Below are 57,176 nucleotides of genomic sequence, written 5' to 3' on the forward strand. Positions count from 1 at the left end.
GGCGCCGATGTGATTACCAGCAACAGCTACGCCGTGGTGCCCTTTCATATCGGCGAAGCGCGCTTTGCCGAGGAAGGCCAGGCGTTGGCGGCATTGGCGGGGGAATTGGCCAGGCGGGCGGTGCAGGCTTCAGGCAAAGCGGTGCGGGTGGCCGGATCGCTCCCTCCGCTGTTTGGTTCCTACCGTCCCGATCTGTTCGACGCCTCTCGCGCCAGCGAGCTGCTGGCGCCATTGGTTGCTGGCCTGACACCCCATGTCGACCTGTGGCTGGCCGAGACCCAGAGTTCGATCGTCGAGGCGCGAGCCATTCACGCCGGACTGCCGAAGGACGGCAAGCCGTTCTGGCTGTCGTTTACCTTGAAAGACGAAGACACCGATGAAGTGCCGCGCCTGCGCTCCGGCGAGCCGGTGGCGGACGCCGCGGCAGTTGCGGCGGAGCTGGGGGTCGAGACGCTGCTGTTCAATTGCAGCCAGCCCGAGGTGATCGGCGCTGCGATCGACGCGGCGCGCGAAACCTTCGAGCGCCTAGGCGTGAAAATCCACATCGGTGCCTACGCCAACGCCTTCCCACCGCAGCCCAAGGAAGCGACAGCCAATGACGGGTTGGACCCGCTGCGCGAAGACCTCGATCCGCCGGGCTATCTGCGGTGGGCGGCGGACTGGCGCAAGCGTGGGGCCAGTCACTTGGGCGGCTGTTGCGGCATCGGGCCGGAGCACATTGCGGTGTTGGCACAGCAACTGCGCTGACCCTGGTTGCAAGCCCCGTGGCGAGGAAGCAAGCGCCCTCGCCACGCAGACGCCGGGCGGTTCGCGCCGAGGGTCAGGCTCGACACTGGGCGAGACTGCGCACCTGGCCATCCGCGCTCTGGTTTTCCTCACTCAACCAGCGCTCGAAGGCTGCGCCGATCGCTGGCCATTCCGAGTCCAGCATCGAATACCACGCGGTGTCGCGGTTCTGCCCCTTGACCACCATATGTTGGCGGAATACGCCTTCAAACGTGAACCCCAGCCGCTCGGCGGCATACCGGGAACGGGCGTTGGCGTTGTTGCATTTCCATTCCAGGCGTCGATAGCCCAGGGCGAAACACTCTTTCGCCAGCAGGTACACCGCCTCGGTACTTTTCGGCGAGCGCTGCATCGGCGCGCCGAAGGTGACGTGGCCAATCTCGATACGGCCCTGGGCCGGCACGATGGACATCAGGCTGAGAATACCTTGCACGTCGCCACTGGCGCGGTCGATCACGCTGAAGAAATACGGATCGACGTTGACCGCATGGTTGTTCAGCCAGGCATCGAACCCGCTGCGCTCCTTGAACGGGCCGTAGGGCAGATAATCCCAGAGTTTCGGATCGGCGCCGGGACCTTCGAGGGCTTGCCACAATCCGTCGGCGTGACGCGCCGGGTCGAGTTTTTCCAGGCGGATGAAGCGTCCTTCTAGCAAGCGCGCAAACGGCGCCGGGACACCTTTCCAATCAGCGAGCGAAGTGGACATGCTGCGTTCCTTAGAGGGCTTTGCGAAATTGAGTGAAGCCAGGGCGTTCGGCAATCCGCTCGTAGAGCTGGATTGCGGTCGTGTTGGTCTCGTGGGTCAGCCAGTGCACTTTGCAACATCCGTCGGCCTTGGCGGTGGCGTAGACAAATTCGATGAGTTGGCGACCTGCGCCCTTGCCTCGGCAGTGTTCTGCCACCAGCAGATCCTGAAGATAGCAGGAGTTCTCGATGCTCCAGTTGGAACGGTGGTAGATGAAATGCACCAGGCCCACCGCCGTGTCGCCATCCCAGGCGAGCGCGCCATGGGTGGGCTCACGGTCGTCGAGCAAGCGTTGCCAGGTGCTCTGGCTCACCGCGTCTGGCAGTTCGGTGTTGTAGAACCGCAGGTAGGCCTGCCATAGCGGCAGCCAGGCAGCGTGGTCGGCGGCGGTGACAAGGCGGATCTCGAGCTGGCTCATGTTCACTCCTGAGGCAATTGTTCAGGCATCAGGCGTGCGAGTGCCTGGTCCTGCGGGTCGGGGCTCATGGCGAGCCCGTTACGAACCCCGGCGGCATCCGCGGGGCTGCGGTTCTGGCTGAGCTTGCGCTTGCCTTCCAGACGCTGGATGGGCAGCGCGAAGCCGACGATGGCCTTGAGCATGCTGTCGATATATTCCGCCGGGGCGTCGTCGATTTTCCATGGCTGGGCCCGACCGCTTTCATGGCGGTGGGTGAGCTCGCCGACCAGGTTGCGCAGCCGTTGAGGATCGCCGAACACCTCGGCGTTGCCATAGGCGTGGACGGCGAGGTAATTCCAGGTGGGCACGACCTTGCCGTGCTCGGCCTTGCCCGGATAGAAACCCGGGCTGACGTAAGCGTCGACGCCCGCAAATACCACCAGCGCTTCGGCACCGGCTTCCAGGTCACGCCACTGCGGATTGGCGCGCGCCATGTGCCCATGGAGGGTTCCGTTCGGCCCCTGTCGAGTGTCCAGCAGCAGCGGCAGATGGCTGGCCTGCAAGCCGTGTTCGCCGTGGGTAATCAATACGGCGAGGCGACAGTCATCCATCATGCGATGCAAGTGAGGCAGGTCTTCCATAGCAAAGGCTTTTGGGTTGTACATGGAAATTGTTCCTTGGCGATTGGCTTCATCGTAGGCAGGCTATTGGTCTGTTGTAAGAGCCACTTTCGGCAAATTCGACAGGTCCATTTGCAGGTGCAGTCATGCCCGATGCCGTACCGCCATTGTCTTTCAATCCCGCCGGCATCGAGCTGGACCGTCGCCATGGGCTCAGTCGCCAGCTCTATCAGGCCCTGCGTGCGCGAGTACTGGACGGACGCCTGGCCAGCGGCACACGGTTGCCGGCCAGCCGCGACCTGGCGGCGGCGTTGTCGATTTCCCGCAACAGCGTGGTACGCGCCTACGACCAGCTGTATGCCGAAGGCTTCATAGAAGGGCGAGTGGGTGACGGCACCTACGTGGCGAAACTTTCACCGCTGGCAATGCCGTCGGGAAAATTATCCACAAAACCATCCACAGGGTTTTCAACAGGCTTACCCACAGCCTTATCCACAATTCGGCTTGATTCCCCTGTGTTTCCATCCAGCAAAGTTATCCACAGCAACGCGCTCGAACGGGTCGAAAAGCATCATTTGGCCCAGCCCCCGAGCGGACCGCCAAGAGCGTTTCGGGTCGGCGTCCCGGCGTTCGATCTGTTTCCTTTCGACGTGTGGGCCAAGCTGAACGCGGCGTTCTGGCGAAAGCCGGACCTGCAGCAGTTGTGCTACGGCGATGCCCAAGGCGATGCGCGCCTGCGCGGCCTGGTCGCGGCCTACCTGCGTAGTTCACGGGGTTTGCACTGCTCGGCTGAGCAAATTGTGATCACCAGTGGCGCGCAACAGGCGATCAGCCTTTGTGCACAGTTGCTGGTGGACCCTGGCGACATCGTCGCGGTGGAAAATCCGGGCTATCGCGCCGCGGGGCATGCGTTTGCCGTGGCCGGTGGCGATGTGCGGGGCGTGCCGGTGGACAGCGACGGGCTCGATTGTGCAGCGCTGGCTGCACTGGACCACTGTCGGCTGGCTTACGTGACGCCATCCCATCAATATCCGACCGGAGTAGTCATGAGCCTGGCACGGCGTCTGGAACTGCTGGCCTGGGCCGGGCGCAACGATGGCTGGATCGTCGAAGACGACTATGACGGCGAGTACCGCTACAGCGGCGCGCCGCTGGCGCCCTTGGCTGCGCTGGATCGCGGAGGCCGTGTCTTGTATGTCGGGACGTTCGGCAAGGTTGCGTTCCCGGCGTTGCGCCTGGGTTACCTGGTGCTGCCGCCCGGCCTGGTCGATGCCTTCGCCCGCCGTCGGGCAGTGGATGTGCGCCATTCTGAAGTCAGCACTCAAGCGGTGATGGCCGAGTTCATGGCCGCTGGACATTTCCAGCGGCACATCAGGCGCATGCGTCGGGCCGCTCTGGCCCGCCGCGATGCGCTTCTGGCGGGCTGGCCGGAGGCTGTCGCAGGCGTTGGCGCGATGCCCACCGTGGTCGCCGGGCTGCACGTCACGGTTCCAGTGCAGAGCATCGAGCGCGAGCGCGAGCTGGTTGCCCAGGCCGCCGGCGTGGGCATCGAAATCAACGGCTTGAGCAGTTATTGGTTGCCCGCCACGGCGCCGTCCCAAATCCGTGCAGGCATGGTGCTGGGGTTCGCCGCCGTGCCGCCTGCGGCGATAGATACTGCGCTGGCAAGCTTGGCAAAAGCCTGGGGAATCCGTTGATACGGAGCCGGGCGCAAGCGCCCGGCCCTGAAGCCCATACCGAGGCTGCAGCCTGCGTCACTGGCCGGATTTAATCCTCGTCCAGGCCCTCGTCCGTGCCCGCTCGGCATCCCTCGGCAAGGGTTGCAACGTGTACAGCGTCGCCATTGCCGCCTCGGTCGGATACAGGTTGGGATTGTTGCGGATCGCCGGATCGACCATGTCGGTGGCGTCCTTGTTCGGGTTCGGGTAGCCGACAAAATCACTGACGGGTGCGATCACCTTCGGCTGCAACAGATAGTCGATGAAGGCGTAGGCGTCGTCCGGGTTCTTTGCACCCTTGGGAATGGCCAGCATGTCGAACCAGATCGGCGCGCCTTCCTTGGGCAGGCGCATGTCCACGGTCACGCCGTTCTTGGCCTCCTTGGCGCGATTGGCGGCCTGGGAGAAGCTGCCGGAGTAGCCGACCGCTACGCAGATGTCGCCGTTGGCGATGTCGGCCATGTATTTGGATGAGTGAAAATAGGTGATGTGCGGCCGGATCTTCATCAGCAGCGCTTCGGCCTTGGCATAGTCCGCCGGTTTCTTGCTGTTGGGATCCAGGCCCAGGTGCTGCAAGGCCAAGGGCAGGATTTCCGAAGGCGAATCGAGCAGGGCCACGCCGCACTGCTTGAGCTTGCTGACGTTTTCTTCCTTGAAGATCAGGTCCCAACTGTCTACCGGCGCATTGTCGCCCAGCGCGGCCTTGACCTTGGCCGGGTTGAAGCCGATCAGGATGGTGCCGTACATGTAGGGCACCGCAAACTTGTTGCCCGGATCGTTGGCTTCGATCAGCTTCATCAGCTTGGGATCGAGGTGGTTCCAGTTCGGCAATTTGCTGCGGTCCAGGGGCTGGAATACGCCGGCCTCGATCTGTTTGGCCAGGAACACATTGGACGGCACGACCACATCGTAGCCGGCGTTACCGGTTAGCAGCTTGGCCTCCAGGGCTTCGTTGGTGTCGAAGATGTCGTAGACCAGTTTGACCTGGCTGTGCTGCGCCTTGAAGTCTTCCAGGGCCTTGGGCGTGATGTAGTCGAACCAATTGTAGACACGCAGGGTGCGCTCCTCGGCCTGGACCGCGCCGCACAGCAGCGTGGCGCAGAGGGCTGGAGCCATCAGACGCTTGAGTCTTTTCATGCTGATATTCCTCATTGGGCGCTTTGAAAACCTTCGAGAACGTTCACCGCGTTGATGCCGATTTCGGTCACCGCATAACCACCCTCCATCACGAACAGCGTCGGTTTGCCGAGCGCCGCGATGCGTTTGCCCATCGCCAGGTAATCTGGACTGTCGAGCTTGAATTGGGAGATCGGGTCGTCCTTGAAGGTGTCCACGCCCAGGCAGACGACGATGACATCGGCGTCATAGTCCAGGACCTCGCCGCAGGCCTGTTCGAGGGCGGCGCTCCAGCTGTCCCAACCGGAACCGGCGGGCAGCGGGTAGTTGAAATTGAATCCCGTGCCGGCACCTTCGCCGCGCTCGTCGGCGTAGCCCAGGAAGAACGGGAATTCGGCTTCGGGATGGCCATGGATCGAGGCGAACAACACATCGCTGCGTTGGTAGAAAATCGATTGGGTGCCGTTGCCATGGTGGTAGTCGACATCGAGGATCGCGACCTTCCGGTGGCCCTGGTCAAGGAAAGCCTGGGCGGCGATCGCCGCGTTGTTGAGGTAGCAATAACCCCCCATCAAGTCGCTGGCGGCGTGGTGCCCCGGTGGCCGGCACAACGCGAAGGCACTGCGGGCACCGCGCTGGATTTCGGCCTGGGCGGTGAGGGCGACCTGGGCTGCGCTGTAGGCGGCCTGCCAGGTGCCGGCGGTAATCGGGGCGCCGCCGTCGAAACTGTAATAGCCGAGTTGACCGTGCAGGCTCGTCGGGATAACGGTACGCAGGGTGCGCGCCGGCCAGGTATAGGGCAGCAGGTCGCCGTCGCGGTTGAATTCGCTCCAGCGGTCCCAGGCACCTTCGAAGAATTCAAGGTATTGCGCACTGTGGATGCGCTGGATCGGCGCCAGGCCGAAATCCCGTGGCGCCTCCACCGGCCCTAACGCCCGGGCCTTGACCCGCTCCAGCACATGATCGGCGCGGGAGGGCATTTCGAAGCAGGGCATCAGTTGCCCGTCCATCAACTCGCAACGTCCATGGTGCAGGTGGTGATCGTCGGAATAGATCGTCAGCATTCTTGTTCTCCGCAGGGGCTGATCCGGTATCCACAGTCTTGCGGCGCGCCGCGTTTGGGAGAACGGCAGGAGAGGCCAAAAGGGGATCGAAATGGCCAAAATAGTTGACCGTAAATCGCCCCTTGTTGGCGCGGGCATGCGCCGGTTCGGGGCAACACCGAGATTCAGGCCTCCCCTAATGTCCCGTGGCGAGGGAGCTTGCTCCCGCTGGGTGGCGAAGCCGCCCCAAAACGCTTGACACATCTTCTACAGATACACCGCGTTATCCGATCTACGACGGCTGCGCCGCCGAGCGGGAGCAAGCTCCCTCGCCACAGGGCAGCGTTCATGGCCTGAACTGACTCGGCGCCACGCCGCTCCAGCGTACGAATGCGTGGCGGAAGCTGGCTGTTTCGCTGAAACCGAGCATTTCGGCGATCCGGTAGATCGGCAATTGATCTTCACCGAGCATCTGCTTTGCCCGTTCGAAGCGCAGTTCGTCGAGCAATTCCTGGTAGCTGCAGCCCAGGTCCTTGAGATGCCGGCGCAGGGTGCGCGCCGAGCAGTTCATCTGTTCGGCCAAGCCTTCCAGGCCTGGCGGGGCATCCAGTTGTGCGGCGAGCGAGTGGCGGATGCGTCCCAGCCAGGCCTGCCTGCCAGTGAACTCGGTGTTCTGGCGGCGGCAGCGTTCGGCCATGGCGTGATGAGTGATGGGGTCAGCCAGTGGCAAGGGCTGCGCGAGCCAGTGACGATCGAAGGCGAACGCGTTGTCGATACTGTCAAAACGCACAGGGCATTCGAACAGGGCCTCATAACGTGCCTGATAATCCGGTGCCGAGTGTTCGAAACGTGTCGCTCGCAAGGGGAGCGCATGACCGAGCAGGTCGTTGCAGATGACCCTCAGCGAGACCATGCAGAACTCGGCATTGAACACCGCCAGGGCCGGGTTTTCCCGATAGTCGCTGGCGCTGAGCCAGATGTGCTCGCCGTCGTCTTCCAGTGTCAGCTCAAAGAGTGTTCCCAATAGCGCCGGGTAACGCAGCGCCAGGCGTAAAGCGTCACCTAAGGTGGCGCTGGTGAGCAGGGCATAGCCGAGCATGCCGTAGGACGAAACGTGCATGTTGCGGCCCAATTCCAGGCCTATGTCACGTTTGAGCGCCACGGCGTTGGCGCAGACCTGCATCTCCTGGTTGGTGGTGATACGTGTGTCCGCCCGGCTCAGGTCCGCCATGCTGATGCCGCTGCCGGCCAACAGCGCTTCACTGGGCAAGCCTTCGTTCCTGAACGCGTTGAGCACCAGGGAGACCGCGTTGAGCGTGGTGAGGTGGGAATGCAGCATGGTCCGTTTCCAGCCGGGGGAGGCTGGAAGGAGGGAGCAAGTTGTATGCCGGATGTGTCTGCGACCTTATCTAACGAAGCTGATCTTGTAGCCACCGAGCCCATAAGTTTCGGCATCTGGATCATAGGGCGCGAAATCGACAGAAACTCCGCAACTGCAACTTACCTCGGAAGGAAAAGCATAGGCCTGCGGTGGAATACGAAAGCAATAAGGCAGGCCTGGCGCTGCCGGGACTCTCTGCTCCAGGCTATAAAGCTCGACACTCCCGCCATCTACAGGTAGTGACACAATCCAACTACACGTTACGACGCTGGGATATTCCAGATTCTCGATGATAGCTTCAGTCACATCCAGCCCGTCTGGGTAGTCGGTCACCTTGAGCTTCGAGTCGATTACCCCCTCCACGACGGGGCGGGTATAAACCAGTGGCAAGGTGACCTTGGCGAACAGTTCCTCGGAGCCGACCGGTTCCTCATCGGACAGCTCGACGAAGTAGCGGATGGCCAGTTCCTTGCCCGCGAAAAGCTTGAGGTGTTTTTGCGGTATCTCGATGATCATCGTTTCCGGCGGGCTGATAGGCAGGCTTTCAGAAGCGAAGCCAGCGCTGCCGTCGAGCGCCCGGACCTTGATGGAAACGGTGGCGGTATCCGGCAGGTCGGCTGTGGGGATATGCACATACACACGAAGAGGAGAAGAGGCCAGCTCGATAGGGATAATAATTCCTAGCGTTTCATGGGGAATGAACGGGCTCTTGGAGCGATAAAGGGTCGGTGGCACTCGTTGCCGTTGGGAAAACAGAGTGTTTGAAGACCGCTGAAAGCCCTCGAACGTCGAGTTGTCGAGGAATCTATGCGTTTTCATGCTTGAGCTCCGAGATCGATATCGACCCGCGCCCGATCATGTGACGCGGATCTACCGGAACTCACGTTAGGCGTGAGGGACGCGGCCAGCTACTGTCAGAACTGATAGTTGACCAAGCAGTTCTGATGGGCCGGGCCTTACAAGTGGGTCATGCCAGCTCCCGGCAAAGATCCAGCTCAACCAGCCGCCGAACCTCATCCACCGGCAAGCCCGCACCAATCAATGCCTGTAGCTTGCCGAATGCAGCCTCGCGGGTCATGCCGCCGCCGGACAGCACGCCGACGCCGCGCAAGCGACTGCCCGCTTCGTAGATGTCCAGCTCGACGCCGCCTTCATGGCATTGAGTGACCGCCACGACCACCACGCCGTTGTCCCGCGCCCGTTCCAGGCTGGCGAGGAAGGCCGGGTTGTCGCTCGGACCGGTGCCGCTGCCGTAGCACTCCAGCACCAGGCCCTGGATGCCGCTGCCCAGCAAGCCATCGATAACCTCGGCGCCAATGCCGGGGAACAATGGCAGCACCACGACGTTTGCCAACTGTTTCGGCTGGTTGTAATTCAACTGCGCCGGCAGCGAGGTGGCCTCGATGCCGCCGCCCTGGCGCTCCAGGCGCTTGAACGGATGGCGACCAAAGCTGCGCACCTTGGCGCAGCGGGTCGGCGCCAGCAGTTCACCGTGGAAATACAGGTGCACGCCCGGCGCCAGGCCCTGGCCGAGGGCGACCAGCGCGCCGCTGAGGTTTTCCCAGGCGTCGCTGTCGGTCACGCCGGCCGGCAGCATCGAACCGGTGAAGCAAACCCGCGCGTGCGAGCCGAGCAACTGGAAACTCATGGCGGCGGCGCTGTAGGCCAGTGTGTCGGTACCGTGCAGGATCAGCACACTGTCGCAGCCCTGTGCATCGACGGCGTCGACCACCGCTTCGCGCAGTTGCTGCCAATAGGCCGGGGTCATGTTGGCGCTGTCGATCAGCGGCGACATCTCCCGGAAACGCCATTGCGGGATAACCAGTTCGGGCTGGCTGTGCAGGTAGTCGCGCATCCGCGCTTCGAAACCGGATGCCGGGGCCAGGCCGTTGGCGCTGGCCTGCATACCGATGGTGCCGCCGGTATAAAGCACCATGACGTGCTGGGCGGCGGGATAGGTCGAGGCATTCATGGGGTGTTCTCCGAGGACGAAAACAGCAGCTTCACTCGCTGCTGCAACATAAGGCCGAGCATGACGCCGACCTTGTGTTGTGTCACGCCGGGCGCAGGGGATGCGCCCGGTTTTTTTCAAACAACCTGCTGATCAGCGTTGCGCTGCGGCCAGGCTCGCGGAGGCGTTGCCGGATTCAGCGGCGGGGGTCGACGGGTTCGCTGGCCAGGCCTTGCGGTCCAGGTCCAGGTCGGGGAATTTGCTGGAATCGAAGACCGGAACCTTGATACCAGCCGAACGCTGGTCGTCATAGTCGCGCAGGATGCGCATGCCGACCTTGAACAGCAGGAACAGCGCGATCAGGTTCACGAACGCCAGCAGCGTCATGGTGATATCGGCGAAGGCGAACACGGTGCCGAGGTTCTCGATGGCGCCCCAGAAAATCAGTCCCAGGACCAAGGCGCGATAGGCCATCAGCGCCTTGCGGTTTTCACCTAGCATGAAGCGCAGGTTGTTTTCGCCCAGGTAATAGTTGTAGAGGATCGAGGTGAACACGAACAACGACAGGGCTACGGAGATGAATATCCGGCCCCAGTCGCCGACCACGGCCGCCAGGGAGTTCTGGGTCAGGGCAATGCCGTCGCCTTCGAAGCCTGGGGTGTAGAAACCCGACAGCAGGATCAGCAGCGCGGTGCAGGTGCAGATCACGAACGTGTCGAGGAAAACGCTGAACGCCTGGACCACGCCTTGCGCGACCGGGTGCTCCACCGACGCCACGGCGGCCACGTTAGGCGCACTGCCCAGGCCGGCTTCGTTGGCGAACACGCCACGCTTGACGCCCATGACGATGGCGCTGCCGATCAGGCCGCCAAAGGCCTGGTCCAGACCGAAGGCGCTCCTGACGATCGTCGCCAGCATGCCTGGTACATGTTCGAATTGCAGCACGATCACGTAGAGCGTCACGGCGATGTATGCCAGGGTCTTGACCGGTACCAGCAGGTCAGCAACCTTGGCGATTCGCTTGATCCCGCCGATGAATACCAGGCCCAGCAGCACCGCCAGGCCGAGGCCGGTGTAGGTGGTATCGAGGCCGAAGGCGTTATTCAGCGAGTGAGTGACGGCGTGGGCTTGCAGGCCGTTGAAGGCGAAGCCGAAGGTGATCAGCAGCAGGAACGCCATGATCATGCCCAGCCAGCGTTTCTGCAGGCCGTGCTGGATGTAGTAGGACGGACCACCACGGAACTGGCCTTCGGAATCGCAGCGCTTGTAGAGCTGGCCGAGGGAGCACTCGAAGAAGCTGCTGGACATGCCGACCAGCGCGGTCACCCACATCCAGAACACCGCACCAGGCCCGCCGAGGGTCACGGCGATGCCGACACCGGCGATGTTGCCCGCGCCGACACGGCCGGCAAGGCTGAGCATCAGGGCCTGGAAGGAGCTGAGCTGGTCAGTGCTGCTTTTCAGGCTGTCCCGGAACACCGAGAACATATGAAAGAAATGACGGAACTGGACGAAACGCGAGCGGATCGTGAAGTAGCCACCGAGCCCGACAATGAGCACGATCAGCACTTTCCCTGAGAGGAAGTCGTTGATGACTTCGAGCATGAGTATTCCTCGCTGTTTTTTGTTTAAGCAAATGCTGGCCATTTGGAAACATCGTGTTACATCGGCCGGCGCGCGGCACGACAGTTGAGGCGATGTTCGTCCCGGTCCACTTCGCGGGTTTGTTATTAGTTCGGTTTTCGCATGTTGTGAGGTCTCGCTACCGACGACCACTCATGCGAAGAGGGGCGGCACTATACCTATCAGTGCGGCGCCCGTCTGCACAGTTGTGGTGCGTGCGACGAAACGAACCCTTGTATCTCCTGGCCCTTCGGTCAGGTTCTTGTGGAAGTGAGCCGGCTCTAGATAGCTGGCGACGCGGGGTACAACGGCAGCGCGTCGCTGTTTATCGCGAGTAGGCTTGCTCCTACAAATCTGCTCCCGCTTTCAGTTGTCGGTTAAAAAAAAGGGCCTGGGGAACGAGTCCCCAAGCCCTCAAAAGGTGAGAGGTGTCTAGTCCCTCGACCTGGTGAGCAGTGGTCGCGTCGATCAAGCCTTCAGTGGGACCAGACGCGGGGCAATCATGTTTTCCGGGCGCAGGATGTCGTCGAGCATGGCGTCGTCGAGCAAGCCTTCCTCGCGCACCAGTTCCAGCACGCCGCGGCCACTTTCCAGGGCGACGCGGGCGATGCGGGTGGCGTTTTCATAGCCGATGTACGGGTTCAGGGCGGTAACCAGGCCGATCGAGTGCTCGACCAGCTCGCGGCAGCGCGCTTCGTTGGCTGTGATGCCGACGATGCAGTGCTCGCGCAGCATGTCCATGGCCCGTTGCAGCAGGCGGATCGAGTCGAAGATTTTGAAGGCGATCAGCGGCTCCATCACGTTCAGTTGCAGTTGGCCGCCTTCGGCCGCCATGGTCAGCGCCAGGTCGTTGCCGATGATCTGGAACGCGACCTGGTTCACCGCTTCAGGGATCACCGGGTTGACCTTGCCAGGCATGATCGAACTGCCTGGCTGGCGGGCCGGCAGATTGATTTCGTTGATGCCGGTGCGTGGGCCGCTGGACAGCAGGCGCAAGTCGTTGCAGATCTTCGACAGCTTGACCGCGGTACGCTTGAGCATGCCGGAAAACAGCACGAAGGCGCCCATGTCGGAGGTCGCTTCGATCAGGTCGGCGGCCGGAACCAGCGGTTGGCCGCTGATGGTTGCCAGGCGTTGTACGGCCAGGGCCTGGTAACGCGGATCGGCGTTGATGCCGGTACCGATGGCGGTGCCGCCCAGGTTCACTTCGGTGAGCAATTCAGGCGCCAGGGTTTTCAGGCGCGCCAGGTCTTCGCTCAGGGTGGTGGCGAAGGCGCGGAATTCCTGGCCCAGCGTCATCGGCACGGCGTCTTGCAGTTGGGTACGGCCCATTTTCAGTACGTGGCTGAATTCCTCGCCCTTGGCGGCGAACGCCTGGATCAGGCTGTCGAGGCTGGCCAGCAACGCGTCGTGGCCCAGCAGCAGACCCAAGCGGATCGCGGTCGGGTAGGCGTCGTTGGTCGACTGCGCCATGTTCACGTCGTTGTTCGGATGCAGGTACTGGTATTCGCCCTTCTGGTGACCCATGGCCTCCAGCGCGATGTTGGCGATGACTTCGTTGGCATTCATGTTGGTCGACGTGCCGGCGCCGCCCTGGATCATATCCACCACGAATTCGTCGTGGAAATCGCCGCGGATCAATCGTGCACAGGCTTCGCTGATGGCGGCGTGCTTGGCTTCGCTGAGCTGGCCCAACTCACGGTTGGCGTCAGCGGCGGCTTGCTTGACCATTGCCAGACCGACCACCAGTTTCGGGTAATGCGAGATCGGGACGCCGGAGAGACGAAAGTTGTTGATCGCTCGCAGGGTCTGGATGCCGTAATACGCTTGCGCCGGTACTTCGAGTACGCCAAGCAGGTCTTTTTCTGTGCGGAATGATGCAGCGGAGGACATGATGTCAATCATCTCAATAAGGACCCGGTCTGAGCCGGAACGCTGTGAATCCTAGGCTTTCATAAAATTTAGGGCCAATGCTGTTAAGCACTGGCCTATGCACATTCGGCATAATGCACGTGTGACGCCGATGATGCGTCGAACGTGTGACCTGTTTTGGTGCGTCCTACGGGAGGACGGAAATGAATCTTGAAAGCAAATGGCTGGAGGACTTCAGTGCCTTGGCCGCGACGCGCAGTTTTTCCCAGGCGGCCGAGCGCCGCTTTGTGACGCAACCAGCGTTCAGCCGGCGGATCCGCAGCCTGGAGGCGGCGCTGGGGCTGACCCTGGTCAACCGCTCCCGTACGCCGATCGAACTGACTGCGGCGGGACAGTTGTTCCTGGTGACGGCGCGCACGGTGGTCGAGCAGTTGGGCGAAGTGCTGCGGCACTTGCACCACCTGGAGGGCGGGCAGGGCGAAGTTATCCAGGTAGCGGCGGCGCACTCCCTGGCGTTGGGTTTCTTTCCGCGCTGGATCGCCCAGTTGCGCAACGAAGGCATGAACATCGCCACGCGGCTGGTGGCGACCAATGTCGGCGATGCCGTGCATGCCCTGCGTGAAGGGGGCTGCGACTTGATGCTGGCCTTCTACGACCCGGATTCGGCGATGCAGATGGACCCGGAGATCTTCCCGTCGTTGCACCTGGGCCAGACCGAAATGCTCCCCGTCTGCGCGGCCGATGCCGACCGCAAGCCGTTGTTCGACCTGGAGGGCGAGACCAGCGTGCCCCTGCTGGCCTACAGCGCCGGCGCTTTTCTGGGCCGTTCGGTGAACCAGTTGTTGCGCCAGCGCGCCCTGCGTTTCACCACGGTCTACGAGACGGCCATGGCCGACAGCCTGAAAAGCATGGCGCTGGAAGGCCTGGGCATCGCGTGGGTGCCGCACCTGAGTGTGCGCAACGAACTGGCCCGGGGCGAGCTGGTGATCTGCGGGGGCGCGCAATGGCACGTGCCGCTGGAAATCCGCCTGTACCGCTGCGCCCTGGTGCGCAAGGCCAATGTGCGGTTGTTGTGGCGCAAGCTTGAAGGCGGGGCGGCCAGCCCTGCGGCTTGAAAAGCGTGAAAACCGCCGTCTGGGCTTTCACGCCGGATGGGCGGGTCAGTCGAAGCTGTCTACATAACTGCGGATGTTTGCCCGGTTCTTTTCGGTAAAGCGGTAGGTATTGCCACGAAAGTTCGAGAGTTCGTCGCCGAACATGATCGAATTATGCCACCAGCCGTCATATTCGATTGCGCCGTCATCATGGGTCGCGCCCAGCATATGGCCTATTTCATGGGCGGGTGCTCGGTATTGAGTGATTGAAGCAATGGCCGCGTAGCCCTTGACGTTTGCGATACCGGCAACTTTGCTGTTGAGATTGTCCCGAGTCAGCAACAGGATCTTGGTGAGGGAGGGCTCAAGGCCGCGGTTATGCACCGTCTTGATGTGCAGTTCCTCCACCAGTCGGCGCCACTCCCGGATGGTTTTTACTTCGTCTGCATGCTTGTAATTGAATCCCGAGAGCGAGGGGTAAGTACCCACGGGATGGACTGTGATCTGGACTTTACGATGTGCAACTCTTTCCAGCTCGGTGTTAAACCAGGAAAAATAATCGGGATAGAATTGGCTCACACTGTAATCTTTTAGATCGTCGTGTTGGATAACTAGGATCACGATAGGTTTTGGCATGTTTGAACGTCCTGTTCAATAAGTGCTCCAGAAAGTGCCCCCTTGGTTACAAGAGCGCACCGTGCCGGATTCTTATAGGCTGCTTTTTGAACTGGATAAACCGCTGCTGCACCTCAAGATATTTCGCCGTAAATGAGCCCGGCGCACTGACTCGATAGTCAGGAAAACCGCGGTTTGCGCAACGCATGACAGATGGTCGCGACAGGGGCTGTTTATCTGCTTCATTACGGTATACTGCCCGGCCTTCGGTCGGTCCATCCGGCCATAATTCGTACAACAAGCCACGCCGGTTTCCTGCGTGGCTTGTTGTTTTTTGACGCGCCCCAGGGCGCCCAGAGAGAAGAGGCACGACGATGAGTGCACTGGTTGGCGTGATCATGGGCTCCAAGTCCGATTGGTCCACCCTTAGCCACACCGCCGATATGCTGGAAAAGCTCGGCATCCCCTACGAGGTGAAAGTGGTGTCCGCCCACCGCACCCCGGACCTGCTGTTCCAGTACGCCGAAGAAGCCGAGGCGCGTGGCATCGAAGTGATCATCGCCGGCGCCGGCGGCGCGGCTCACCTGCCAGGCATGTGCGCGGCCAAGACGCACTTGCCGGTACTGGGCGTGCCGGTACAGTCATCGATGCTCTCGGGCGTCGATTCGTTGCTGTCGATCGTGCAGATGCCGGCCGGCATCCCGGTTGCCACCCTGGCCATCGGCAAGGCCGGCGCGATCAACGCAGCCCTGTTGTCGGCGAGTATCCTGGGCGCCAAGCATCCGCAGTTTCATACCGTGCTGAAAAAATTCCGCGCTGAGCAGACAGACAGCGTCCTGGACAATCCAGACCCACGCATTGCCTGAGGTTGTTGACGAATGAAGATCGGTGTAATCGGTGGCGGCCAGTTGGGTCGCATGTTGGCCCTGGCGGGTACGCCGCTGGGGATGAACTTCGCTTTCCTGGATCCGGCGCCGGACGCCTGTGCCGCGGCACTGGGTGAACACCTGCGTGCCGATTACGGCGATCAGGATCACCTGCGCCAGCTGGCCGATGAAGTCGACCTGGTGACCTTCGAATTCGAAAGTGTCCCGGCCGAGACCGTTGCCTTCCTGTCCCAGTTCGTCCCGGTTTTCCCGAGCGCCGAAGCCTTGCGCATCGCCCGCGATCGATGGTTCGAAAAGAACATGTTCAAGGACCTGGGCATTCCGACCCCGGCCTTCGCCGACATTCAGTCCCAGGCCGACCTGGAAGCCGCCGTTGCGTCCATCGGCCTGCCGGCCGTGCTCAAGACCCGCACCCTGGGTTACGACGGCAAGGGCCAGAAGGTCCTGCGCAACCCGGAAGACGTCCCCGGCACATTCGCCGAGCTGGGCAGTGTCGGCTGCCTGCTGGAAGGTTTCGTGCCTTTCACTGGCGAAGTCTCGCTGATCGCCGTGCGTGCCCGTGACGGTGAAATCCGTTTCTACCCGCTGGTGCACAACACCCACAAGGACGGCATCCTCAAGCTGTCCGTCGCCAGCACCGACCACCCGCTGCAAACCTTGGCTGAAGACTACTCCAGCCGGGTACTCAAGCAGCTCGATTACGTCGGCGTCATGGCGTTCGAGTTCTTTGAAGTGGATGGCGGCCTCAAGGCCAATGAAATTGCCCCGCGCGTGCACAACTCCGGGCACTGGACCACCGAAGGCGCCGAGTGCAGCCAGTTCGAAAACCACCTGCGGGCGGTCGCCGGGCTGCCGCTGGGGTCGACGGCCAAGGTCGGCGAAAGCGCGATGCTGAACTTCATCGGCAAGGTGCCGGACACCGAGAAGGTCCTGGCGATCGCCGACTGCCACCTGCATCACTACGGCAAGGCGTTCAAGGTCGGGCGCAAGGTTGGTCACGCCAACCTGCGTTGCGCCGACCGGGCCACGCTGGCCCAGCAGATCATCAAGGTCGAGACGCTGATCGCCGAGCAATAATCTGAAACATCGGTGGAACCATTCGTCGGCCGTCTTCTCTCATGGCAAGGTGCCAAAGTCTGACTAGGCTTTGGCATAGCTACTCAATCAGAGGGGAATACCATGGGAATCATCGGAACCATTTTTATCGGCCTGATCGTTGGCCTGCTCGCGCGTTTCCTGAAGCCTGGCGATGACAGCATGGGCTGGATCATGACTATCCTGCTGGGTATCGGCGGTTCATTGGCAGCCACTTACGGCGGCCAGGCCCTGGGCATCTATCAGGCAGGCGAAGGCGCTGGTTTCCTCGGTGCCCTGGTGGGCGCGGTGGTGCTGCTGGTGATCTACGGCCTGATCAAAAGGAACTGATCAAAGCGCGAAAGTCCTCTGCGCGTGGCGCGCGCGGAGGGCTAGAATGCCCGGCGTCGTATTTTTCCCTTATGCCGAGCCCTTTCATGCGCCGTTTACTGCTGACCTTCCTTCTGCTGGGCACTGGCCTGGCCCACGCCGCCGAGCTGCCCGAAACCGACTGGCTCGAACTGATGCCCAAGTCGGACCAGAAGGCCCTCGAGGCCATGCCCGAGATCGATCACAACTCCCCTGAAGCCAACGGCACCTTCACCGAAAAGGGTGGCCTGAAGCAGAGCAAAGGCTTGCCGGCGGTGATGTATTCGACCAAGACCGTGGCATCAATGAACGACAAGCACATCCGCATCGGCGGATACCCGGTGCCGCTGGAAACCGACGCCAAGGGCCGCAGCACGCTGTTTTTCCTGGTGCCATACCCCGGTGCCTGCATCCACGTCCCGCCACCGCCACCCAATCAATTGGTGCTGGTGCGTTATCCCAAGGGCCTGAAGCTGGATGATATCTACACGCCGCTGTGGGTCACCGGCACGCTGAAGATCGAAAAGGTCGACAATGACCTGGCGAGCGCGGCGTATGCGATGGAGGCGCAGAAGGTGCGGGTGGTGCAGGAGGCGGATTTGTAGGCTTGGCATCAACCCATTGTGGGAGCGAGCCTGCTCGCGAAGGCGGTGTGTCAGTCAAGATATGTATTTACTGACACGCCGCCTTCGCGAGCAGGCTCGCTCCCACAGGGGATATTTGTTCAGTGTGTTTAGAGCGGTTTGCTGCGAATGCTCACGCCCAGCGTATGGCTGGCATCCGGCAACAGCGTCACCACATCATCCATCACATTGGCCGTCTCGATGCAGAGCATGCGTTGCCAGCCATCATCGGCCATGTCGCTGAAGGCCTTGGCCCGTTCGGTCCAGGGGTTCCAGATGACCGCCGAGCGCGAGCCGCTGCTGGTCAGTTCGATTCGTCGCTGCCAATGCGCGTCGACGATGCTCAGCGTCGGCGGCGTTTCGAGATAGATCCGGTCGGTTTCGCCGGCAAAATGCAGCTCGCCGGCCTGGGTATGGACGTTCCAGTCATCCAGGGTCTCGACGTAGCGCAAGCCATCCACTCCGTCGACATGCACGTTGCGCACGTCGCTGACCGCGAAATAGCTGTGCAGCGCCTGGCTCAGGCTGACGGTTTCGCTGCCACGGTTATGGCTGGTCAGATGGATATGCAGTTGCTCGTCCATGACGATGGTCAAGGTCAGGTCGACCTGATGGGGCCAGCCGGACAAACCGTTTTCGGGGTAGGGCAGCACGAATTCGATCTTCAGGCTCTCGCCCTCGGCTTCGATGCCCTTGAGTTCCCAATCCATTGCCCGTACCAGGCCGTGGGCGGTGGCCGGTTCGTTGCTGACGCGCATGGCCTGGACGCTGTCGGGGTTGCGCGTAAGGTTGCCGAACCACGGCCAGCACACCGGTACGCCGGCACGGATGCTCTTGCCGGTCTTGAACGTCGCCTGGTCGTTGAGCCAGATCAGCGGCGGCTGGCCGTCCACCTGATAGCTGAGAACGTGCGCGCCTTGCTGGGCCACGAGCAACTCGGCCTGACCGTGGCGGATGCGCCAACCGTTCAGTTCATCCAGTTTGACGGCTTCGACGTTAGGCGTTGGCATGCTGCAAATCTCGTTCAGGAACATGGACTGCAATGGACCGCAAAACGGCCGCCGTGTTTAACGCGCCCGAGGTGGAACCGAGCGGGTACGACCACTGCCATCGATGGCGACGAACACGAACACCGCTTCGGTGACCTTGCGCCATTCGCTGGACAATGGGTCGTCACTCCAGACCTCGACCATCATCTGGATCGAGCTCCGGCCGATTTCCAGGGCCTGGGTGTAGAACGACAATTGCGCACCCACTGCCACCGGCACCAGGAACGCCATGCGATCGATCGCCACGGTGGCCACGCGGCCGCCGGCAACCTTGCTGGCCATCGCGGTGCCGGCCAGGTCCATCTGGGACACCAGCCAACCGCCGAAAATATCCCCGAAGCCGTTGGTCTCTCGGGGAAGCGCGGTGATTTGCAGGGCCAGATCGCCTTGCGGGATTGGATCTTCTTGTTCGAGCTCTATCATGCCGGGGGTGCCTCTGACCCGTAACGCTGTCTTGTACTTCAGGTGAGTAGCCGTCCTTAAAAAAACGATTCAGCCCGAACATGCTGCGTTCGTCACGTTTTTCGTCAAGGCGTGCCAAAGGGAAACTCTGCGAAACCGGCTGATCTCGTATTGCGCCACCAACGACGTTTTCGCACAGCAACCCCTTACAGAGTATTGCAAGGTTGCGAGTATATCGGGCGATAGTCGTCGAGACGACCACTCGGTTCTGATTTCGACTGTCAATTACGCGCCTCTATGTGCTTTTTCGAACAATTTGCTATCGTGCCGAACCTGCCCGGGCGCCCATTCAGCGTTGTCGGGGCCGCAGAATCGACTATAAGAGAAGCCCTTGCCATGACCACTGCGCCTTCGAGCACGGCGACACCCGCACAACCGGCCCGTCCGCTGACCCGTAACGACTACAAGACCCTGTCGCTTTCTGCCTTGGGCGGTGCGCTGGAGTTCTACGATTTCATCATTTTCGTGTTCTTTGCCACCGTGGTCGGCAAATTGTTCTTCCCGGCCGAAATGCCCGAGTGGCTGCGCCTGATGCAGACGTTCGGCATCTTTGCCGCCGGTTACCTGGCCCGGCCGTTGGGCGGGATCATCATGGCCCACTTCGGCGACCTGCTGGGGCGCAAGAAGATGTTCACCCTGAGCATCTTCATGATGGCCGTGCCGACCCTGATCATGGGTTTGCTGCCCACTTATGCGCAGATCGGCATGTGGGCGCCGATTCTGCTGCTGCTGATGCGGGTGATCCAGGGCGCCGCAATTGGCGGCGAAGTGCCGGGCGCCTGGGTATTCGTTTCCGAACACGTGCCGGCGCGCCACATCGGCTATGCCTGCGGCACGCTGACGTGTGGCCTGACGGCGGGAATTTTGCTGGGTTCGCTGGTCGCCACGGCCATCAACAGCATTTATACGTCGGTGGAAGTGGCGGATTACGCCTGGCGGATCCCGTTCCTGCTGGGCGGCGTGTTCGGACTGTTTTCGGTGTACCTGCGCCGCTGGCTCCACGAAACCCCGGTATTTGCCGAGCTGCAATTGCGCAAGGCCCTGGCCGAAGAAGTGCCGTTGCGCGCGGTGCTGCGTGATCATCGCGGCGCCATTGTCATTTCGATGCTGTTGACCTGGCTGCTGTCGGCGGGCGTCATCGTGGTGATCCTGATGACACCCACCGTGCTGCAGACCGTGTATCACTTCAGCCCGACCACGGCGTTGCAGGCCAATAGCCTGGCGATCGTATTCCTCAGTTTCGGCTGTATCGGCGCGGGTGTGCTGGCTGACCGCTTCGGCGCCGGGCGGGTGTTCGTCTTTGGTAGCGGCTTGCTGCTGATTACCTTCTGGACCTTCTACCACAGCCTGTTCGAGCACCCCGAGTGGTTGTTCCCGCTCTACGCCTTGAGTGGCTTGCTGGTGGGTACCATCGGCGCGGTGCCCTACGTCATGGTCAATGCCTTCCCGGCCGTGGTGCGCTTCAGCGGACTGTCGTTCTCTTACAACCTGGCCTACGCGATCTTCGGCGGGCTGACCCCGATGATCGTGACCCTGCTGTTGAAAGAGAGCCCGATGGGGCCGGCGTACTACGTGGCGATCATCTGCGGGATCGGGATGTTGATTGGTGGGTATCTCTGGAAGAAGGGCCGATAACCGGCGCTTTTTTCCCCGCCTGTACTGGCGTTTTCGCGAGCAGGCTCGCTCCCACATGGGTTCGCATTCCCTGGTGGGAGCGAGCCTGCTCGCGAAAAGGGCACCATGAATCATCCTGCGAAAGCCAATGCTGGCCTTTCATCCAATTGTCATATTTCAGCCATAGAGTGTTCATAAGGCTTATCGATACTTGGCCGACTTAACACACCCTATCTGCTAGGAGTAAGGCATGAAACTGAAGCGTTTGATGGCGGCAATGACGTTTGTCGCTGCTGGCGTCGCGACTGCCAACGCGGTTGCCGCTGTTGACCCTGCGATCCCGAGCTACACCAAGACCACTGGTGTGTCGGGCAACCTGTCCAGCGTCGGCTCCGATACCCTGGCTAACCTGATGACCTTGTGGGCCGAGAACTACAAGAAGGAATACCCGAACGTCAACATCCAGATCCAGGCCGCCGGTTCTTCCACCGCGCCGCCCGCACTCACCGAAGGCACCGCTAACCTGGGCCCGATGAGCCGCAAGATGAAGGACAACGAGTTGCAGGCCTTCGAAACCAAGTACGGCTACAAGCCAACCGCTATCCCGGTTGCCGTGGATGCCTTGGCGGTATTCGTGCACAAGGACAACCCGATCAAGCATCTGACCATGGCTCAGGTCGATGCGATCTTCTCCTCGACTCGCCTGTGCGGCGCCAAGGCTGACGTCAAGACCTGGGGCGACCTGGGCGTGACCGGCGACCTGGCCAACAAGCCAGTCCAGCTGTTTGGCCGCAACTCGGTGTCCGGCACCTACGGCTACTTCAAGGAAGAAGCCCTGTGCAAAGGCGATTACAAGCCAAACGTCAACGAACAGCCAGGTTCGGCTTCGGTTGTGCAGTCGATCAGCAGCTCGCTTAACGGCATTGGCTACTCGGGTATCGGCTACAAGACCGCCAGCGTGAAAACCGTTGCCCTGGCCAAGAAGGAAGGCGGCGAGTTCATCGAGGACACCGAAGAAAACGCCCTGAACGGCAAGTATCCGCTGTCGCGTTTCCTCTACGTCTACGTCAACAAGGCACCGAACAAGCCTCTGGCCCCGCTGGAAGCCGAGTTCGTCAAGCTGATCCTGTCCAAGCAAGGCCAGGAAGTCGTGGTCAAGGACGGCTACATCCCGGTTCCAGCCAAAGTCGCCGCCAAGGCACTGGCTGACCTGGGTCTGCAGGAAGGCGGCAACGTCGCCAAGCAGTAACGCCTGAGCCCAGGCCCCTGTGGGAGCGAGCTTGCTCGCTGCCACAGACCAAATTTCCATCCGCTGCCGGTTCCCACCGGCGGCGGATTTGTTGCGTCACTTCACTGTCATCTTTCTGTCATACAGGATCGCTAGGGTGTGCGCATGAATGATCTGGCCAACTCCACAATGACTACGACTTCCCCTCCCAAGCGCATTGACTTCAATACGCCTGAGCTGCAACGCAAGCGCCGCATCCGCGCGCTCAAGGATCGCCTCACCCGTTGGTACGTGCTGGTTGGCGGCCTCGCCGTCCTCGCCGCCATTACTTTGATTTTTTTCTTCCTGGCCTACGTGGTACTGCCGCTGTTCCAAGGCGCGGACCTGACCGCCAAGGACTCGATTACCCCTGCCTGGATGCAAGACGCCGGCAAGCCGCTGATGATCGCCATCGAAGAACAGAACCAGGTGGCGATGCGGGTTTCGGACAAAGGCGTGGCGCTGTTCTACAACCTCGACAGCGGTGCCGAACTGCGGCGTGTCGACCTGCCGATCCCGGCCGGCGCCACTGTGACGTCCATCGGTGAAGATCAGCCCGGCAGCCCGCTGGTGGCGATCGGCTTGTCCAATGGCCAGGCCCTGGTGTTCCGCCACACTTATAAAGTCAGCTACCCCGACGGCAAGAAAACCATCTCTCCGGCCATCGAATACCCTTACGGTGAAGCGCCGATCGCGTTGAACGAGCAGGGCGCGGCCCTGGAGCATGTCAGCCTCAACGCTACCGATTCGACGTTGCTGCTGGCTGGCTCCAGCGGCGCGCAGCTCTATGTGCTGTCGCTCACCAGCGAAGAAAACATGATGACCGGTGAAATCACCAGCGAGCAGACGCGTATCGATCTGCCGCAGATGACCGAGCCGGTAAAAAACATCTTCGTCGACCCGCGCCAGCAGTGGCTGTATGTGGTTAACGGGCGCGCCCAGGCCGATGTGTTCAGCCTGCGGGACAAGAGCCTCAACGGTCGCTACAAGCTGCTCGAGAACGCTGACGCCCAGGTCACCGCCGTTGCCCAGTTAGTCGGTGGCATATCGCTGATCATCGGTGATTCCAAGGGCGGCCTGGCCCAGTGGTTCATGGCTCGCGATCCGGACGGCGAGCTGCGTTTCAAACAGATTCGTACCTTCCAGATGGGCAGCGCGCCCATCGTCGAGATCAGTGCTGAAGAGCGTCGCAAGGGTTTCGTTGCGCTCGACGCCGCCGGCAAGCTTGGCGTGTTCCACAGTACTGCCCACCGCACCTTGCTGGTTGACCAAGTAGTCGATGGCCAAGGCCTGTTCGGCATGTCGCCACGGGCCAACCGCCTGATCGTGGAGCAGGGCGGCAAGCTGCAACCGCTGGTCCTGGAAAACCCACACCCGGAAGTCTCGTGGAGCGCCTTGTGGAGCAAGGTCTGGTACGAAAACTACGATGAGCCCAAGTACGTCTGGCAATCGACTGCCGCCAACACCGACTTCGAACCCAAGCTGAGCCTTTCGCCGCTGACCTTCGGCACCCTGAAAGCGGCGTTCTACGCGATGCTTCTGGCCGCGCCGCTGGCGGTTGCCGCCGCGATCTACACCGCCTACTTCATGGCCCCGGGCATGCGCCGCAAGGTCAAGCCGGTGATCGAGCTGATGGAGGCGATGCCGACGGTGATCCTCGGTTTCTTCGCCGGTCTGTTCCTGGCGCCGTACGTCGAAGGGCATCTGCCGGGCATCTTCAGCCTGCTGATGTTGCTGCCGATCGGCATCCTGGTCGCCGGTTTCGCTTTCAGCCGCCTGCCGGAATCCATTCGCCTGCGGGTGCCGGACGGCTGGGAAAGTGCCTTGCTGATCCCGGTGATCCTGTTCGTCGGCTGGCTCTCGCTGTACATGAGCCCGTACATGGAAGCCTGGTTCTTCGGCGGCGACATGCGCATGTGGATCTCCCATGACCTGGGTATCACCTACGACCAGCGCAACGCCCTGGTGGTCGGCCTGGCGATGGGCTTCGCGGTGATCCCGAACATCTATTCCATCGCCGAAGACGCCGTGTTCAGTGTGCCTCGCGGCTTGACCCTGGGCTCGCTGGCCTTGGGCGCCACCCCATGGCAGACCATGACCCGCGTGGTCATCCTCACCGCCAGCCCGGGCATCTTCTCGGCGCTGATGATCGGCATGGGCCGGGCGGTGGGCGAGACGATGATCGTGCTGATGGCAACCGGCAACACCCCGGTGATGGAAATGAACCTGTTCGAAGGCCTGCGCACCCTGGCGGCCAACGTCGCGGTGGAGATGCCCGAGTCGGAAGTCGGCGGCAGCCATTACCGCGTGCTGTTCCTGTCGGCCTTGGTGCTGCTGTTGTTCACCTTCGTCATGAACACCCTCGCCGAGCTGATCCGTCAGCGTCTGCGCAAGAAATATTCGTCGCTTTAAGAAAGGTAGAAGTCTGTGAAACAGAACTCCCTGAAAGGATGGTTCAAGAGCGGCGCCCCGGGCGTCTGGATCAGCGGTGGCGCGGTGTCCATCGCGGTCATCATGACCATTGGCCTGTTGGCGGTGATTGCCGTGCGCGGCCTCGGCCACTTCTGGCCGGCCGACCTGATCCACGCCGGCTACAACGTACCGGGCATGCCGGCGCACCTGGTGGTCGGCGAAGTCGTACAGAAAGAAGAAGTGCCTCGCGAGCGCCTGAAAAGCGCTGGCCTGCCGGTGCCGGACGAAGGCCCGGAGTTCATGACCCGCGAACTGGTCAAGGTCGGTAACCGGGATCTCAACGGCACCGATTTCACCTGGATCGTCGGCGACTGGCTGAGCAACCAAACGACCCCGCCGGAGCTGATGGCTCTGGAGCGACGTGAGTGGGGCAACTTCTACGGCTACCTGGTCAACGTCAAGGAACAAGGCAAGGTCATCGCCGAGGGCGAAGCCGCCTGGCCGCAGTTGCAGGCGCGTATCGAGCGGGTCAATCAACTGGCCGACGAACTCAAGACCCTGGAAAAAGTCGATATCGGCGCGATCAACGCCGGCCTCGAGCGCATCCGCCTGCACGGTCGCAAGCTGGAGCTGGACGGCAAGCTCGACGCCGCAGCCCAGGCTGACCTGGAAAGCGAACGCGCCGAACTAAACGCCCGCTACAAGGACATCGAAGCGCGCCTGACCGACCTGCATGCGCAGTTCAACCGCGACAGCCTGACGGCCCGCGATGCCAACGGCAAGGAAGTGGAAATCGAGATCGGCAAAGTGGTGCACGCCTACCAGCCAAACGGCATGGGCACGTTCACCAAGATGGGTTTCTACTTCAGCAAGGTCTGGGAGTTCCTCAGCGACGATCCGCGTGAAGCCAACACTGAAGGCGGGATCTTCCCGGCGATTTTCGGCACTGTGATGATGACCCTGATCATGGCGATGATCGTCACGCCGTTCGGCGTGCTGGCAGCGGTCTACCTGCGTGAATACGCACGCCAGGGGCCGATGACCCGCCTGATCCGCATCGCGGTGAACAACCTTGCAGGCGTTCCGGCCATCGTCTACGGCGTGTTCGGGCTGGGTTTTTTCGTCTATGTGCTGGGCGGCTCGGTTGACCGGCTATTCTTCCCCGAGGCTTTGCCGGCACCGACCTTCGGCACGCCGGGCCTGCTCTGGGCTTCCTTGACGCTGGCGCTGCTGGCCGTACCGGTGGTGATCGTGGCCACCGAGGAAGGCCTGGCGCGGATTCCGCGGACCGTGCGTGAAGGTTCCCTGGCACTCGGTGCAACCAAGGCCGAAACACTGTGGAAAATCGTCCTGCCGATGGCGAGCCCGGCGATGATGACCGGCATGATCCTCGCCGTGGCCCGTGCCGCCGGCGAGGTAGCGCCGCTGATGCTGGTGGGCGTGGTGAAACTGGCGCCGTCGCTGCCGCTGGATGGCAACTACCCGTACCTGCACTTGGACCAGAAAATCATGCACCTGGGCTTCCATATCTATGACGTCGGCTTCCAGAGCCCGAACGTCGAAGCAGCCCGGCCATTGGTCTACGCCACGGCGTTGCTGCTGGTGCTGGTGATCGCGACCCTGAACCTGTCGGCGGTGTGGATCCGTAACCACCTGCGTGAGAAGTACAAGGCACTGGATAGTTGAGGGTCTGTGGGAGCGAGCCTGCTCGCGAAGCTTTTGGCGGCCTCAAGGCCCCCTTCGCGAGCAGGCTCGCTCCCACATTGGAATTTCATGGGGTCGCCACACAGGCGTTCCGAACCGAATTTGTTAGCACAGGGAGCCTCCCATGCAACACGAAGCACCTACACACGGCATCAACATGTCGGCCCTGGGCCGCGACAAGCAGAGCCTGAACCTGGCTCAGGAAACCGTCGCCATCGAAGTGCCCGGCCTGAACCTGTTCTACGGTCAGAAACAGGCGCTGTACGATGTCAGCCTGAACATCCCGAAACAGCGCGTCACCGCGTTCATCGGTCCGTCGGGCTGCGGCAAGTCGACCTTGCTGCGCACCTTCAACCGCATGAACGATCTGGTGGACGGCTGCCGCGTCGAAGGCGAAATCAACCTCTACGGCAACAACATCTACCGCAAGGGCGAAGACGTTGCCGAACTGCGTCGTCGCGTGGGCATGGTGTTCCAGAAGCCCAACCCGTTCCCCAAGACCATCTACGAGAACGTCGTCTACGGCCTGCGGATCCAGGGCATCAACAAGAAGCGCGTACTCGATGAAGCCGTGGAGTGGGCACTCAAGGGCGCGGCGCTGTGGGATGAGGTCAAGGACCGCCTGCACGAATCGGCGCTGGGCCTGTCCGGTGGGCAGCAGCAGCGTCTGGTGATCGCCCGCACCATCGCCGTGGAGCCGGAAGTGCTGCTGCTCGACGAACCTTGCTCGGCACTCGACCCGATCTCGACGCTGAAAGTCGAGGAACTGATCTACGAGCTCAAGTCCAAGTTCACCATCGTCATCGTGACCCACAACATGCAGCAGGCGGCGCGGGTGTCCGACTACACCGCGTTCATGTACATGGGCAAGCTGGTGGAATTCGGCGACACCGATACCCTGTTTACCAATCCGGCCATGAAGCAGACCGAGGACTACATCACGGGTCGCTACGGCTAGCCGTAGAGCCGCAAGCTTCAAGCTACAAGCGGCAAGTAAAGGCGGTTTGAGTAACGACACATATCAGCTTGCAGCTTGAAGCTTGCAGCTCACAGCTTTTGCGGAGCAAAACCATGATTTCGAAGGAAGGCCTCACCCACCACATTTCCGCGCAGTTCAACGCCGAGCTGGAAGAGGTGCGCAGCCACCTGCTGGCCATGGGCGGGCTGGTGGAAAAGCAGGTCAACGACGCGGTGACCGCGCTGATCGAGGCTGACTCCGGTCTAGCCCAGCAAGTGCGCGAGATTGATGACCAGATCAACCAGATGGAACGCAACATCGACGAAGAATGCCTGCGCATCCTGGCCCGTCGTCAGCCTGCGGCTTCCGACCTGCGCCTGATCATCAGCATCTCCAAGTCGGTGATCGACCTTGAGCGGATCGGCGACGAAGCCACCAAGATCGCTCGTCGCGCCATCCAGTTGTGCGAAGAAGGCGAAGCGCCGCGCGGTTACGTCGAGGTTCGCCACATTGGTGACCAGGTGCGCAACATGGTCCGCGATGCGCTGGACGCCTTCGCCCGTTTCGACGCCGACCTGGCGCTGTCGGTGGCCCAGTACGACAAGATCATCGACCGCGAGTACAAGACCGCCCTGCGCGAGCTGGCGACCTACATGATGGAGGACCCGCGTTCGATTTCCCGGGTGTTGAGCATCATCTGGGTGCTGCGTTCTTTGGAGCGTATCGGCGATCATGCACGCAACATCTCGGAACTGGTGATCTACCTCGTGCGTGGCACCGATGTCCGGCACATGGGGCTCAAGCGGATGAAGGAAGAAGTTGAGGGCACCCCGTCCGAAACCGCTAATGTTCCCGGTCAAACTGACGATAAGTAAGATTGCCAAGAAAAGCGCCCGGCCTTCTGGTCGGGCTTTTTTTTGCGGTTTTTTTAATCAAAAGCAGCACCCCGCGAACGAAAAGTCCCGGCGTGACTGAAGGTTTTTGGCGATGTGCCATCAGTAAGGCGGTATGCTTGCCGGGATTTTTTAGAGGTGTATCTGGATGAGTAAGGTCAGTGTGTTGGTCGTGGACGATGCTTCGTTCATTCGTGACTTGGTGAAGAAGTGCCTGCGCAACTACTTCCCAGGCATCCGCATCGAAGACGCGGTGAACGGCAAGAAAGCCCAGGCCCTGCTGGCCCGTGAAGCGTTCGACCTGGTGCTGTGCGACTGGGAAATGCCAGAAATGTCCGGCCTGGAATTGCTGACCTGGTGCCGCCAGCAGGACAATCTCAAGGGCATGCCTTTTGTGATGGTGACCAGCCGTGGCGACAAGGAGAACGTGGTCCAGGCGATCCAGGCCGGCGTTTCCGGCTACGTCAGCAAACCCTTCACTAACGAACAGTTGCTGACCAAGGTCAAGCAGGCCTTGAACAAGGTCGGCAAGCTCGACACGTTGATGAACAGCGCCCCGACCAAGATGAATTCGGCGTTCGGCAATGATTCGCTCAGTGCCCTGACCGGCGGCAAGGCCGCTCCGGTTGCAGCGGCTGCGCCAGCGGCGAACCCGTTTGCCAAGCCCGCTGCCGCGCCTGCACCCGCTGCGGCTGCGGCTGCCGCTCCGGCGGCACGCGGCTTGCTCAACAGCCCGCCCGTCAAGGCACCTGCCGCGTCCGCACCCACTGCCAATCGCGGCCAAGGCCAGTTGCGCCTGTCAAGCGGCACCCAGCAATGCGTGATCAAGGCCCTGAGCCTCAAGGAAGCGTTGCTGGTGGTCAAGCGCACCGACATCCTGCCGCAAGTGCTGGAGAGCTCGGTGCTGGACATGGAGCAGGGCGACAACGCCGAAACCGCTCGTCTGAACGGCTACCTGCACGCCATCGTCGCCCATGAGCAAACCCCTGACAGCGAATGGCTGCAACTGACCTTCCGCTTCGTCGACAAAGACCCGCAGAAACTCGACTACATCTCCCGCCTGATCGCCCGCGGCACGGCGCAGAAGCACTTCGTACCGGGCGCCTGATCTGGCGGCGCCCCTCAGTCCGCTTTCGCGAGCAGGCTCGCTCCCACAGGTTTTTTGTAGGGCACAGATTTGTGTGGCCTGCACAAATCACTGTGGGAGCGAGCCTGCTCCGGGCGGCGATCCGACGAAAAGGCCATCAGCTTCAACCCGACCGCCGATCCAATTTTGAAACATCCGTCGACTACGCTGGTCCATCCCAGCTGCTAGGCTGCTTTGCAGGCCTTCATTTCGACAGAATTCTTGCCCATGCTCGTGCCGTTGCTGTTCGCCTGTGGTCTTGTCCTGGCCGCCACCCCGGCCTTGGCGATGACCATCTACAAATCCACCGACGCCAATGGCGTGGTCTCCTACAGTGACCGCCCCAGCAAAGGCTCCCAGGTGTTCGTATTTCGTGATCGCATGGTCGAGCGCCTGGAGCGCCAGGTGTTTCTCGACATCAGGAAGCAGAAGGGCGCGGACGCGGTGTACGTGCGCAACGACCTTTATGCCCCGGTGGAAATCGAGCTGAGCTTCGCCGGGTTGCGCAACGTCAGCGGGGCGCCGAGCCGGCCGATCCGCCGCGTGCTGCCGGCGCGCAGCAATCTGCGCCTGGCGCTGCTGACGGCCACTCGGCCCGGCAGGCCTCTGGCTTATACCCCAAGGTTCGAATACTCCCTGGGCGACCCCGCAGGCACGGCGCAAGCTTATCGCTATCCGTTGCCCTGGCGTGGCGGGCCTTTCCGGTTGAGCCAGGGCGCCAACGGCCAATACAGCCATTACGGCCCGAAGAACCGCTACGCCATGGACATCGCGATGCCCGAAGGCACGCCGATCATCGCGGCGCGGGGCGGCGTCGTGGTCAAGACCGAGAACGAGCAGACCGGGCGCGGCACCGACCCTGCCGGCAACTTTGTGCGGGTGCTGCACGATGACGGGACCATGGGGGTCTACCTGCACCTGCAGAAGGGCTCGGTGAGCGTCCAGGAGGGGCAGCGGGTCGTGGTGGGCACGCCGCTGGCGCTGTCAGGCAATACCGGCAACAGCTCCGGCCCGCACCTGCACTTCGTGGTGCAGCGCAACACCGGGCTGGGGCTGGTGTCGATTCCCTATCAGTTCAACCAGCCGGTGGGTGACTTGCCCAACTTTGCGTTGGGCAAGCAGTAGCTGTGTGCGGAGGCTTTTCGTGGCGAGGGAGCTTGCTCCCGCTCGGCTGCGAAGCAGTCGTCGCTTTTGGGGTCGCTTCGCGACCCAGCGGGAGCAAGCTCCCTCGCCACAGTGGGTTATGCCTTCAACTTGCGGGCAGATCGACACTCAATCGAGCATCAACACCTTCGCCAGGATGATCTTCGGCCCTTTCATCTTCTTGATGATGATCCGCAGGCCTTCGACTTCCAGCACTTCTTCCTCTTCCGGCACCCGTTTCAGGGTTTCGTAGACCAACCCTGCCAGGGTTTCCGCTTCGATGTGGTCCAGGTCGATGCCCAGCAGGCGCTCCACCTTGAACAGCGGGGTGTCGCCGCGCACCAGTAGCTTGCCCGGCTGATAGGCAAGGATGCCGCGCTCGGCCTTGCGGTGTTCGTCCTGGATATCGCCCACCAGCACTTCCAGAACGTCTTCCATGGTCAGGTAGCCGATGATATTGCCGTCGGCTTCTTCGACCACGGCGAAGTGCGAACCGCCCTTGCGGAACTGCTCCAGCAGCTGCGACAACGGCATGTGCCTCGATACTCGCTCCAGCGGGCGGGTCAGTTCCGCCAGGTTGAACGATTCGGGGATGTGGTCCAGGGCCGCCAGTTCCAGCAGCAGGTCCTTGATGTGCAGCAGGCCGACGAATTCCTGGCGCTCGCTGTCGTACACCGGATACCGGCTGAACTTGTGGCGACGGAACATCGCCAGGATTTCCTTGAGCGGGGCGTTGAATTCCAGCGTTACCAGGTCTTCCCGGGAGTTGGCCCAGTCCACCACCTCCAGCTCGCCCATTTCCACGGCGGAGGCCAGCACGCGCATGCCTTGGTCGCTCGGGTCCTGGCCACGGCTGGAGTGCAGGATCAGCTTCAACTCCTCGCGGCTGTAATGGTGTTCATGATGCGGGCCGGGCTCACCCTGGCCGGCGATACGCAGGATCGCGTTGGCGCTGGCATTGAGCAGGTAGATCGCCGGGTACATGGCCCAGTAGAACAGGTACAGCGGCACGGCCGTCCACAGCGACAGCAGTTCCGGTTTGCGGATCGCCCAGGATTTGGGCGCCAGCTCGCCGACCACGATGTGCAGGTAGGAAATGATGAAGAACGCGGTGAAGAACGACACGCCCTTGATCACTTCCGGCGACTGGACGCCAACCGCGCCCAGCAGCGGTTCGAGAATGTGCGCGAACGCCGGCTCGCCGACCCATCCCAGCCCCAGGGAGGCGAGGGTGATACCCAACTGGCAGGCCGAGAGATAGGCGTCGAGCTGGCTGTGGACGGTGCGCAGGATATGTCCGCGCCAGCCGTTCTGCTCGGCGATGGCCTCGACCCGGGTCGAGCGCAGCTTGACCATGGCAAATTCGGCCGCAACGAAAAAACCGTTGAGCAAGACCAGGATCAGAGCAAAAAGAATCATGCCGAATTCGGCGAAGAGTGTAGCGAGGGACAAGCCAGGGGAAGGGTCCATGATGGAGTTTTGCAGGTTCCGTATGTTCGTATGATGGGAAATTCAGTGCCTGAAAAGGCAGGCACAAGTCAGCCAATGTAGCGGCTGACCGGGCGATTGCCTAGTGGGGAACGCCCGCCGGCGTCATTCGTCGTGGCTGGAGTGCCGTCCGCGGACCACCTGCGCCGGGGTGAAATGGCAGGTAAACGTACTGCCATGGCCGGGCACGCTGCTGATTTCCATGCGTCCACGATGGCGCAGCAGCACATGCTTGACGATTGCCAGACCGAGCCCGGTTCCGCCAGTGTTGGAGTTGCGGCTGGAGTCGACCCGGTAGAACCGTTCGGTCAGGCGCGGCAGGTGCTTGCTATCGATGCCGATGCCGGAATCGCGCACGCTCAGGTGTGCGCCTTGTTCATCGCCCCACCAGCGCACATGGATCCGCCCTTGTTCAGGCGTGTATTTGACCGCGTTGAACACCAGGTTGGAAAACGCGCTGCGCAGTTCCGCCTCGCTGCCCTTGAGTTGTACGGTCGGGTCTGCTTCAAGCGTGATGGACTGCTGCTTGGGGCCGGACAACTCCTGCGCATCTTCGGCAATGACTTGCAGCAGGTCCTCGATGGGCACCGGCTGGTTGTCCGAGGGATAGTCGGTGGCTTCCAGCTTCGCCAGCAACAGGAGGTCGTTGAGCAGCGTCTGCATGCGTCCGCCCTGCTGCTGCATCTGTTGCAAGGCACGGGTCCAGCGCGGGTTCACCTCCTCGACATTGTCGAGCAGGGTCTCCAGGTAACCGCAGATCACCGTCAATGGCGTACGCAGTTCATGGGATACGTTGGCGATGAAATCCTTGCGCATCTGTTCCAGTTGATGAATGCGCGTCACGTCGCGCACCAGCATCAGGTGTTCGTTGTTGCCATAGCGGGTGATGTACAGCTGGATGCGCAGCCGATCATTGGTGGGCGACGGGATTTCCAGCGGTTCGGCGTAATTGTCTTGCTCGAAATATTCCTTGAAGCGCGGATGGCGCACCAGGTTGGTCACCGGCTGGCCGCTGTCCTGTGGCGTCTTGAGGCCCAGCAGGGTTTCTGCGGCGCGGTTCCACCATTCCAGGTTGCCGTCGCTGTCGAGCATGATCACCGCGTCTTTGAGCGCGGCGGTGGATTCCTGGACGCGGTCGATCACCGCCTGCAGGCGGCCGCGAACGCGCTGGTCGCGCCGTTGCAGGTGGTAGATGCTGTCGAACACCTCGCCCCACAAGCCGTAGCCGTCGGGCGGGGCCTCGTCGGGTTGGTGCAGGCGCAGCCACTCGTGCAGGCGCAGCAATTGCTTGAGGGTCCAGGCCAGGTAAAGCGCCAGGCCCACGGCCAGGCTCCAGCCGTAGTAGCCGGTGATCAGGCCGATCAACAGGCAACCGGTCACCAGCAACAACATGTGGCGGATCAGGGTGCCATGCCAGTTTTGATTCACTTGAGCGCGCGTCCTTGTCAGCTTGTCGGGCGGTAAGGGCTCGGGTCAGGCCTTTGTCGAAAAACGATAACCGGTGCCGCGCACGGTTTGTACCAGATTCTCATAGGCGTCGCCGAGGGCTTTGCGCAAGCGCCGGATGTGCACATCCACGGTGCGCTCCTCGACATACACGTTGCCGCCCCAGACCTGATCCAGCAGCTGCCCACGGGTGTAGGCGCGCTCCTGGTGCGTCATGAAGAACTGCAACAGGCGATATTCGGTCGGGCCCATCTCGGCGGGCTTGCCGTCGATGGTCACGCGGTGGCTGATCGGGTCCAGCAGCAGGCCGCCAACTTCGATCGGCGCTTCGCCATCGGTCGGCCCGGCACGACGCAGCACGGCCTTGAGGCGCGCCACCAGCTCCCGAGGGGAAAACGGCTTGGTGATGTAATCGTCGGCACCGACTTCCAGGCCCTGGATCTTGTTGTCTTCTTCGCCCTTGGCGGTGAGCATGATGATCGGGATGTCACCCGTCAGCTCATCGCGCTTGAGACGCCGCGCCAGCTCGATGCCGGAGGTGCCTGGCAGCATCCAGTCCAGCAGGATCAGGTCGGGCTTGCGATCGACGATGATGGCGTGGGCCTGTTGAGAGTTTTCTGCTTCCATGCAGTCATAGCCGGCCATCTCCAACGCAACGGCGATCATCTCGCGGATGGGCGCCTCGTCGTCGACGATCAGAATGCTCCTGCCAACCATGGGGTAATCCTCTTGTCATTTAACTGTCTTGCGCCGCATTAGATAACGGAATTATTGCAGTCGTGTGACAGTTATTTCCCCGGACGGCAGCAGAGGCGATCTTGGGCTAGGCTTTTGGGTCCGAATCCTGACAACTGCAAAGGAAGGTTTCCATGGCTTATTACATTCAATCCATCAAGGCGTTGGGGCTGGTGGCTGCGCTGGCGTTGCCAGGAATGGCGCTTGCGGCTGGCGAACCGGCTATGGTCAAGGATGGCGTGCTGGTCGATCACAAGGGCATGACGTTGTACACCTACGACAAGGACGACGGAGGCAAGTCGGTATGCAACGATAAATGCGCCGAAAACTGGCCACCGCTCAAGGCTGAAAGCACCGCGACTCCTGCGGGCGAATGGACCGTGATCACCCGTGACGACGGCGCGTCACAGTGGGCCTATGACGGCGATCCGCTGTACACCTTCGTCGGCGACAAGAAGGCAGGGGATAAGACCGGTGACGGCAAGGGCGGCGTCTGGAAAATCGCCAAGCCCGACTGACCAGCACCAAACCGCTCTTCGTGGCGAGGGAGCTTGCTCCCGCTGGGCTGCGAAGCGGCCCCAAAAATCTTGCGGTCGCTACGCAACCGAGCGGGAGCAAGCTCCCTCGCCACAGGGTTCTTCTTCATCCCAAACCCAGCGCTCGGCCACAGAACTCATCGCAACCCGTAATCCAGCACAATCCCGACAAAAATCGCCAACCCGGCCCAATGGTTGTGCAGGAACGCCTTGAAACAGCGCATCCGGTCCTTGCCGCGGGTGTACCAGAACTCCCAGGCAAAGCACGCTGCGGCGGCCACGAGACCGAGATGGAACCAGCCCCCCAGCTTGAACTGAGCCCCGGCCAGCAGCAGGCAGCCCAAGGCCAGGCCTTGCAGTGTCAAGATGATCACCCGATCGGCATCGCCAAACAGGATCGCCGTGGATTTCACGCCAATCTTCAGGTCGTCGTCCCGGTCGGTCATCGCGTAGTAAGTGTCGTAGCCCACCGTCCACAGCAGGTTGGCAATGTACAGCAGCCATGCGGCGGCCGGCAGATGGCCGGTTTCGGCGGTGAAAGCCATCGGCATGCCCCAGGAAAACGCCGCGCCCAGCACCACTTGCGGGTAATAGGTGTAGCGCTTCATGAACGGGTAACTGAACGCCAGCGCCAGTCCGCCCAAGGACAACAGAATCGTCGGCGCATTGGTGCACAGGACCAGCAGGAAACTCACGCTCATCAAGACCGCGAAGAACACCAGGGCTTCCTTCGAGCTGATCTTGCCGCTCACCAACGGGCGCTGCTCGGTGCGTTTGACGTGGCCGTCGACCTTGCGGTCGGCCCAGTCGTTGATCACGCAACCGCCGGCACGGGTCAGCACTACGCCCAGCACAAAAATCAAGATATTGGCCAGGGACGGCGAGCCTTCGCCGGCAATCCACAGCGCCCACAATGTCGGCCACAGCAACAGGTAGATGCCGATGGGCTTGTCCATGCGGGTCAGTTGCACGAAGTCCCAGGCCCGCGGATTGAGGCGGTTCAAGGATTTGAGCAGTTGCACGTACATCAGCAATTCTCCGAATAGGCGCGAGCGACGGTCCACAGCGGCGGCAGGAAAATCTCCGCCACCAGCACGCTCAACGCACCGCGATCGAAACGCGAGCGACGGCCCCACAACGCGTGGGCGCGAACCTCGGGTGGCAACCATTCGCTCGGGTAATGGCACACCTCGATCGCCCGGCGCTGGAATGCCTGGTCACAAAAAAGCAGCTCGCCCAAGGAGCGGCTGCCCAGTGCGTCCATCTGCAAACCGTCGCCCTGCAACGCGCTGCGTGCCGCCACGCTGCGGGCGAACACCCAAGGCTGGCCATGACCGCGCAGGTAGACTTCGCGCACCCAGCCTTCGCTGCCCTCGGCCAGGTCCAGCGCGGCACACTCGTCGGCGCGCAACGGCTGCCAGCCCTCCAGCAGCGGTGTCACGCTGAAGTGGTCATCCGACAGGCCTGTAAGGCGCCGGGTCAGGGAGCCCTGGTCGAACAACCAGTCGAGCACGCAGGCATCGGGACGGGGCGACAGCAGGTGCTGGGGAAGCCATCGAAGTGTAGGAAATATCGAATTTGTAGGCGGCACAAGGGTCTTGAATGGCAGCGAATGAGGCCGCGAGCTTACCATGCCGGTCGGCGATTTTGGCCGAGCCAGGGCGCCGCTGCGCCGATCCCGCTTGCATCTGTCGCGACCGATCAGTACAAAACGGCCCTGAGCCGGAAAATACCGGCCAAGGCCTGACATCTTGAGGAAGTATCGGAATGAAAAAGTGGCAATGTATCGTCTGTGGCCTGATCTACAACGAAGCTGACGGCTGGCCCGACGATGGCATCGCGCCCGGCACCCGCTGGGAAGATGTGCCGGCGGACTGGCTGTGCCCGGACTGCGGCGTCGGCAAAATGGATTTCGAAATGATCGAAATCAACTGATCGTTTCATCAAACGGAGAGCAACATGAGCGCACCTGTCGTCATCGTCGGTACCGGCCTGGCTGGCTATAACCTGGCCCGGGAATTTCGCAAGCTCGACAGCGAAACCCCGTTGCTGCTGATTACCGCGGACGACGGCCGCTCCTACTCCAAGCCGATGCTCTCCACGGGGTTCGGCAAGAACAAGGACGCCGATGGCTTGAGCATGTCCGAGCCGGGCGCCATGGCCGAGCAGTTGAAGGCCGAAGTGCGCACCCACACGCGCATCAGCGGCATCGACCCGGGCCACAAACGCCTGTGGATTGGCGAGGAAGCGGTGAGTTATCGCGATCTGGTCCTGGCCTGGGGCGCTGAAACCGTGCGCGTGCCGGTGCAGGGCGATGCGGCGGACCTGATCTTCCCGATCAACGATCTCGAAGACTACGCACGTTTTCGGGCCGCCGCCGCTGGCAAGCGCCGGGTGCTGCTGCTCGGTGCCGGCCTGATCGGCTGCGAATTCGCCAACGACCTGGTCCTCGGCGGCTACGAAGTGGAACTGGTGGCCCCCTGCGAGCAAGTCATGCCGACGCTGCTGCATCCGGCCGCTGCCGCAGCCGTCCAGGCCGGGCTGGAAAGCCTCGGCGCACATTTCCACTTGGGGCCGGTGCTCAACCGTCTGCAACGTGTGGCCGACGGATTGGAGGCGCATCTGTCGGATGGCCAGGTGATTCCCTGCGATCTGGTGGTCTCGGCCATCGGCCTGCGCCCACGCATCGACCTGGCGGCTGCCGCCGGGTTGGTGGTCAATCGCGGCGTGGTGGTTGATCGTCAGTTGAAAACTTCCCACGCCAATATCTACGCTTTAGGCGATTGTGCCGAAGTCGATGGCTTGAACCTGCTCTACGTCATGCCGCTGATGAGCTGCGCCCGCGCCCTGGCCCAGACCCTGGCTGGCAACCCGACCGCTGTCAGCTACGGCGCCATGCCGATCACTGTGAAAACCCCGGTCTGCCCGCTGGTGGTATCGCCGCCACCACGGGGCAGCGAAGGCGCGTGGAGCATCGAAGGGGAGGGCGCCGACATCAAGGCCCTGTGCCGCGACGCCCATGGCAATCTGTTGGGCTACGCCCTGACCGGTACGGCGGTGATGGAGAAACTGGCGCTGAACAAGCAGCTTCCGGCACTGCTGGCGTAAATACTGGTCGCTCTGTCGCATATGCCCTGCTTTTCCGGCCACAAACGCCCGCCGGACACTGGCGCCGGTTGCGGCCCCGTGCCATCCTCACTCCGGTCTGCCGCAGAGTAGAGCCTGCGGCGCCTTAGGGGTTGTTCCGAAGAGAACAGCACGGACATAACAACAAAAAAATCGTCAAAGGGGCTTCATTCATGCGTAAACCAGAACTCGCCGCCGCCATTGCGGAAAAAGCGGACCTCACCAAAGAACAAGCCAACCGCGTCCTCAACGCTGTTCTCGAAGAAATCACCAGCGCCCTGCATCGCAAGGACAGCGTTACTCTGGTCGGCTTCGGCACCTTCCTGCAACGCCACCGCGGCGCCCGCACCGGCAAGAACCCACAAACCGGCGAGCCGGTAAAAATCAAGGCCAGCAACACGGTTGCGTTCAAGCCAGGCAAATTCCTGAAGGACAGCGTTAACCCATAACTGCGCCGACTACCTCGGTCGAGGAAGCAAGCGGCAACAAAAAGGCATACCGATGAAGTCGATATGCCTTTTTTACGTCCGTAACAAACCCCATGGTCAGGAAGCTTTAGCCCTAGCCCAGCAGTTTGTTCGCAAGCGCCAGGTCGAACTGCTTGTTTCCGAATATTGATTTGGTCGCCAGAGCTTTCTTGAGCACATCTGAATCCAGACCCAGACCGTTTTTTTGCGCTGCAAAGAGAATCGTCAGGAACGGGAATGCGTAGTTGTCAGGCTCGGCCAATACATCATCAATCAATGCAGGCATGCCGAGAATGCAGTGCTCTGCCTTGGACAGGTAAAACTTTTCGAGCCGTTCGCTTATTTTGTTGACGGTTGCGCTGAGGGTCTGGGGAGACGGGGTTCTGATGATGCCTCCCAGTTCGTCACCGAATTGTTTCGTCTCTTCCGACAAGGAACTCTTCGACAAAAATGACGCGTTCAACAACCGACTCTGGTAAGGCGGCGATTGCTCTTTGCAGAAGCTGAAAGCCTCGCATGCATGGATCTCCAACCCAGCGTAATAACCATCGGCTTTGGTCAGGTGCTGAATGTAGATTTCCCCAAGCTTTTCCTTGGCTTTGAACAGACCAATTTTATTTTTGCTGGCCTTCAGATCCAGGTGTGGTGACGTTGTGTTTTTCAGCGTCGCCAGTAACTCCACTTCCACATTTTTGCGAATTTCTTGGCTCATGGTAATCACTTGTAAATTAAAAGATTGAAGGTGGCATTGTGCTGTGCGCCTTTGCCGCCTAGCGGTACGCCAGGCTTGCCTTTGGTATCAACCTTGAACGATCCCTTCGTGCCGGCGGACGGTTTGATCGTGCCCCCACCCAGATGTTGCGTAGTGTTGGCCGGCTTGGTCATGTCAAAGACTTTTGAATCGGTCTGGTTGGGGGTCAGTTTCCCGGTGCCGTGCTTGACTTCAAATACGTGCAGTTTTCCACGTTGGTCTCTGGCGACAAAGTCGGCGCGAATACGTTTACCGTTGACCTTCATGGTGACTTCCTCCGCGACGATCTTGAACTTGTTGCGTTTGAGATCGTTGATCGCCTTGGTTCGGCCTTTATTGCCACTGACTGCGCTTCGGCAAGCCCATCCCCATGGATCGATCCAGGTCAGGGGGTTTGGTGCATATTGGTAAAGGTTCAATCCTCCCAGCCACCCGATCGGATCCGGCGTGGTAAACCGCCCTATATCCGGATCATAAAACCTGAACGTATTGAAATGCAGCCCGGTTTCCCGGTCCAGGTACTGCCCCTGGAACCGCAGGTTCTGCTCTTCGATGTAATACGGTTCGCGAACCTCCTCAAGCGTGTTGCCCCACACCCGATACGTGGCCTGCCAGACGGAGTGCCCATCGGCTTCGGTAAGTTGTTCCGGCAAGCCGTTGAGGTCGTTGTGGTAGTAGCGGATCTTTTGCAGCGGGCCGCTGCCGTCGACGCGGGCCAGCGGCTCGTAGCCGTCGTCTTCGTAAAGATAGAGGCTGGTTTGCTGGTGGCGATGTTCCTGCAGCAGGCGCAGCCCGTCCCAGGTGAAGCGGGTTTCGCCCAGCGGGTAGCCGTGGCTGTCGTGCTCGGCTTTTTCGATGCGCCGGCCCAGCGGGTCGTAAGTCATCCTGACTACGCTGCCGTTGTCGTTGCGCACTTCGATCAAACGGCTTTCGGCATCGTAGGCGAAGCGTTGCAGGCCGCGGGTGGCGCTGCGTTTCTCGATCAGCCGGCCGAAAGCGTCGTAGCGGTAGCGCTTGTCCTGATAGGTCAGCAGCTTGTTGTGCACCACCAGTCCGGCGCCGGGCGCCGGGCCGTCCAGCAGGTTGGCGGCGGCGTCGTAGGCAAAGGTCTCGCGCTGGCCGTGCAGGCTGTCCTGGCTGGCGATGATGCGACCGGTGGCGTCGTAGTGCAGCAACTGGCGCTGCTGAGTGGCGGGTTGCTGGTCGAGCTTGCCAATCAGGTTGTCGGCGGGGTCGTATTCAAAGTGTTTCTGCACCGCCGCCGGCAGCAGCGCGGGCTGACTGCTGTGGCGACGTTGACGGGCGCGCAGGCGGCCGCTGCGGTCGTATTCGCTGCGGGTGCTGATTTGCCCTTGGGTGCGCAGCACCTCGCGATGCAGGCGATCGCGTTCGAAATCGCTGATGACCTGGCCGTCGAGGTTGATCTGGTGCAGGTGACCGCTGCCGTAGTACAGCCGATTGACCCAGCGGCCATCGGGCAGTTGGCTCTGGATCAGGTTGCCGAGTTCATCGTAGTGGTGCCGGAGGCTGCCGGCGGCGCTGTTTTCGGCGAGCAGCTGGCCGAGGGCATCGTAGGCGAAACTCAGGGACTGCGCGGCGCCTTGCAGGTCAGTGAAGGTAACGGCGGTGAGCTGGTCCAGCGGATCATAGGTATATTCGGTGCGGCCATCATCGGTGACTTTGGCGATCAACCGGCCCGCGGCGTCGCGTTCCAGACGGTGGACGACAGGCGCCGGTGATGTTTCGGGAACCTGCGCCAGGCCGCTGCCGTGAGCCGCCGGAACAGCCGTCACCCGCGCAACGTTGTCCAGCCGGTCATAAGCGTAGCGCTTGGCGCTGCCATCCAGGTCCTGCTGTTCGACCAGCCGATCCGCGGCATCCCAGGCGAACCGATAGCTTTCGCCGTTCTCGTTGATCAGCGCTTGCAGCCGGCCGAAGCTGTCGTAGGCAAACTGCACCTGCCGGCCCTGGGCGTCGATGCGTTGGCGCACCTGGCCGCGGCGGTTGTGCTGGTAATGCGTGGTGTGCCCGGCCGGGTCGGTGTGGCCGGTGAGCTGGCCGGCGCTGTCGCGCTGGTAGTGCTCGGTGCGACCATCCGGCAACTGGCTGCCGAGCAGGCGCCCTTGGGCGTCGTAACTGAATCGGGTGCGCTCGCCGAGGGCGTCGGTGAGGGTCTGCAGATAGCCGCGCGGGTCATAACTGAAACGCGTCGGGTAGCCCGAGCAGTCGATGTGTTCCACCAGTTGCCCGAACGGGTTCCAGCGCAGCTTCTTGCTCTTGCCGGTGGCGTCGATGATTTCCACCACCTGGCCGTGGGTGTCGTAACGGTAGCGGGTGACCTGGCCCAGCGGGTCGGTTTCGGCGACACAGTTGCCGCGCTGATCGTAGCGGTATTTCCAGCTGTTGCCGGCGGCATCGGTTTCCACCAGTGGCAGCGCCCAATGCTCGAGCCAGAGGGTAGACTCGCTGCGGCCCAGTGGGTCGGTTTCGCCGATCAGGTTGCCGGCCTCGTCGTAACTGAAATGGTACTGGCCGCCTTGCGGGTCGGTGGCGCTGAGCAACTGGCGTTCGTCGTTCCACTCGAACGACCAGGTCTGGCCGAGATTGTCGGCGAACCGGGTGATCTGGTGCTGGCTGTTCCAATGCCGGATGCTGATGCGTTGCAGGCTGTCGGTGATACGCGTTATGCCGGCCGTGAGGTCATAGTCGAACTGGTAGGCGTCGCCTTCGTCAGTCCAGTGGCGGACCACGCGCCACTCCTGGTTTTCGATCAAGGCCCATTCGTAGAAGCAGCGCAGGCCGGCAGGCAGTTGATGTTCGACCATCCGCTGCCCGGCGTCGTAGCTGAACCGCCGCTGCACCTGGCCGCCAGCGTCGCGCACTGCGGTGAGATTGCCCGCCGCATCGTAGGCGTAGCTGACCAGCACTTCGCGCTGCTGGTCGGAGTAGAGGCGTTCGATCCGACTGACGCGTTCGTTTTCACGAGTCAGCTCGACCTGGAGCAAATCAAACGTATCGCGCAGCCGCACCAGGCGGCCTGCTTCGTCATAGTCGAGATGGATGCGATTGTCGTTGCGGTCACCCAACTGGCTCAAGCGCAGCCGCGATGAGTTTCCAGGCGTCGGTTCGAACAAACGGTACAAACCGTCGTCGCTTTCGATCAGCAGTTGTCCGCTCACATGGCGCCGCACTGCGAGGCCTTCGCCGGGGCTGAACACCGCGCCGCCCAACGGGATCGAGCCCATGTCGATGGGGCGGGCCTGTTCGTCGGTATACAGCAGGGTCTCGCCGCCGTCGGGGTGGGGCAGGATGTCGACCTGAACCTCGTAGGAAACGCTCCAGCCGGCGCCGAACAATCCGTCGCGGCGTTCGTCACGGCTGTTGTAGAAACGCTGCCAGTCAATCGGCAGGATGCCAGGCAACACGAAGTCCAGTTCTGCATCGCCGCCCAGCACCTTGGCCCCCGTGGCAGCATGCACCGGGTTCGACGAGCCCATGGCGGCGTTGGCCGCGGCATTGGCCGCGCTGCTCGCGGCCATGGACACCGCGCCGCCCACCAGCATGCAGGGCAACTTGCTGAAGAACTTGCCCTTGCCGCCCTTGAGCATCAGCAGTGCCGTGACGGCCAGCCCCACGCCCGGCGTCTTGCCGCTGCGGATCTCGCGCACCACCACCGAGCCACCGCCAATGGTGACGTTGGGCGAAATCAGCCCGGACGACACGACCTTGGCATCGCAAGTACTACGGTCGCCGCTGCGCACGGCGGGCTGGCCGTTGATGGTGACCTTGCCCGAGCCCTCGGCCATGAACTGCGGTGGCATTGGCGGGTGCTTGGTACACAGCACCAGGTCTTCCGGCTTGGGCACCGCGCCCGGCGCGGGCGTGGCGACGGTGGGGCGCCACATCTGCGAAAAGAACGCCCCGGCCATGTCCAGGTAGCTGGGCTCTTCTTCAGGCTCAGGGGCTTCGAGCTCCGTACCGGCGGCGGCAACGTGAGACTCGATTGCCCCGGCCGCACGGGCCGCGCGAATGTTGTTGGTGAAGGTATCGTCGGAGCCGGTGAGGATGTTGGCCTGCACCGTGGGCGGGAAAAGGGCGTTGCCGATGCCCTCGCATATATTGCTCAGGCCCCTGTCGGCTCCGGTCTTGCTCATCGCCAGGCCAACCACGGTGCCCACCACCAGGCCGAGCACGAAGCAACCCAGCCCGCCGGTAACCACGGTAATGCCCGTGGCCGCGACCACCGCGGCGGTCGCCAGGGCGGTGATCGCAATATTCGCCGCCACCTCCAGTACGCCGCCAAGTATGTCGGCCATCATTGAGGTGTGGTCCAGCGCGTCGCCCAGGCGGGCGGCCCAGAGCGCATCAGACATGCCGCGGGCTCATGCGCGCGGAGCGTTCGACAGCTATGGTTTCAAGCGATATGAAGCCTTCCATTGCGCCCCTTCCCTGTGGGTGATGGCTCGCTGACCAAGGCTACGCCAAGGCGTCTGATCAGCTTCGATTTCATGAGGCAATCGGCGGGTCGTATGTTAACCACGGCAGGCGCTTCCTGTCGCTTTCGCCAAGGACTTTTTTTGTCAAATGATCGCATCGATATCCAGCGTATAAGGCTTACCGATGACGTACCCATGAGCACCATGGACCAGCTCGATATCGGTCCCGGCCGCAGGCGCCATGGCCAGTTGTTCAGCCACGCGATTTTCCGGATGGGCCTGCCAGCGGGTCAGGTGTTGCGCCAGTTGCTCAGGGTGTTCGGACAGGCTGCCGTAAACGTCTTGGTCGCTGACCAACGTGGTGTGCAGCCCTCTGAGGCGAGCCCGTGTGGCGTGCACCTTGTCGACCTCACGGGCGAGGGCATCGATGATCGGTTGGTGGGTGCGCTCGTAGCCATCTGGACGCCCGATCAACTGTCTGTTTTCGTTACGCAACTGCCGAGTGATCTGTTCCAGCGCATTTTCGATGCATTCGTATTCACGCTGTGTCACCAGAGGGCTCTTCGACTCCAGAGCTTCCTGCCAGCGGCGCAGGGTTGCCCAGCACGCAGGAAGATAGCTGGAGGTCATGAGGTGGTTACCGGCCTGAAAGAGCTGGGCGGTGAACTTTGCCCGGTCCGGCAAGCCACGTCTCCGCTCCAAGGCCAGCTCGCAAGCGGCATGTTGCGTGAGGGTGTCGCAGCCTGGCGTCCAGAGGATCGACGACCGCTCCTGACGACCGAACTCCACGGGCAGGAAATGGCGCAAGGTGCCGTGGTGTTCATAGGACTCGCCCGTCCAGTTGTAGATGCCGGCCACGAACACTGAAAAGCCGGTCGGTACGTTGGCGAACATCAGCGCGAAACCCGTGCCATAGACACTCGCGTTGGTGTCCATCCAACTGCCCGGTACGCTGGGTATCGGGTCGTTGTGGTTGACCATGCGGTAATGCACCAGGGGGGCGGCACTTTCGACGAAGGCCGCGTCGGCGGCGCGAGGGGCACCGTAGGTGTAGAGTTGGATGTCGTAGCTGAATCCTTCCCTCAGACGTAGCATTTCTGCAAGCAGCAATGCCACGGCGCCGCCCAGGCTGTGGCCACAGATCAGCAGTTTCTGACCGGCATAAAACCTTTCCAGGTAATCAATTACGAAGGCAGCAGCTTTTTTGGCTGCTCCGTAAAACCCCTGGTGCACCTTACCGTCACCTTCCTCAAAGGGAACCTGGAGCGCGTCGGCGTCACGCAGGCCATCGGCAAGCATCTGCGCTGTGCCGCGCACTGCAATCAGGATTACTCCGTCGTTGTGAGTGATGAAGGCTTGGGTATCGGTGCTTTGTCCTTTGAGTTTTGTGTCGTCAAAGAAATGGACGACGGCCGGATGCTCCTGCTCTGCGCCCAGTTCCGGATTGTTCATAGGGTAAAGAGCAGGGTCGAACGGGACGATTTCCAGTCGCTTGGAGTAGGGCACATCCTCATACAAGGGGTAATGGTGTTTTACCTGTCCCGGGTCAACCTTCCAAAGCTCCTCGGACTTGGCCAAGGCATCGCCGAACCAGTTGCCCACGCTCGGTTGCTCGGGAAAACTCACCGATAAGTGTATTGGAGCCTCGCCGGGCTTCTGGCCGAAGGGGCAGTAACTCAAGGTCGCCATGAGCGCCAACTGGTACAGGTTGAGCGCGCAGAATTGCGGAGTGATGGACAGCATGGGCCGCAAGGCCCGCAGCGGGCGCACTTCCAACACGGTATGCAGTTGAGGCATCAACGCTACGCCAGTCTCGCCAAACTTTCCCATGAGCCGTGCCGGCCCCTGATTGGTTGGGTAATGTCGGTACACCCGCGGCGGCAGATGGGCGACATGCTCGACCAGGTCGCGCACCTCCACTTGGAGGAACTGACCGGCGCAGGCTTGGGCGGGGTTCTCTCGGGTGCTGGTGGCGTTGTCGTTAAGGTAGCGGGTTCGTTCGGCGCGGACTTGGAGTTCGGTGATTTTGAGCGGGTAATGCGGCCTTGTTTGTAGGAACGAATACGCCTTTTCGAGCCCTTCATAGTCCTGGTCAAAAGACAGAGCAATCGGGCCGGCAAAATGGCTGCTTACCTTGCCCATCCCCGCCGCATCGAGATTGCCTCGGTACGTTTGCCCTTCCGAATCGATGACGCGGTAAGCTAGCCAAGCATAAGGCTCGCCGGAGCCAAACTCGTCAACCAGCTGGAAGCTGGTCCACCGGCCTCCGGCAGGACACGCGAGAATACGACTGCCCAGACGGGACTGAAAGTCCGTTTTCGATAACGTCATGCATTGAATTCCTTATTCGGTACAGCCTGGGTAGAGGGTGCATTGCTGCCCATCCGGCATTTGAAAACCGCTGAAGTCCTTGTAATTGCCGTAACAGAAGGCGTAGTGGTCTTCGAAGTTATCGCCCATGCAGCGTTTCCAACCGTTTGGCACTTTTACCCACGTATCGCCGATGGCGGGTCTTTCCTCATCTGCCAACTTGATTTTCATCCTCACCGTTTTCCCCGGCAGTTGATCAAGCGTGAACGCCGAAAAAGGCCGACCAATTCCAACGTCGCCCTTTGGGTTGGTTTTTTTGCAGTCGAGGATTTTTACGATGCGTCGTTTGGCCCCGGAGGTGCGGAATAGCCACTGACATTGGCCGTGGAAGGTGCTCTCACCCGCCTTGCTGAAGGTGCCCTTGTATTCCCCCTCCAATTCATCGCGGATGACCACGTTGGCAGTATCTCGACTGGCATCGAGCCAATGCGGACCATAGGCGGATCGGATTTGGAGCTTGATACGGCTGACCACCAACGGACAGCCACTGACGGTTCGGTAGAGGGGGACTTCAGCGTTCGGCAGATAGTCCTTAGGCCATTGCAGGTTGTATCCGAGTTCAGTGTCTCTTCCTCCCGGCACGGTGCAGGTCTGGCCTTTGTTCGGGGCATACACCGCGATAGCCTGATAGCCGAAACCCGGCGGCAAGTCCGCCGTAAAAGTAAATGTGTCTGGTTGTTTGTCGGCACATCCCGCAGTGATTGCCATGCAGCAGCCCAGGCATGTGCCCCGTAAGACCCGTGTCATGGCGATGCTTCTCCTTGCCAGAAGTCCACCATCAATCGCACCCGTTCAAAATGCTCCTCAGGGCTCTCGCCTTCGCGTGCTTGCCACTGCGTCGGCGTCCGTGTTGGCGTTTGCATGCGCTGGGCCAGGAAAAAAGCCAGTTGTTCGGGCGCCAACCAGTTCCATGCTTCGGCCTGGTCGAGGGTGGCACGCAGCCAGGCGTCCGGGTCCCCGTGTTCGGCGAGCTTCGCGTAGGAGTCCAGGTGCTCGGCCAATAGAAAGCGTCGGGCATTGATCCGGCGCGTTGCTCGTGCTTGCTGTTCGGGTATGGGCACTTGCAACCAAAGCGGTACCTCCGGCACCGGATGGACCCCGGGGGAGGGATTGTCGATGTGTTCCCAGCGCTCACCTTGCCAATAGCACACGCTATTGGCCGGACCGAGATAGGCGGCATGCGCTTCGACTGGCAGATACGCAAGCGCCCGGGCCAATACCCGGTTGTCGTGGAAGCGATACACCGCTTGATGAGGACGCTCCCCGACAATCAATCGCTCGCGCCAGTGCTCGACCAACTGGGGCAGGTGGCCCTTGGGGAGGCTGGCGAGCCAACCCCAATGACTGTCCGGTCGACTGAGCAACTCCTGGAGATTTTTATCGTTAGGGTTATCGAAGGTGAAGACAAACGGCCCGACCTCGCTGAGATCGGCAATCAGGGTTTTGCTGTAGACGCTCAGGTATTGATCGGGTCGACTGTTTTTGATCAGTGCCTGGAGCATCGGTTGTTCGCCGTCCGCATCCAGGATCACACACAGGGCATGGCTGAGGCGGAGGTGTTCAAGCAGCCACTGCCGAGGTTGGGTATCGTTCATGCGGCTATGGGCTCCATCGGGCATGCGCCCTCGCGGCAGGCTTCGCAAAGGGGGCAGAAATCCGCTCCGGCGACCTTGCTGGTTGTCATCAGGGCGCGTTGGGTGGGCGCAAGCGTGGGCGGCAGGCTGAGCAGCGTAGCCAACGGGTCGATCGACCCTGGATCGAATGCTGCGGCACGTGCACCGGGAAGCGGGGCGCCACCCAATTGGATTGCGCTACTGCTGAAAATTCCGCCATGGCCGATCACGATATGCTCGCCTCCGGCACTCAGGCTGAGCGTCGCTCCCCCTTCCAGGACCAGATGAGCACCGGCTTTTATATGCACCTGCTGGCCGGCCTCGACGACCAGCGCCTGGTCCGCGTGGGTATGGCGATTGGCAACGTGCAGGTAGTCGTTGGCTTTTACCTGGACCGTGCGATCGGCGGCGATGGTCCGGTGTTCACCGGCGTGCAGCACCGTGGTGCTGTTGCCCTTGATGTTTTCTCGACGTTCATTGCCGATCTCCAGTCGGCTGTCATGCTCGATCTTCTGCTCCATGTCGCGCTGGGCTCGGAGGTAAATCAGCTCCTGCCCCGCGCGGTCTTCCAGCTGTAGCTCATTGAAACCTCGGCCACCCGGTGAGCTGCGGGAACGAAACACCGTTCGGGTCTTTTGTGCGGGCAACTGATAGGGCGCGGCGTTGCTGCTGTTGACCAGGCAACCGCTGATCAGAGGTTTGTCTGGATCGCCTTCCAGGAAGGTCACCAGTACTTCCATGCCTACCCTGGGGATGGTGACGGCGCCGAAGCCGTTCCCGGCCCAATTGGACGCCACCCGCAGCCAGCAGCTGCTGTTTTCACTGGTATCGCCGGCGCGATCCCAGAAGAATCTGACCTTGACCCGGCCGTACGCGTCGCAATGGATTTCTTCGCCTTGCGGACCGGTAACGATAGCCGTCTGGCTTCCGGACATTCGCGGTTTTTCATGAGCCCGTGGTGAGCGAAAAATCGAATCCCACGGCGTGGCGACAAAGCTGTTCCGGTAGCCTTCGTTCTCAGGGCGTCCGACATCGTCGTCCAGGCCTTCCTCCAGCACTTGCGACTGGCTGCCTTGATGATGCAACTCGGTCAACAGCCACAAGTCGTTCAACTCCGGGCGCGGGTGCTCACTTAACATCAGGAAATGGCCGGACACCAATTCTGGCTGATCACTTGTACCCTCGGCCCTGCGATAGTCGGCGCGATGGCTTTCAAAGGCCCGCCGGGTCAATCGCTTCCCATGCTCCTGTTGGATGAAACCCCCGGGGTAGTCATAAGCCTCCAGGTCCGGTCGAATTTTGTTGATCGCTGGCTGGTAGTCCTGTTCGAGGGTGAACGTTGACTTCTCAAAATCATAATCACGACGAGTAACCCTGCTGGCCCGGGTTTCCAGCCGCACATCGAAACGTTGTACAACCGGCTCCTCGCCCAGCAGGCCGTTGCCTTGTTTATAAGCCGTGGGACGATCAAGCCTCTGGAACACGGTCTGGTCATCGCCAAACACCAAGTGGTGGCCCGACTTACTATGCTGGAAATGGTAGTGCAGGCCTTCTTCCTGGCACAGGCGAGCGATAAAAGCCAAGTCCGATTCGTGGTACTGGACACAGTAGTCACGCGGTGGATAGCTCGTACCCAGTCGGAAGCTATAGGCGTCAGCCAGTATTCCATATTCATTGAGAATGGAAGAAATGATTTCGGAAACAGTGATTTGCTGAAAGATGCGTTGATTGGTGCGGTACTGCAAATAAGCCAGCCTGGGAGTCAGCTGCACGTGGTAATGAGCCAGGCGTTTTGCGGAGTCGCGTTGAGTTACCTGGTGGATCTGTCCATGGACGCCACAACCCTTTGCATTAAACCCAAGAAACGCCTGTCTGTGTAAGAGTTTCTCGAGGTCCAGATTTTTTCGTTCGCTGACCAGTTCTATATTGAACAGATAAGGGGTACTGATTGCTTCGCGACCTTCGAATTTCAGTACCTGAAGATCACGCCCGAAGTCCTCGATATCAAGGTGAAACGTTGGAAACGCGTGATGAGTGGGCATGCTCCGTTCCTTCGCAATGGGCTGGCTTCCCTTCATTGAAGCAAGCCAGAGGACTACCGCACTCCATTACGATGAAAAAAGACGGGTATGTAAGAATTTTCTAAATTAAGCGTAGGTAGAAATCATTCGTCTCAATTCTGCTTCGAATGGGTATGTTAAAAGTTAGAAAAAAATAGTAGGGCTCTCGGGGTTGTAGTTTGAGTGCTAAAGATTTCTTTGATTAATACCGTATTTAGAGAAGTTTCCTACATTTTTATTTTTAGAACCTTGGCATGCTTCGCGTCGAACGGATAGCGGTGCATGAGTCAAATCCGCTTGCATAAGTTATCGCTGATGAAAAAATTCTGGCGGTTACGTCAAAACTAGTGTTGATGGCTTGCCGCTGATTAATAAAGCTGAGCAAATTTTGAAGGCATACATGTCTTACTCTGAAAAACTCTCTGCCCATTATCTGGTCCTTGCCAGTTCTCCCGTTTCCAGCGAAAACTTCGCGGGGGTAGATGTGCGTTTTTCAGATGAATATGAAGTTTTGGAACGCGAGCTCGGCAAAGCCCAGTCGATGCATGAGAACGGCCAGATCGACTGGCTGAAGATCCTTGAAAAAAGTGAAGCCCTGCTGCGTACCCAGTCAAAAGATTTGCGAGTGGCCGCCTGGCTGACCTGGGCGTTGTACCAGCGTGAGTCGTTCCAAGGGTTGCTAGCCGGCCTCGGGCTTTTGCGACACCTGTGCAAGAACCATTGGCTTGAGCTCCACCCGGTCAAGACCCGAACCCGTGCCGCCAGTTTTCATTGGTTGGTGCCTCGCCTGGAGCAGGCGTTAAGTGAAGATGTCGCGATAGGCAAGCAACTGCCGTTGTTCCGTCATCTGGCAGAACAACTTGAAGACCTTGATGCCGTCTTCACCACTCATCTCGGCAATGACGCGCCTTTGGTATTGCCGCTGTGCCGACGTCTCAAGGGCATGATCCAGCGTGTGACCAGTGGCCAGCCGCAGCCTGGATCTGTCGGGACGATGGTGGCTCAAGTAAAGCAAGCCGCTACCCAACTGCTCGCTTCCGGTGCTCCGATCGAAAACGAAAGGGATGCCCACAAGGTGTTGCGGGCTCAGCAGGAGAGCGCTCGTACGTTATGCGCCTGGTGGCTCAAGCAAAAAGTGACGGATGCGCGCGCGCTGCGCCTCAACCGCACCTTGCTCTGGTTGGGCATCGACGCGGTGCCGGAGCGCAATGCCGAACAGGTTACCCAGCTACGCAGGCTTCCGGTGGATAAGCTCAAGGCTTATCAGGACAGACGCGAGCGGGGCGAGTACGCGGACCTGCTGGTAGAGATCGAGACCAGCCTGACAAAGGCGCCGTTCTGGTTCGACGGTCAGCGGCTCGCATGGGAGTGTCTTCAAGGGTTGAATGCCGAATCGGCCATGCGCGAGGTAGAGGTCCATTTCGCACTATTCATCCATCGCCTTCCGGGCGTCGTCGAGCTGCGCTGGCACGACGGCGAGCCGTTCGCCGACCCGGCCACCCGGGCCTGGATCGCTGCGCAGGTCATGCCTCGCCTGGAACGCCCCAACACTGCGCCACGAGTCGAGACCATCGATAACCAGGCGCCTTGGGAGCTGGCCCTGGAAGAAGCCGGATCAATCCTGATCGTGGACGGCCTCAAGCCTGCCGTTCAGTTTCTCAGGCAAGGGATGCAAACCGCTGAGGGTGCGCGGGCGCTTTTCCTTTGGCGGTTCTCATTGGCTCGCTTGTGCTTCTCGGCCAAGAAATACGAGCTTGCCAAGGTCCAGCTAGAAGCGCTGAACCAGGCGTTGCAAGACGCGGGCTTGAATGCCTGGGAGCCCGATCTCGAGCTACAGGTCCTGCATCTGCTGCATCACTGCTGTGAGTTATTGCCCCAGAACCACCTCGTTCGCGAGCGCAAGGATGAAACCTACCGCAGGTTGTGTCATCTCGACCTGGAACGGGTCATCGAATAGGCCTGCAGGCCTCTAATCGCAAGGAGAAAAGTCATGGCCAAAGAAGGCTCTGTAGCCCCCAAGGAACGCATCAACGTCACCTTCAAGCCTGCTATCGGAGGGGGCCAGGAAGAGATCGAACTGCCCCTCAAACTGTTGGCAATCGGTGACTACATCCATCGCAAGGACGAACGCAAGATCGAGGACCGAAAACCGATCAGCATCGACAGGATGACCTTCGACGAAGTATTGGCCAAGCAAGAGCTGAGCCTGCTCCTGAGCGTACCGAACCGCCTCCAGCAAGAGACCGATACCGACGAGCTCGCCGTACAACTGCGCTTGCGTTCGATGAAGGATTTCAACCCGGCGAACCTGGTCGACCAAGTGCCTGAACTCAAGAAGTTGATGGAGCTGCGAGATGCACTGGTGGCACTCAAAGGGCCGTTGGGCAACGCACCGGCGTTTCGCAAGGCCATAGAAGGCGTGCTTGCCGACGATACATCCCGCAGTCGCGTGCTGGATGAACTGGGCCTGGCTGCCTCAGCCCCGGACGTTTGATTCTCTCTCAGCCAAGGAAGTCGCCATATGAATAATCACGCAGCGCAGCACCGAGATAGCGGCGAGTACAGCATTCTCGAAAGCATCATCGCTCAAACGCGCCTGACGCCTGAAGATGACGCCTATGACATTGCCAAGCGAGGCGTGTCGGCATTCATCGAAGAGCTTCTCAAGCCGCAGAACAGCGGCGAGCCAGTCAAGAAAGCCATGGTTGACCGCATGATCGCCGAGATCGACTCCAAGCTCAGCCGCCAGGTGGACGAGATCCTCCATCACGCCGACTTCCAGGCATTGGAGTCGGCGTGGCGTGGCCTGCAGCTATTGGTTGATCGCACGGATTTTCGCGAGAACATCAAGATTGAGATGCTCAATATTTCCAAAGACGATTTGCTGGATGATTTCGAAGACTCGCCGGAAGTCATGCAGTCGGGTTTGTACAAACACATCTACACCGCCGAATACGGTCAGTTCGGCGGCCAGCCGGTCGGGGCGATTATCGCGAACTATTTCCTGTCTCCCGGATCCCCCGATGTGAAGCTGATGCAGTACGTAGCCAGCGTGGCGTGCATGTCCCATGCGCCCTTCATCGCTGCGGCCGGTCCAGGATTTTTTGGTCTGGAAAGCTTCACTGGCCTGCCAGACCTCAAGGATCTCAAAGGGCATTTTGAAGGTCCGCAATTCGCCAAATGGCAAAGTTTTCGTCAATCGGAAGACGCACGTTATATAGGCCTTACCGTGCCGCGGTTCCTTTTGCGTACACCCTATGATCCGCAGGAAAACCCGGTCAAATCGTTCGTCTACAAGGAAACCGTTGCCAATGACCATGAGCATTATTTGTGGGGCAACACGGCGTACGCATTCGGCACTCGGCTCACCGATAGCTTTGCCAGGTTTCGCTGGTGCCCGAACATCGTCGGCCCCCAGAGCGGCGGCGCGGTTGAAGATCTGCCATTGCACCACTTTGAAAGCATGGGCGAGATCGAAACCAAGATCCCGACCGAAGTGCTGGTCTCCGACCGTCGCGAATACGAGCTGGCCGAAGAAGGCTTCATCTCACTGACCATGCGTAAAGGTAGTGATAACGCTGCGTTCTTCTCCGCCAGTTCCGTGCAGAAACCGAAATTCTTTGGCATCAGTGCCGAAGGCAAGGCGAGCGAGTTGAACTACAAACTCGGTACGCAACTGCCTTACATGATGATCGTTAACCGTCTGGCTCATTACTTGAAGGTACTGCAGCGTGAGCAGCTCGGCTCGTGGAAAGAACGCACCGACCTTGAGCTGGAGCTGAACAAGTGGATCCGCCAATACGTCGCCGACCAGGAGAACCCGAGCTCCGAAGTCCGTGGCCGGCGGCCGTTGCGTGCGGCCCAGGTCATCGTTACAGACGTGGAGGGTGAGCCGGGCTGGTATCGCGTCAGCCTGAATGTCCGCCCACACTTCAAGTACATGGGCGCCGATTTCACCCTGTCGCTGGTCGGCAAGCTGGACAAAGAGTAAACGGAGCTCGCGCCATGACTGGATACGGCAGCCTTTTCGAACGCTTGAATGGCGATACCGAAGCACGCTCGGGATTGAGTCGCGATGCCTGCGCCGGAGCGTCCGTGGCTGCCCATTTGGCAAAAATGCTTTGCACCCGAGCGGGCAGCGCACAAACCGCAGCCGATTACGGATTGCCCGACCTCAACGATATGCGGCTGAGTTTGCACGACGCCCGTGGTCAGGCCTGTCGTGCGATCCAGGCCTCTATCGAGGCTTACGAGCCGCGCCTGAGGAATGTCTGTGTCGTTTCAGCGCCCAATGACGCCGACCAGCTCCGCCTGTCTTTTCGCATTGACGCCTTTCTGGAAGTGGAAGGCTTCAGGGGAGCGGTGAATTTCTCCGCATGCCTGGACGGCAATGGCCAGATCAAGGTCATTCAAGGATAGATATGTCATTCAATCAGTACTACCAGAGCGAGTTGAGCGCGCTTCGCCAGTTGGGCCAGCGTTTTGCCGAGCGCAATCCTGCGCTGGCACCGTTTCTCGGCCAGGCTGGGCGCGACCCTGACGTTGAACGGTTGCTGGAGGGCGTCGCGTTCCTGACAGGGCGTTTGCGGCAGAAGCTCGATGACGAACTGCCGGAGTTGAGCCATTCGTTGATGCAACTCCTTTGGCCCAACTACATGAGGCCGCTACCGTCCTTCGGTATCTTGCAGTTTGATCCGCTACAGCGGGCTGGCCCCGCATTGCAGGTCGAGCGTGATACGCCGGTGGAGAGCAAGCCGATCAAGGAGGTGATCTGTCGTTTTCGAACCTGTTACCCGACCGAGGTATTGTCGCTGGATCTGACTGGGCTCGGTTACTCGGTAAAGGGAAACGGCTCGTTATTGAGCCTGCGTTTGCAGATGACTTGCGATGGCCACCTGGGAGAGTTGCAGCTAAACCGTCTGCGCCTGCATCTGACCGGCGAGCGTTATATCAGCCAGATGCTCTACCTCAATCTGATGCGCAACCTGGAACATGTCGAGCTGATCCCGTTGGGCGGTGATGGCGGTCCCGTAACCGCTGCGAATGGTGATCCCCTGACGTTCAGGATCTCCGCCAGCCAAGTCCGGCCGGTGGGGTTCGCCGACGAGCACGCGCTGGTCCCTTATCCGTTGAACACCTTTCGCGGCTATCGCTACCTGCAAGAATATTTCGCGTTCCAGGAAAAATTCCTGTTCATCGACGTCAATGGCCTCGATGTACTCAACACGTTGCCGCAAGACATCCTGAAACAGATGCGAGGGCTGGACCTGCGTTTCGACATCGGCAAGAGCGGTAATCAGCGGTTACGTCCGACGCTGGATAACGTGAAGCTTTATTGCACGCCCATCGTCAATCTGTTCAAACATGACGCGCAGCCGATTCGCCTGGATGGGAAGCAGGATGAATACCTGCTCTTGCCGGCCCGATACGACCCTGAACACTGCGGCGTGTTTTCCGTCGAGAGCGTTACTGGCTGGAACCCCGGTGGGCTGGGTTACCAGGCCTACGTGCCTTTCGAATCGTTCGAACACGATTCCAGTTTCGACGTACCTGGCAATCGCGGTTATTACAGCGTTCGCCAACGGCCTTCGTTGCTTCACGGTGGCTTTGACACTTGCCTGGGATTCGGCATCCGGCCCAACCCGACCCACGAGACGCTGTCGATCGAGTTGATGTGCACCAATCGGAACCTGCCGCGCCAGCTCAATCCGGGTGATATCAATCAACCGGGCGACAAGAGCCCGGCGTCGCTTGGTTTTCGCAACATCGGTCCGGTTACGCCGAGTTACGCGCCTCCGTTGGATCGTGACTTCCTCTGGAAGCTCATCAGCAACATGTCGCTCAACTACCTGTCGCTCGTGGACGTCAATGCGCTGAAAGTAATACTCGAGACCTACGACTTTCCGCGTTACCACGACGAACAGACCGAAAAGGTCAGCAAGCTTCTGCTGAGCGGCCTGAAGGCGATTGAACACCACCATGTTGATCGACTGCATCATGGCTTGCCCGTTCGCGGCTTATGTACAGAGCTGACGATCGATCCTCAGGGCTATATCGGCGAAGGTGATTTGTACGTCTTCGCGTCCGTCCTCAACGAGTTTTTCGCGCTCTACGCCAGCCTTAACTCGTATCACCAGTTGCGGGTAAACAGTACGCAGGGAGAGGTGTACCAATGGACACCCCGTATGGGCCAGCAGCCGCTTCTATGAGCGCGCTGACGAGAGGTATACGCGAGTATTCGTTGTTCCAGGCGATCTTACTGGTGATCGAGCGGCTGCGCGGCGCCCATCCCGGGCTGGATGACGAAGCACTGTATGACCAGTTGGAGTTCCAGGCCAACCCGAGCCTGGGGTTTCCGGCCAGTGATATCGAGCGCGTGGAATTTTTCCAGGAGCATGGGCAGGTGCGGGCTCGCCTGAGTATCAACCTGATCGGCCTGGTGGGAACAGGATCACCGGTACCGGCGTTTTATGGCGAGCAGGCGTTGGGAGACGGCGATGGCAATCCGACTCGCCAGTTCCTCGACGTGTTCCACCATCGCCTCCAGCGGTTGATGCTGCCGATATGGCGCAAATATCGTTACTACCAGAGTTTCCAGACTGGCGCTAGGGACCCGTTTTCGGAGCAACTGTTCGCGCTGATCGGTCTGGGAGGCGAAGAAATTCGCAAGGCTACTCAACTGAACTGGAAACGCCTGCTGCCCTACCTGGGCCTGTTGAGTCTCCGAGCCCATTCGGCGGCCTTGATCGAAGCGGTGCTGCGTTATTACTTCAAGCACGCCGAGCTAAGCCTGGAACAGTGCGTAGAGCGCCGGGTCGAGATTCTCGCCGAGCAGCGCAATCGACTTGGAGGCGCCAATAGCCTGTTGAGCGAAGACCTTGTGCTGGGCGAAAGGGTTCGTGATCGCAGCGGCAAGTTCCGGATCCATATTCGCGAACTGGACTGGCAACGTCTGCACGAATTTCTGCCAATCGGCGTTGGCTACCAGCCTCTTTGCACACTGGTGCGCTTCACTCTGCGTGATCCCCTCGAATATGACATTCGCCTGGTCTTGCGCCAGCAGGAAATACATGAGCTGCGTATTGGAGAGCAGAACACTTGCCGCCTGGGATGGACCAGTTGGCTGGGGCTTGAACACGCCGACGGCGTGGTGTCTCTCGGCAGCAGCATTCATCAGGAACGAGTGAAATGATCAATGTGGATCTTCAGCAACTTATCCAAACGCTGGACGCAGATACCCGGGGCGATCTGGAGCGCTCGGCGCAGCGATGTGCGGATCGTGGCGCAGACAAGATCCTGGTGGATGATCTGTTGCTGAGCCTGCTGGAACGTAGTCAGAGCTTGCTTGTGCGTGCCTTGCTGGATGCCGGGATAAGTCCAGGCCAGTTGAGCGCGGTTCTTCAACCTCGGGCTGAACACGGCGCTTCACGCAATCCGGTATTTGCCCTTGAGCTGGTGCAATGGCTGCAGGATGCGTTGTTGGTGGCGAATCTCGAGCTAGGTCAAGGCAGTGTCACGGAGGCCGCGTTGATCCTGGCGTTGTTACGCAACCCCATTCGTCATGCCGGCACTCGGTACCAGCCGTTGCTCGCCCGGTTGAGCATCG

50 protein-coding genes (2 of these 50 cut by a window edge) are annotated in these 57,176 nt (G+C 60.7%); 26 read left to right on the forward strand and 24 right to left on the reverse strand.

What is annotated here, in order from left to right; all coding sequences use genetic code 11:
- Window positions 1–747, forward strand: partial view of a homocysteine S-methyltransferase family protein gene (locus M1E16_RS00250; protein ID WP_434654417.1) — the 3' portion only. 153 nt of this gene lie to the left of the window's left edge; 747 of the gene's 900 nt are visible here — the last part of the coding sequence; the start codon falls outside the window, past its left edge; its stop codon occupies window positions 745–747.
- A gap of 73 nt (window positions 748–820) precedes the next feature.
- Here M1E16_RS00250 and M1E16_RS00255 read toward each other — a convergent pair whose 3' ends face one another.
- Genes M1E16_RS00255 through M1E16_RS00265 form a run of 3 tightly spaced genes read right to left on the reverse strand, consistent with a single transcriptional unit; the run spans window position 821 to window position 2,593 of the window.
- Window positions 821–1,492, reverse strand: coding sequence for a GNAT family N-acetyltransferase (locus tag M1E16_RS00255; protein ID WP_458128914.1), 672 nt, complete (start codon window positions 1,490–1,492; stop codon window positions 821–823).
- 10 nt (window positions 1,493–1,502) lie between these two features.
- Entirely contained in the window at window positions 1,503–1,949 is a 447-nt protein-coding gene (locus M1E16_RS00260) for an N-acetyltransferase family protein (protein ID WP_458128915.1), read from the reverse strand.
- Window positions 1,950–1,951: 2 nt separating this feature from the next.
- Window positions 1,952–2,593 (reverse strand): FMN-binding negative transcriptional regulator, encoded by a 642-nt coding sequence (locus M1E16_RS00265; protein ID WP_458128916.1) that lies wholly within the window; start codon window positions 2,591–2,593, stop codon window positions 1,952–1,954.
- A gap of 101 nt (window positions 2,594–2,694) precedes the next feature.
- On the opposite strand from M1E16_RS00265, the gene pdxR reads away from it, so the two are divergent.
- Window positions 2,695–4,245 (forward strand): MocR-like pyridoxine biosynthesis transcription factor PdxR, encoded by a 1,551-nt coding sequence (gene pdxR / locus M1E16_RS00270; RefSeq protein WP_458128917.1) that lies wholly within the window; start codon window positions 2,695–2,697, stop codon window positions 4,243–4,245.
- Between the two features lie 57 nt (window positions 4,246–4,302).
- Here the strand turns inward: pdxR and M1E16_RS00275 are convergent, their stop codons facing one another.
- The 7 genes from M1E16_RS00275 to aspA all read right to left on the reverse strand — a co-directional run bounded on the left by M1E16_RS00275 (window position 4,303) and on the right by aspA (window position 13,273).
- Window positions 4,303–5,403, reverse strand: coding sequence for a polyamine ABC transporter substrate-binding protein (locus M1E16_RS00275; protein WP_458128918.1), 1,101 nt, complete (start codon window positions 5,401–5,403; stop codon window positions 4,303–4,305).
- 11 nt (window positions 5,404–5,414) lie between these two features.
- A complete protein-coding gene (locus tag M1E16_RS00280) occupies window positions 5,415–6,446 on the reverse strand; it encodes a histone deacetylase family protein (RefSeq protein ID WP_458128919.1) in 1,032 nt (343 codons plus the stop codon).
- 325 nt (window positions 6,447–6,771) lie between these two features.
- Window positions 6,772–7,764 carry an AraC family transcriptional regulator gene (locus tag M1E16_RS00285; protein WP_458128920.1) on the reverse strand — a complete coding sequence of 331 codons (993 nt, stop codon included), beginning with the start codon at window positions 7,762–7,764 and terminating at the stop codon, window positions 6,772–6,774.
- Between the two features lie 66 nt (window positions 7,765–7,830).
- Window positions 7,831–8,625 (reverse strand): hypothetical protein, encoded by a 795-nt coding sequence (locus M1E16_RS00290; protein ID WP_458128921.1) that lies wholly within the window; start codon window positions 8,623–8,625, stop codon window positions 7,831–7,833.
- Between the two features lie 148 nt (window positions 8,626–8,773).
- Entirely contained in the window at window positions 8,774–9,778 is a 1,005-nt protein-coding gene (locus tag M1E16_RS00295) for an asparaginase (RefSeq protein ID WP_458128922.1), read from the reverse strand.
- Between the two features lie 132 nt (window positions 9,779–9,910).
- Window positions 9,911–11,362: an alanine/glycine:cation symporter family protein gene (locus tag M1E16_RS00300; protein WP_434654391.1), complete on the reverse strand. Its 1,452-nt coding sequence runs from the start codon at window positions 11,360–11,362 to the stop codon at window positions 9,911–9,913.
- Window positions 11,363–11,848: 486 nt separating this feature from the next.
- Window positions 11,849–13,273 (reverse strand): aspartate ammonia-lyase, encoded by a 1,425-nt coding sequence (gene aspA / locus M1E16_RS00305; protein WP_434570586.1) that lies wholly within the window; start codon window positions 13,271–13,273, stop codon window positions 11,849–11,851.
- A 182-nt stretch (window positions 13,274–13,455) separates the two neighbouring features.
- On the opposite strand from aspA, the gene M1E16_RS00310 reads away from it, so the two are divergent.
- Window positions 13,456–14,367 (forward strand): LysR substrate-binding domain-containing protein, encoded by a 912-nt coding sequence (locus M1E16_RS00310; protein WP_434602400.1) that lies wholly within the window; start codon window positions 13,456–13,458, stop codon window positions 14,365–14,367.
- Between the two features lie 45 nt (window positions 14,368–14,412).
- Here the strand turns inward: M1E16_RS00310 and M1E16_RS00315 are convergent, their stop codons facing one another.
- Complete coding sequence (locus M1E16_RS00315; RefSeq protein ID WP_458128923.1) at window positions 14,413–14,982, reverse strand: reprolysin-like metallopeptidase; 570 nt, start codon at window positions 14,980–14,982, stop codon at window positions 14,413–14,415.
- 353 nt (window positions 14,983–15,335) lie between these two features.
- Here M1E16_RS00315 and purE point away from each other — a divergent pair, with 353 nt between their 5' ends.
- The 4 genes from purE (at window position 15,336) to M1E16_RS00335 (ending at window position 17,896) form a co-directional block, all read left to right on the forward strand.
- On the forward strand, window positions 15,336–15,827 hold the full coding sequence (purE, locus tag M1E16_RS00320) for a 5-(carboxyamino)imidazole ribonucleotide mutase (RefSeq protein ID WP_003196369.1): 492 nt from the start codon (window positions 15,336–15,338) through the stop codon (window positions 15,825–15,827).
- Between the two features lie 12 nt (window positions 15,828–15,839).
- On the forward strand, window positions 15,840–16,925 hold the full coding sequence (locus tag M1E16_RS00325) for a 5-(carboxyamino)imidazole ribonucleotide synthase (protein WP_434696291.1): 1,086 nt from the start codon (window positions 15,840–15,842) through the stop codon (window positions 16,923–16,925).
- Between the two features lie 102 nt (window positions 16,926–17,027).
- Window positions 17,028–17,273 carry a GlsB/YeaQ/YmgE family stress response membrane protein gene (locus tag M1E16_RS00330; RefSeq protein WP_256229514.1) on the forward strand — a complete coding sequence of 82 codons (246 nt, stop codon included), beginning with the start codon at window positions 17,028–17,030 and terminating at the stop codon, window positions 17,271–17,273.
- An 86-nt stretch (window positions 17,274–17,359) separates the two neighbouring features.
- Entirely contained in the window at window positions 17,360–17,896 is a 537-nt protein-coding gene (locus M1E16_RS00335) for a DUF3299 domain-containing protein (RefSeq protein WP_305497682.1), read from the forward strand.
- Window positions 17,897–18,024: 128 nt separating this feature from the next.
- Here the strand turns inward: M1E16_RS00335 and M1E16_RS00340 are convergent, their stop codons facing one another.
- Both M1E16_RS00340 and M1E16_RS00345 read right to left on the reverse strand, forming a co-directional pair.
- Window positions 18,025–18,924 (reverse strand): D-hexose-6-phosphate mutarotase, encoded by a 900-nt coding sequence (locus M1E16_RS00340; protein WP_458128924.1) that lies wholly within the window; start codon window positions 18,922–18,924, stop codon window positions 18,025–18,027.
- 57 nt (window positions 18,925–18,981) lie between these two features.
- A complete protein-coding gene (locus tag M1E16_RS00345) occupies window positions 18,982–19,386 on the reverse strand; it encodes an acyl-CoA thioesterase (RefSeq protein ID WP_003177184.1) in 405 nt (134 codons plus the stop codon).
- Between the two features lie 375 nt (window positions 19,387–19,761).
- Between M1E16_RS00345 and M1E16_RS00350 the strand changes: the two genes are divergently transcribed.
- From M1E16_RS00350 to M1E16_RS00385, 8 genes are all read left to right on the forward strand, one after another.
- On the forward strand, window positions 19,762–21,060 hold the full coding sequence (locus M1E16_RS00350; protein WP_434696290.1) for an MFS transporter: 1,299 nt from the start codon (window positions 19,762–19,764) through the stop codon (window positions 21,058–21,060).
- Window positions 21,061–21,289: 229 nt separating this feature from the next.
- Complete coding sequence (locus tag M1E16_RS00355) at window positions 21,290–22,288, forward strand: phosphate ABC transporter substrate-binding protein PstS (RefSeq protein ID WP_458128925.1); 999 nt, start codon at window positions 21,290–21,292, stop codon at window positions 22,286–22,288.
- Window positions 22,289–22,684: 396 nt separating this feature from the next.
- Complete coding sequence (locus M1E16_RS00360; RefSeq protein ID WP_434631563.1) at window positions 22,685–24,718, forward strand: ABC transporter permease subunit; 2,034 nt, start codon at window positions 22,685–22,687, stop codon at window positions 24,716–24,718.
- Window positions 24,719–24,733: 15 nt separating this feature from the next.
- A complete protein-coding gene (pstA, locus tag M1E16_RS00365) occupies window positions 24,734–26,404 on the forward strand; it encodes a phosphate ABC transporter permease PstA (protein WP_458128926.1) in 1,671 nt (556 codons plus the stop codon).
- A 142-nt stretch (window positions 26,405–26,546) separates the two neighbouring features.
- Complete coding sequence (gene pstB, locus M1E16_RS00370) at window positions 26,547–27,380, forward strand: phosphate ABC transporter ATP-binding protein PstB (RefSeq protein WP_305497678.1); 834 nt, start codon at window positions 26,547–26,549, stop codon at window positions 27,378–27,380.
- Window positions 27,381–27,493: 113 nt separating this feature from the next.
- Window positions 27,494–28,255, forward strand: a complete 762-nt coding sequence (phoU, locus tag M1E16_RS00375) for a phosphate signaling complex protein PhoU (RefSeq protein ID WP_072397242.1) — start codon at window positions 27,494–27,496, stop codon at window positions 28,253–28,255.
- Between the two features lie 166 nt (window positions 28,256–28,421).
- On the forward strand, window positions 28,422–29,381 hold the full coding sequence (locus tag M1E16_RS00380; RefSeq protein ID WP_458128927.1) for a response regulator: 960 nt from the start codon (window positions 28,422–28,424) through the stop codon (window positions 29,379–29,381).
- Between the two features lie 246 nt (window positions 29,382–29,627).
- Window positions 29,628–30,524 carry a peptidoglycan DD-metalloendopeptidase family protein gene (locus M1E16_RS00385; RefSeq protein WP_434626772.1) on the forward strand — a complete coding sequence of 299 codons (897 nt, stop codon included), beginning with the start codon at window positions 29,628–29,630 and terminating at the stop codon, window positions 30,522–30,524.
- A 147-nt stretch (window positions 30,525–30,671) separates the two neighbouring features.
- Here the strand turns inward: M1E16_RS00385 and M1E16_RS00390 are convergent, their stop codons facing one another.
- The 3 genes from M1E16_RS00390 to phoB all read right to left on the reverse strand — a co-directional run bounded on the left by M1E16_RS00390 (window position 30,672) and on the right by phoB (window position 34,193).
- Window positions 30,672–32,012 carry a hemolysin family protein gene (locus tag M1E16_RS00390; RefSeq protein WP_186611377.1) on the reverse strand — a complete coding sequence of 447 codons (1,341 nt, stop codon included), beginning with the start codon at window positions 32,010–32,012 and terminating at the stop codon, window positions 30,672–30,674.
- 123 nt (window positions 32,013–32,135) lie between these two features.
- Window positions 32,136–33,422, reverse strand: coding sequence for a phosphate regulon sensor histidine kinase PhoR (gene phoR, locus M1E16_RS00395; protein ID WP_434631561.1), 1,287 nt, complete (start codon window positions 33,420–33,422; stop codon window positions 32,136–32,138).
- 81 nt (window positions 33,423–33,503) lie between these two features.
- Window positions 33,504–34,193 carry a phosphate regulon transcriptional regulator PhoB gene (phoB, locus tag M1E16_RS00400; RefSeq protein ID WP_003177195.1) on the reverse strand — a complete coding sequence of 230 codons (690 nt, stop codon included), beginning with the start codon at window positions 34,191–34,193 and terminating at the stop codon, window positions 33,504–33,506.
- A 152-nt stretch (window positions 34,194–34,345) separates the two neighbouring features.
- Between phoB and M1E16_RS00405 the strand changes: the two genes are divergently transcribed.
- Window positions 34,346–34,729, forward strand: coding sequence for a COG4315 family predicted lipoprotein (locus M1E16_RS00405; protein ID WP_434696286.1), 384 nt, complete (start codon window positions 34,346–34,348; stop codon window positions 34,727–34,729).
- Between the two features lie 155 nt (window positions 34,730–34,884).
- Here the strand turns inward: M1E16_RS00405 and ubiA are convergent, their stop codons facing one another.
- On the reverse strand, window positions 34,885–35,775 hold the full coding sequence (ubiA, locus tag M1E16_RS00410; RefSeq protein WP_458128928.1) for a 4-hydroxybenzoate octaprenyltransferase: 891 nt from the start codon (window positions 35,773–35,775) through the stop codon (window positions 34,885–34,887).
- Window positions 35,775–36,380 (reverse strand): chorismate--pyruvate lyase family protein, encoded by a 606-nt coding sequence (locus M1E16_RS00415; RefSeq protein WP_434570566.1) that lies wholly within the window; start codon window positions 36,378–36,380, stop codon window positions 35,775–35,777. The genes ubiA and M1E16_RS00415 overlap by 1 nt, the downstream gene beginning before the upstream one ends.
- A gap of 134 nt (window positions 36,381–36,514) precedes the next feature.
- Between M1E16_RS00415 and M1E16_RS00420 the strand changes: the two genes are divergently transcribed.
- The 3 genes from M1E16_RS00420 to M1E16_RS00430 all read left to right on the forward strand — a co-directional run bounded on the left by M1E16_RS00420 (window position 36,515) and on the right by M1E16_RS00430 (window position 38,322).
- Window positions 36,515–36,682 (forward strand): rubredoxin, encoded by a 168-nt coding sequence (locus M1E16_RS00420; RefSeq protein WP_003177199.1) that lies wholly within the window; start codon window positions 36,515–36,517, stop codon window positions 36,680–36,682.
- Between the two features lie 24 nt (window positions 36,683–36,706).
- Window positions 36,707–37,855 (forward strand): NAD(P)/FAD-dependent oxidoreductase, encoded by a 1,149-nt coding sequence (locus M1E16_RS00425; RefSeq protein ID WP_458128929.1) that lies wholly within the window; start codon window positions 36,707–36,709, stop codon window positions 37,853–37,855.
- A 191-nt stretch (window positions 37,856–38,046) separates the two neighbouring features.
- Window positions 38,047–38,322, forward strand: coding sequence for an HU family DNA-binding protein (locus tag M1E16_RS00430; protein WP_065758133.1), 276 nt, complete (start codon window positions 38,047–38,049; stop codon window positions 38,320–38,322).
- Window positions 38,323–38,434: 112 nt separating this feature from the next.
- Here the strand turns inward: M1E16_RS00430 and M1E16_RS00435 are convergent, their stop codons facing one another.
- The 6 genes from M1E16_RS00435 to M1E16_RS00460 all read right to left on the reverse strand — a co-directional run bounded on the left by M1E16_RS00435 (window position 38,435) and on the right by M1E16_RS00460 (window position 49,552).
- Complete coding sequence (locus tag M1E16_RS00435) at window positions 38,435–39,052, reverse strand: hypothetical protein (RefSeq protein WP_434654365.1); 618 nt, start codon at window positions 39,050–39,052, stop codon at window positions 38,435–38,437.
- A 5-nt stretch (window positions 39,053–39,057) separates the two neighbouring features.
- The gene (locus M1E16_RS00440; RefSeq protein WP_458128930.1) at window positions 39,058–43,464 is read right to left on the reverse strand and encodes an RHS repeat-associated core domain-containing protein; all 4,407 of its coding nucleotides are present in this window, start codon (window positions 43,462–43,464) and stop codon (window positions 39,058–39,060) included.
- Window positions 43,465–43,671: 207 nt separating this feature from the next.
- Window positions 43,672–45,858: a lipase family protein gene (locus M1E16_RS00445; RefSeq protein ID WP_458128931.1), complete on the reverse strand. Its 2,187-nt coding sequence runs from the start codon at window positions 45,856–45,858 to the stop codon at window positions 43,672–43,674.
- Between the two features lie 12 nt (window positions 45,859–45,870).
- Window positions 45,871–46,644, reverse strand: coding sequence for a hypothetical protein (locus tag M1E16_RS00450; RefSeq protein WP_458128932.1), 774 nt, complete (start codon window positions 46,642–46,644; stop codon window positions 45,871–45,873).
- Window positions 46,641–47,492, reverse strand: coding sequence for a DUF4123 domain-containing protein (locus tag M1E16_RS00455; RefSeq protein WP_458128933.1), 852 nt, complete (start codon window positions 47,490–47,492; stop codon window positions 46,641–46,643). Before M1E16_RS00455 ends, M1E16_RS00450 begins: the two co-directional genes overlap by 4 nt.
- Entirely contained in the window at window positions 47,489–49,552 is a 2,064-nt protein-coding gene (locus tag M1E16_RS00460; protein WP_458130375.1) for a type VI secretion system Vgr family protein, read from the reverse strand. The genes M1E16_RS00455 and M1E16_RS00460 overlap by 4 nt, the downstream gene beginning before the upstream one ends.
- A 418-nt stretch (window positions 49,553–49,970) precedes the next feature.
- On the opposite strand from M1E16_RS00460, the gene tssA reads away from it, so the two are divergent.
- The 7 genes in view from tssA to tssH are tightly spaced (at most 33 nt apart) and all read left to right on the forward strand, a layout consistent with a single transcriptional unit that may run on beyond the window.
- A complete protein-coding gene (gene tssA / locus M1E16_RS00465) occupies window positions 49,971–51,527 on the forward strand; it encodes a type VI secretion system protein TssA (RefSeq protein ID WP_458130376.1) in 1,557 nt (518 codons plus the stop codon).
- 33 nt (window positions 51,528–51,560) lie between these two features.
- On the forward strand, window positions 51,561–52,064 hold the full coding sequence (tssB, locus tag M1E16_RS00470; protein WP_434696275.1) for a type VI secretion system contractile sheath small subunit: 504 nt from the start codon (window positions 51,561–51,563) through the stop codon (window positions 52,062–52,064).
- Window positions 52,065–52,091: 27 nt separating this feature from the next.
- Window positions 52,092–53,561 carry a type VI secretion system contractile sheath large subunit gene (gene tssC, locus M1E16_RS00475; protein WP_434626747.1) on the forward strand — a complete coding sequence of 490 codons (1,470 nt, stop codon included), beginning with the start codon at window positions 52,092–52,094 and terminating at the stop codon, window positions 53,559–53,561.
- A 14-nt stretch (window positions 53,562–53,575) separates the two neighbouring features.
- Window positions 53,576–53,989, forward strand: a complete 414-nt coding sequence (gene tssE, locus M1E16_RS00480) for a type VI secretion system baseplate subunit TssE (RefSeq protein WP_434626745.1) — start codon at window positions 53,576–53,578, stop codon at window positions 53,987–53,989.
- A gap of 2 nt (window positions 53,990–53,991) precedes the next feature.
- Window positions 53,992–55,779 carry a type VI secretion system baseplate subunit TssF gene (tssF, locus tag M1E16_RS00485; RefSeq protein WP_458128934.1) on the forward strand — a complete coding sequence of 596 codons (1,788 nt, stop codon included), beginning with the start codon at window positions 53,992–53,994 and terminating at the stop codon, window positions 55,777–55,779.
- Window positions 55,743–56,762: a type VI secretion system baseplate subunit TssG gene (gene tssG, locus M1E16_RS00490; protein ID WP_434626741.1), complete on the forward strand. Its 1,020-nt coding sequence runs from the start codon at window positions 55,743–55,745 to the stop codon at window positions 56,760–56,762. Before tssF ends, tssG begins: the two co-directional genes overlap by 37 nt.
- Window positions 56,759–57,176 carry the beginning of a type VI secretion system ATPase TssH gene (gene tssH / locus M1E16_RS00495; RefSeq protein ID WP_458128935.1) on the forward strand. It continues 2,165 nt past the right edge of the window, so the window shows 418 of its 2,583 coding nt (coding positions 1–418); its start codon is at window positions 56,759–56,761; the stop codon falls past the right edge of the window. The genes tssG and tssH overlap by 4 nt, the downstream gene beginning before the upstream one ends.

The organism is Pseudomonas sp. Z2-11, from assembly GCF_054161305.1.

Coding starts and splice junctions, on each gene's coding strand:
- M1E16_RS00255 (WP_458128914.1), bottom strand. CDS start 1,492: ATGTCCACTTCGCTCGCTGATTGGAAAGGTGTCCCGGCGCCGTTTGCG.
- M1E16_RS00260 (WP_458128915.1), bottom strand. CDS start 1,949: ATGAGCCAGCTCGAGATCCGCCTTGTCACCGCCGCCGACCACGCTGCC.
- M1E16_RS00265 (WP_458128916.1), bottom strand. CDS start 2,593: ATGTACAACCCAAAAGCCTTTGCTATGGAAGACCTGCCTCACTTGCAT.
- pdxR (WP_458128917.1), top strand. CDS start 2,695: ATGCCCGATGCCGTACCGCCATTGTCTTTCAATCCCGCCGGCATCGAG.
- M1E16_RS00275 (WP_458128918.1), bottom strand. CDS start 5,403: ATGAAAAGACTCAAGCGTCTGATGGCTCCAGCCCTCTGCGCCACGCTG.
- M1E16_RS00280 (WP_458128919.1), bottom strand. CDS start 6,446: ATGCTGACGATCTATTCCGACGATCACCACCTGCACCATGGACGTTGC.
- M1E16_RS00285 (WP_458128920.1), bottom strand. CDS start 7,764: ATGCTGCATTCCCACCTCACCACGCTCAACGCGGTCTCCCTGGTGCTC.
- M1E16_RS00290 (WP_458128921.1), bottom strand. CDS start 8,625: ATGAAAACGCATAGATTCCTCGACAACTCGACGTTCGAGGGCTTTCAG.
- M1E16_RS00295 (WP_458128922.1), bottom strand. CDS start 9,778: ATGAATGCCTCGACCTATCCCGCCGCCCAGCACGTCATGGTGCTTTAT.
- M1E16_RS00300 (WP_434654391.1), bottom strand. CDS start 11,362: ATGCTCGAAGTCATCAACGACTTCCTCTCAGGGAAAGTGCTGATCGTG.
- aspA (WP_434570586.1), bottom strand. CDS start 13,273: ATGTCCTCCGCTGCATCATTCCGCACAGAAAAAGACCTGCTTGGCGTA.
- M1E16_RS00310 (WP_434602400.1), top strand. CDS start 13,456: ATGAATCTTGAAAGCAAATGGCTGGAGGACTTCAGTGCCTTGGCCGCG.
- M1E16_RS00315 (WP_458128923.1), bottom strand. CDS start 14,982: ATGCCAAAACCTATCGTGATCCTAGTTATCCAACACGACGATCTAAAA.
- purE (WP_003196369.1), top strand. CDS start 15,336: ATGAGTGCACTGGTTGGCGTGATCATGGGCTCCAAGTCCGATTGGTCC.
- M1E16_RS00325 (WP_434696291.1), top strand. CDS start 15,840: ATGAAGATCGGTGTAATCGGTGGCGGCCAGTTGGGTCGCATGTTGGCC.
- M1E16_RS00330 (WP_256229514.1), top strand. CDS start 17,028: ATGGGAATCATCGGAACCATTTTTATCGGCCTGATCGTTGGCCTGCTC.
- M1E16_RS00335 (WP_305497682.1), top strand. CDS start 17,360: ATGCGCCGTTTACTGCTGACCTTCCTTCTGCTGGGCACTGGCCTGGCC.
- M1E16_RS00340 (WP_458128924.1), bottom strand. CDS start 18,924: ATGCCAACGCCTAACGTCGAAGCCGTCAAACTGGATGAACTGAACGGT.
- M1E16_RS00345 (WP_003177184.1), bottom strand. CDS start 19,386: ATGATAGAGCTCGAACAAGAAGATCCAATCCCGCAAGGCGATCTGGCC.
- M1E16_RS00350 (WP_434696290.1), top strand. CDS start 19,762: ATGACCACTGCGCCTTCGAGCACGGCGACACCCGCACAACCGGCCCGT.
- M1E16_RS00355 (WP_458128925.1), top strand. CDS start 21,290: ATGAAACTGAAGCGTTTGATGGCGGCAATGACGTTTGTCGCTGCTGGC.
- M1E16_RS00360 (WP_434631563.1), top strand. CDS start 22,685: ATGCAAGACGCCGGCAAGCCGCTGATGATCGCCATCGAAGAACAGAAC.
- pstB (WP_305497678.1), top strand. CDS start 26,547: ATGCAACACGAAGCACCTACACACGGCATCAACATGTCGGCCCTGGGC.
- phoU (WP_072397242.1), top strand. CDS start 27,494: ATGATTTCGAAGGAAGGCCTCACCCACCACATTTCCGCGCAGTTCAAC.
- M1E16_RS00380 (WP_458128927.1), top strand. CDS start 28,422: ATGAGTAAGGTCAGTGTGTTGGTCGTGGACGATGCTTCGTTCATTCGT.
- M1E16_RS00385 (WP_434626772.1), top strand. CDS start 29,628: ATGCTCGTGCCGTTGCTGTTCGCCTGTGGTCTTGTCCTGGCCGCCACC.
- M1E16_RS00390 (WP_186611377.1), bottom strand. CDS start 32,012: ATGGACCCTTCCCCTGGCTTGTCCCTCGCTACACTCTTCGCCGAATTC.
- phoR (WP_434631561.1), bottom strand. CDS start 33,422: ATGTTGTTGCTGGTGACCGGTTGCCTGTTGATCGGCCTGATCACCGGC.
- phoB (WP_003177195.1), bottom strand. CDS start 34,193: ATGGTTGGCAGGAGCATTCTGATCGTCGACGACGAGGCGCCCATCCGC.
- M1E16_RS00405 (WP_434696286.1), top strand. CDS start 34,346: ATGGCTTATTACATTCAATCCATCAAGGCGTTGGGGCTGGTGGCTGCG.
- ubiA (WP_458128928.1), bottom strand. CDS start 35,775: ATGTACGTGCAACTGCTCAAATCCTTGAACCGCCTCAATCCGCGGGCC.
- M1E16_RS00415 (WP_434570566.1), bottom strand. CDS start 36,380: ATGGTAAGCTCGCGGCCTCATTCGCTGCCATTCAAGACCCTTGTGCCG.
- M1E16_RS00420 (WP_003177199.1), top strand. CDS start 36,515: ATGAAAAAGTGGCAATGTATCGTCTGTGGCCTGATCTACAACGAAGCT.
- M1E16_RS00425 (WP_458128929.1), top strand. CDS start 36,707: ATGAGCGCACCTGTCGTCATCGTCGGTACCGGCCTGGCTGGCTATAAC.
- M1E16_RS00430 (WP_065758133.1), top strand. CDS start 38,047: ATGCGTAAACCAGAACTCGCCGCCGCCATTGCGGAAAAAGCGGACCTC.
- M1E16_RS00435 (WP_434654365.1), bottom strand. CDS start 39,052: ATGAGCCAAGAAATTCGCAAAAATGTGGAAGTGGAGTTACTGGCGACG.
- M1E16_RS00440 (WP_458128930.1), bottom strand. CDS start 43,464: ATGTCTGATGCGCTCTGGGCCGCCCGCCTGGGCGACGCGCTGGACCAC.
- M1E16_RS00445 (WP_458128931.1), bottom strand. CDS start 45,858: ATGACGTTATCGAAAACGGACTTTCAGTCCCGTCTGGGCAGTCGTATT.
- M1E16_RS00450 (WP_458128932.1), bottom strand. CDS start 46,644: ATGACACGGGTCTTACGGGGCACATGCCTGGGCTGCTGCATGGCAATC.
- M1E16_RS00455 (WP_458128933.1), bottom strand. CDS start 47,492: ATGAACGATACCCAACCTCGGCAGTGGCTGCTTGAACACCTCCGCCTC.
- M1E16_RS00460 (WP_458130375.1), bottom strand. CDS start 49,552: ATGCCCACTCATCACGCGTTTCCAACGTTTCACCTTGATATCGAGGAC.
- tssA (WP_458130376.1), top strand. CDS start 49,971: ATGTCTTACTCTGAAAAACTCTCTGCCCATTATCTGGTCCTTGCCAGT.
- tssB (WP_434696275.1), top strand. CDS start 51,561: ATGGCCAAAGAAGGCTCTGTAGCCCCCAAGGAACGCATCAACGTCACC.
- tssC (WP_434626747.1), top strand. CDS start 52,092: ATGAATAATCACGCAGCGCAGCACCGAGATAGCGGCGAGTACAGCATT.
- tssE (WP_434626745.1), top strand. CDS start 53,576: ATGACTGGATACGGCAGCCTTTTCGAACGCTTGAATGGCGATACCGAA.
- tssF (WP_458128934.1), top strand. CDS start 53,992: ATGTCATTCAATCAGTACTACCAGAGCGAGTTGAGCGCGCTTCGCCAG.
- tssG (WP_434626741.1), top strand. CDS start 55,743: ATGGACACCCCGTATGGGCCAGCAGCCGCTTCTATGAGCGCGCTGACG.